This window comes from Streptomyces sp. NPDC002958 (assembly GCF_055563255.1).
The window spans coordinates 1-56,084 of the sequence record NZ_JBVHDS010000019.1 but is presented as its reverse complement, the minus strand read 5'-3'; the positions used below and the strand labels follow the sequence as shown (position 1 = coordinate 56,084).

At 69.5% G+C, this 56,084-nt stretch carries 51 protein-coding genes, 7 tRNA genes and 2 pseudogenes (1 of these 60 running past the window's edge); 18 read left to right on the top strand and 42 right to left on the bottom strand.

The genetic code is table 11. The annotated features are described in order from the left end of the window. The 5 genes from ruvX to rpsD all read right to left on the bottom strand — a co-directional run. Positions 1–242, bottom strand: the 5' portion of a protein-coding gene (gene ruvX / locus ACZ3IC_RS26115) for a Holliday junction resolvase RuvX (protein ID WP_329202825.1). It extends 232 nt beyond the left edge of the window; 242 of the gene's 474 nt are visible here — the first part of the coding sequence; the start codon lies at positions 240–242; its stop codon lies off the left edge, out of view. 8 nt (positions 243–250) lie between these two features. Further along, positions 251–2,920 (bottom strand): alanine--tRNA ligase, encoded by a 2,670-nt coding sequence (gene alaS, locus ACZ3IC_RS26110; protein ID WP_467419791.1) that lies wholly within the window; start codon positions 2,918–2,920, stop codon positions 251–253. Continuing rightward, on the bottom strand, positions 2,920–3,282 hold the full coding sequence (locus tag ACZ3IC_RS26105) for a DUF6167 family protein (RefSeq protein ID WP_467419790.1): 363 nt from the start codon (positions 3,280–3,282) through the stop codon (positions 2,920–2,922). Before ACZ3IC_RS26105 ends, alaS begins: the two co-directional genes overlap by 1 nt. A 7-nt stretch (positions 3,283–3,289) precedes the next feature. After that, positions 3,290–3,739: a DUF948 domain-containing protein gene (locus ACZ3IC_RS26100; protein ID WP_467419890.1), complete on the bottom strand. Its 450-nt coding sequence runs from the start codon at positions 3,737–3,739 to the stop codon at positions 3,290–3,292. 626 nt (positions 3,740–4,365) lie between these two features. Then, positions 4,366–4,980, bottom strand: coding sequence for a 30S ribosomal protein S4 (gene rpsD / locus ACZ3IC_RS26095; RefSeq protein WP_030918857.1), 615 nt, complete (start codon positions 4,978–4,980; stop codon positions 4,366–4,368). Positions 4,981–5,168: 188 nt separating this feature from the next. Here rpsD and ACZ3IC_RS26090 point away from each other — a divergent pair, with 188 nt between their 5' ends. Continuing rightward, positions 5,169–5,861, top strand: a complete 693-nt coding sequence (locus ACZ3IC_RS26090) for a DUF2470 domain-containing protein (protein WP_467419787.1) — start codon at positions 5,169–5,171, stop codon at positions 5,859–5,861. 27 nt (positions 5,862–5,888) lie between these two features. Here the strand turns inward: ACZ3IC_RS26090 and ACZ3IC_RS26085 are convergent, their stop codons facing one another. Both ACZ3IC_RS26085 and ACZ3IC_RS26080 read right to left on the bottom strand, forming a co-directional pair. Continuing rightward, complete coding sequence (locus ACZ3IC_RS26085) at positions 5,889–7,247, bottom strand: replication-associated recombination protein A (protein ID WP_467419785.1); 1,359 nt, start codon at positions 7,245–7,247, stop codon at positions 5,889–5,891. A 69-nt stretch (positions 7,248–7,316) separates the two neighbouring features. After that, positions 7,317–7,952 (bottom strand): vitamin K epoxide reductase family protein, encoded by a 636-nt coding sequence (locus ACZ3IC_RS26080; protein WP_467419784.1) that lies wholly within the window; start codon positions 7,950–7,952, stop codon positions 7,317–7,319. 147 nt (positions 7,953–8,099) lie between these two features. Here ACZ3IC_RS26080 and ACZ3IC_RS26075 point away from each other — a divergent pair. After that, positions 8,100–8,451: pseudogene (locus tag ACZ3IC_RS26075) on the top strand (P-loop NTPase family protein); the annotation flags it as partial. A gap of 191 nt (positions 8,452–8,642) precedes the next feature. Here ACZ3IC_RS26075 and hisS read toward each other — a convergent pair. Next, on the bottom strand, positions 8,643–9,905 hold the full coding sequence (gene hisS, locus ACZ3IC_RS26070; protein WP_467419783.1) for a histidine--tRNA ligase: 1,263 nt from the start codon (positions 9,903–9,905) through the stop codon (positions 8,643–8,645). A 13-nt stretch (positions 9,906–9,918) separates the two neighbouring features. Continuing rightward, positions 9,919–10,605, bottom strand: a complete 687-nt coding sequence (locus ACZ3IC_RS26065) for an MBL fold metallo-hydrolase (protein ID WP_467419780.1) — start codon at positions 10,603–10,605, stop codon at positions 9,919–9,921. 153 nt (positions 10,606–10,758) lie between these two features. Between ACZ3IC_RS26065 and ACZ3IC_RS26060 the strand changes: the two genes are divergently transcribed. Beyond that, positions 10,759–11,547 (top strand): peptidylprolyl isomerase, encoded by a 789-nt coding sequence (locus ACZ3IC_RS26060; protein WP_467419778.1) that lies wholly within the window; start codon positions 10,759–10,761, stop codon positions 11,545–11,547. A 192-nt stretch (positions 11,548–11,739) separates the two neighbouring features. Further along, on the top strand, positions 11,740–12,969 hold the full coding sequence (locus ACZ3IC_RS26055) for a DUF349 domain-containing protein (RefSeq protein WP_467419777.1): 1,230 nt from the start codon (positions 11,740–11,742) through the stop codon (positions 12,967–12,969). Between the two features lie 100 nt (positions 12,970–13,069). On the opposite strand, the gene ACZ3IC_RS26050 is transcribed toward ACZ3IC_RS26055, so the two are convergent. From ACZ3IC_RS26050 to pgsA, 15 genes are all read right to left on the bottom strand, one after another. Further along, entirely contained in the window at positions 13,070–15,547 is a 2,478-nt protein-coding gene (locus ACZ3IC_RS26050) for a RelA/SpoT family protein (RefSeq protein WP_467419888.1), read from the bottom strand. Positions 15,548–15,867: 320 nt separating this feature from the next. Continuing rightward, the gene (locus tag ACZ3IC_RS26045; protein WP_467419774.1) at positions 15,868–16,422 is read right to left on the bottom strand and encodes an adenine phosphoribosyltransferase; all 555 of its coding nucleotides are present in this window, start codon (positions 16,420–16,422) and stop codon (positions 15,868–15,870) included. Beyond that, positions 16,419–17,525 (bottom strand): protein translocase subunit SecF, encoded by a 1,107-nt coding sequence (gene secF, locus ACZ3IC_RS26040; protein ID WP_467419772.1) that lies wholly within the window; start codon positions 17,523–17,525, stop codon positions 16,419–16,421. Before secF ends, ACZ3IC_RS26045 begins: the two co-directional genes overlap by 4 nt. A gap of 1 nt (position 17,526) precedes the next feature. Next, a complete protein-coding gene (gene secD, locus ACZ3IC_RS26035) occupies positions 17,527–19,266 on the bottom strand; it encodes a protein translocase subunit SecD (RefSeq protein ID WP_467419771.1) in 1,740 nt (579 codons plus the stop codon). A gap of 146 nt (positions 19,267–19,412) precedes the next feature. Next, positions 19,413–19,892 carry a preprotein translocase subunit YajC gene (yajC, locus tag ACZ3IC_RS26030; RefSeq protein WP_467419768.1) on the bottom strand — a complete coding sequence of 160 codons (480 nt, stop codon included), beginning with the start codon at positions 19,890–19,892 and terminating at the stop codon, positions 19,413–19,415. Positions 19,893–20,056: 164 nt separating this feature from the next. Beyond that, positions 20,057–21,130, bottom strand: coding sequence for a Holliday junction branch migration DNA helicase RuvB (gene ruvB / locus ACZ3IC_RS26025; protein ID WP_467419766.1), 1,074 nt, complete (start codon positions 21,128–21,130; stop codon positions 20,057–20,059). 83 nt (positions 21,131–21,213) lie between these two features. Then, complete coding sequence (ruvA, locus tag ACZ3IC_RS26020) at positions 21,214–21,840, bottom strand: Holliday junction branch migration protein RuvA (protein WP_467419763.1); 627 nt, start codon at positions 21,838–21,840, stop codon at positions 21,214–21,216. Next, complete coding sequence (ruvC, locus tag ACZ3IC_RS26015) at positions 21,837–22,412, bottom strand: crossover junction endodeoxyribonuclease RuvC (RefSeq protein ID WP_467419762.1); 576 nt, start codon at positions 22,410–22,412, stop codon at positions 21,837–21,839. The genes ruvA and ruvC overlap by 4 nt, the downstream gene beginning before the upstream one ends. Positions 22,413–22,535: 123 nt before the next feature. Continuing rightward, complete coding sequence (locus ACZ3IC_RS26010; RefSeq protein ID WP_467419759.1) at positions 22,536–23,288, bottom strand: YebC/PmpR family DNA-binding transcriptional regulator; 753 nt, start codon at positions 23,286–23,288, stop codon at positions 22,536–22,538. 61 nt (positions 23,289–23,349) lie between these two features. After that, positions 23,350–23,943, bottom strand: a complete 594-nt coding sequence (pdxT, locus tag ACZ3IC_RS26005) for a pyridoxal 5'-phosphate synthase glutaminase subunit PdxT (RefSeq protein ID WP_467419757.1) — start codon at positions 23,941–23,943, stop codon at positions 23,350–23,352. A 6-nt stretch (positions 23,944–23,949) separates the two neighbouring features. After that, complete coding sequence (gene pdxS / locus ACZ3IC_RS26000) at positions 23,950–24,870, bottom strand: pyridoxal 5'-phosphate synthase lyase subunit PdxS (RefSeq protein ID WP_467419756.1); 921 nt, start codon at positions 24,868–24,870, stop codon at positions 23,950–23,952. 168 nt (positions 24,871–25,038) lie between these two features. After that, positions 25,039–25,536 carry a hypothetical protein gene (locus ACZ3IC_RS25995; protein ID WP_467419886.1) on the bottom strand — a complete coding sequence of 166 codons (498 nt, stop codon included), beginning with the start codon at positions 25,534–25,536 and terminating at the stop codon, positions 25,039–25,041. Between the two features lie 267 nt (positions 25,537–25,803). Further along, positions 25,804–26,964 (bottom strand): glycosyltransferase family 4 protein, encoded by a 1,161-nt coding sequence (locus ACZ3IC_RS25990; protein WP_467419755.1) that lies wholly within the window; start codon positions 26,962–26,964, stop codon positions 25,804–25,806. Beyond that, the gene (locus tag ACZ3IC_RS25985; RefSeq protein ID WP_467419752.1) at positions 26,961–27,896 is read right to left on the bottom strand and encodes a phosphatidylinositol mannoside acyltransferase; all 936 of its coding nucleotides are present in this window, start codon (positions 27,894–27,896) and stop codon (positions 26,961–26,963) included. Before ACZ3IC_RS25985 ends, ACZ3IC_RS25990 begins: the two co-directional genes overlap by 4 nt. Next, positions 27,893–28,567 carry a phosphatidylinositol phosphate synthase gene (gene pgsA / locus ACZ3IC_RS25980; protein ID WP_467419750.1) on the bottom strand — a complete coding sequence of 225 codons (675 nt, stop codon included), beginning with the start codon at positions 28,565–28,567 and terminating at the stop codon, positions 27,893–27,895. Before pgsA ends, ACZ3IC_RS25985 begins: the two co-directional genes overlap by 4 nt. Before the next feature lie 270 nt (positions 28,568–28,837). Between pgsA and ACZ3IC_RS25975 the strand changes: the two genes are divergently transcribed. Together ACZ3IC_RS25975 and ACZ3IC_RS25970 are read left to right on the top strand one after the other, a co-directional pair. Beyond that, on the top strand, positions 28,838–31,063 hold the full coding sequence (locus tag ACZ3IC_RS25975) for an elongation factor G-like protein EF-G2 (protein ID WP_467419748.1): 2,226 nt from the start codon (positions 28,838–28,840) through the stop codon (positions 31,061–31,063). A 147-nt stretch (positions 31,064–31,210) separates the two neighbouring features. Beyond that, positions 31,211–32,881 (top strand): hypothetical protein, encoded by a 1,671-nt coding sequence (locus ACZ3IC_RS25970; protein ID WP_467419747.1) that lies wholly within the window; start codon positions 31,211–31,213, stop codon positions 32,879–32,881. Positions 32,882–32,988: 107 nt separating this feature from the next. Here ACZ3IC_RS25970 and ACZ3IC_RS25965 read toward each other — a convergent pair whose 3' ends face one another. Beyond that, the gene (locus ACZ3IC_RS25965) at positions 32,989–33,549 is read right to left on the bottom strand and encodes an HIT family protein (RefSeq protein ID WP_467419745.1); all 561 of its coding nucleotides are present in this window, start codon (positions 33,547–33,549) and stop codon (positions 32,989–32,991) included. 66 nt (positions 33,550–33,615) lie between these two features. On the opposite strand from ACZ3IC_RS25965, the gene ACZ3IC_RS25960 reads away from it, so the two are divergent. Next, the gene (locus ACZ3IC_RS25960) at positions 33,616–34,293 is read left to right on the top strand and encodes a potassium channel family protein (protein WP_467419744.1); all 678 of its coding nucleotides are present in this window, start codon (positions 33,616–33,618) and stop codon (positions 34,291–34,293) included. A gap of 29 nt (positions 34,294–34,322) precedes the next feature. Here the strand turns inward: ACZ3IC_RS25960 and thrS are convergent, their stop codons facing one another. The 3 genes from thrS to ACZ3IC_RS25945 form a co-directional block, all read right to left on the bottom strand. Further along, positions 34,323–36,308 carry a threonine--tRNA ligase gene (thrS, locus tag ACZ3IC_RS25955; protein ID WP_467419741.1) on the bottom strand — a complete coding sequence of 662 codons (1,986 nt, stop codon included), beginning with the start codon at positions 36,306–36,308 and terminating at the stop codon, positions 34,323–34,325. A gap of 159 nt (positions 36,309–36,467) precedes the next feature. Next, complete coding sequence (locus ACZ3IC_RS25950) at positions 36,468–37,742, bottom strand: hypothetical protein (RefSeq protein ID WP_467419740.1); 1,275 nt, start codon at positions 37,740–37,742, stop codon at positions 36,468–36,470. Further along, a complete protein-coding gene (locus ACZ3IC_RS25945) occupies positions 37,742–38,308 on the bottom strand; it encodes a DUF4365 domain-containing protein (RefSeq protein WP_467419739.1) in 567 nt (188 codons plus the stop codon). The genes ACZ3IC_RS25950 and ACZ3IC_RS25945 overlap by 1 nt, the downstream gene beginning before the upstream one ends. 192 nt (positions 38,309–38,500) lie before the next feature. Between ACZ3IC_RS25945 and ACZ3IC_RS25940 the strand changes: the two genes are divergently transcribed. Next, on the top strand, positions 38,501–39,226 hold the full coding sequence (locus ACZ3IC_RS25940) for an exonuclease domain-containing protein (protein ID WP_467419738.1): 726 nt from the start codon (positions 38,501–38,503) through the stop codon (positions 39,224–39,226). Positions 39,227–39,323: 97 nt separating this feature from the next. Here the strand turns inward: ACZ3IC_RS25940 and ACZ3IC_RS25935 are convergent. Then, positions 39,324–39,395, bottom strand: a tRNA-Val gene (locus ACZ3IC_RS25935). 39 nt (positions 39,396–39,434) lie between these two features. Then, positions 39,435–39,881, bottom strand: a complete 447-nt coding sequence (locus ACZ3IC_RS25930; RefSeq protein WP_467419736.1) for an SRPBCC family protein — start codon at positions 39,879–39,881, stop codon at positions 39,435–39,437. 83 nt (positions 39,882–39,964) lie between these two features. On the opposite strand from ACZ3IC_RS25930, the gene ACZ3IC_RS25925 reads away from it, so the two are divergent. Continuing rightward, entirely contained in the window at positions 39,965–42,529 is a 2,565-nt protein-coding gene (locus tag ACZ3IC_RS25925) for an SCO7613 C-terminal domain-containing membrane protein (RefSeq protein ID WP_467419734.1), read from the top strand. Positions 42,530–42,967: 438 nt separating this feature from the next. Here the strand turns inward: ACZ3IC_RS25925 and ACZ3IC_RS25920 are convergent. Both ACZ3IC_RS25920 and ACZ3IC_RS25915 read right to left on the bottom strand, forming a co-directional pair. Continuing rightward, positions 42,968–43,039, bottom strand: a tRNA-Val gene (locus ACZ3IC_RS25920). A 54-nt stretch (positions 43,040–43,093) separates the two neighbouring features. Beyond that, positions 43,094–43,585 (bottom strand): TIGR02611 family protein, encoded by a 492-nt coding sequence (locus tag ACZ3IC_RS25915; protein ID WP_467419732.1) that lies wholly within the window; start codon positions 43,583–43,585, stop codon positions 43,094–43,096. 190 nt (positions 43,586–43,775) lie between these two features. Here ACZ3IC_RS25915 and ACZ3IC_RS25910 point away from each other — a divergent pair, with 190 nt between their 5' ends. Together ACZ3IC_RS25910 and ACZ3IC_RS25905 are read left to right on the top strand one after the other, a co-directional pair. Next, entirely contained in the window at positions 43,776–44,189 is a 414-nt protein-coding gene (locus tag ACZ3IC_RS25910; protein ID WP_003959770.1) for an SsgA family sporulation/cell division regulator, read from the top strand. A gap of 353 nt (positions 44,190–44,542) precedes the next feature. Then, on the top strand, positions 44,543–45,130 hold the full coding sequence (locus ACZ3IC_RS25905; RefSeq protein ID WP_467419730.1) for a CGNR zinc finger domain-containing protein: 588 nt from the start codon (positions 44,543–44,545) through the stop codon (positions 45,128–45,130). Positions 45,131–45,134: 4 nt separating this feature from the next. On the opposite strand, the gene ACZ3IC_RS25900 is transcribed toward ACZ3IC_RS25905, so the two are convergent. The 3 genes from ACZ3IC_RS25900 to ACZ3IC_RS25890 all read right to left on the bottom strand — a co-directional run bounded on the left by ACZ3IC_RS25900 (position 45,135) and on the right by ACZ3IC_RS25890 (position 47,358). Beyond that, positions 45,135–45,290 carry a hypothetical protein gene (locus ACZ3IC_RS25900; RefSeq protein ID WP_467419728.1) on the bottom strand — a complete coding sequence of 52 codons (156 nt, stop codon included), beginning with the start codon at positions 45,288–45,290 and terminating at the stop codon, positions 45,135–45,137. A gap of 343 nt (positions 45,291–45,633) precedes the next feature. Then, on the bottom strand, positions 45,634–46,653 hold the full coding sequence (locus ACZ3IC_RS25895; RefSeq protein WP_467419883.1) for a LacI family DNA-binding transcriptional regulator: 1,020 nt from the start codon (positions 46,651–46,653) through the stop codon (positions 45,634–45,636). A gap of 249 nt (positions 46,654–46,902) precedes the next feature. Then, positions 46,903–47,358 (bottom strand): hypothetical protein, encoded by a 456-nt coding sequence (locus ACZ3IC_RS25890; RefSeq protein WP_467419727.1) that lies wholly within the window; start codon positions 47,356–47,358, stop codon positions 46,903–46,905. A 202-nt stretch (positions 47,359–47,560) separates the two neighbouring features. Between ACZ3IC_RS25890 and ACZ3IC_RS25885 the strand changes: the two genes are divergently transcribed. Continuing rightward, entirely contained in the window at positions 47,561–48,073 is a 513-nt protein-coding gene (locus ACZ3IC_RS25885; protein WP_467419724.1) for a DsbA family protein, read from the top strand. Between the two features lie 13 nt (positions 48,074–48,086). Here ACZ3IC_RS25885 and ACZ3IC_RS25880 read toward each other — a convergent pair whose 3' ends face one another. From ACZ3IC_RS25880 to ACZ3IC_RS25870, 3 genes are all read right to left on the bottom strand, one after another. Next, the gene (locus ACZ3IC_RS25880; RefSeq protein WP_467419723.1) at positions 48,087–48,935 is read right to left on the bottom strand and encodes a GNAT family N-acetyltransferase; all 849 of its coding nucleotides are present in this window, start codon (positions 48,933–48,935) and stop codon (positions 48,087–48,089) included. 63 nt (positions 48,936–48,998) lie between these two features. Further along, entirely contained in the window at positions 48,999–49,820 is an 822-nt protein-coding gene (locus tag ACZ3IC_RS25875) for an aminotransferase class IV (RefSeq protein WP_467419721.1), read from the bottom strand. Continuing rightward, on the bottom strand, positions 49,817–50,854 hold the full coding sequence (locus ACZ3IC_RS25870; RefSeq protein WP_467419881.1) for a chorismate-binding protein: 1,038 nt from the start codon (positions 50,852–50,854) through the stop codon (positions 49,817–49,819). Before ACZ3IC_RS25870 ends, ACZ3IC_RS25875 begins: the two co-directional genes overlap by 4 nt. 163 nt (positions 50,855–51,017) lie before the next feature. Between ACZ3IC_RS25870 and ACZ3IC_RS25865 the strand changes: the two genes are divergently transcribed. The 5 genes from ACZ3IC_RS25865 (at position 51,018) to ACZ3IC_RS25845 (ending at position 51,463) form a co-directional block, all read left to right on the top strand. Further along, positions 51,018–51,090 (top strand) — tRNA-Gly (locus ACZ3IC_RS25865). Between the two features lie 37 nt (positions 51,091–51,127). Continuing rightward, positions 51,128–51,201 (top strand) — tRNA-Cys (locus ACZ3IC_RS25860). A 1-nt stretch (position 51,202) separates the two neighbouring features. Beyond that, positions 51,203–51,274, top strand: a tRNA-Val gene (locus tag ACZ3IC_RS25855). 19 nt (positions 51,275–51,293) lie between these two features. Next, a tRNA-Val gene (locus tag ACZ3IC_RS25850) sits at positions 51,294–51,365 on the top strand. A gap of 23 nt (positions 51,366–51,388) precedes the next feature. Then, a tRNA-Val gene (locus ACZ3IC_RS25845) sits at positions 51,389–51,463 on the top strand. Positions 51,464–51,628: 165 nt separating this feature from the next. On the opposite strand, the gene ACZ3IC_RS25840 is transcribed toward ACZ3IC_RS25845, so the two are convergent. The 3 genes from ACZ3IC_RS25840 to ACZ3IC_RS25830 all read right to left on the bottom strand — a co-directional run bounded on the left by ACZ3IC_RS25840 (position 51,629) and on the right by ACZ3IC_RS25830 (position 53,367). After that, positions 51,629–51,901 (bottom strand): TFIIB-type zinc ribbon-containing protein, encoded by a 273-nt coding sequence (locus ACZ3IC_RS25840; protein ID WP_467419720.1) that lies wholly within the window; start codon positions 51,899–51,901, stop codon positions 51,629–51,631. Positions 51,902–51,969: 68 nt separating this feature from the next. Further along, on the bottom strand, positions 51,970–52,941 hold the full coding sequence (locus ACZ3IC_RS25835; protein ID WP_467419717.1) for a phosphotransferase: 972 nt from the start codon (positions 52,939–52,941) through the stop codon (positions 51,970–51,972). A gap of 216 nt (positions 52,942–53,157) precedes the next feature. After that, entirely contained in the window at positions 53,158–53,367 is a 210-nt protein-coding gene (locus tag ACZ3IC_RS25830; RefSeq protein ID WP_467419716.1) for a hypothetical protein, read from the bottom strand. A 580-nt stretch (positions 53,368–53,947) separates the two neighbouring features. On the opposite strand from ACZ3IC_RS25830, the gene ACZ3IC_RS25825 reads away from it, so the two are divergent. Continuing rightward, positions 53,948–55,300 (top strand): serine/threonine-protein kinase, encoded by a 1,353-nt coding sequence (locus ACZ3IC_RS25825; protein WP_467419714.1) that lies wholly within the window; start codon positions 53,948–53,950, stop codon positions 55,298–55,300. Between the two features lie 4 nt (positions 55,301–55,304). Here ACZ3IC_RS25825 and ACZ3IC_RS25820 read toward each other — a convergent pair. Next, positions 55,305–55,724, bottom strand: a pseudogene (locus ACZ3IC_RS25820) (TrmH family RNA methyltransferase); the annotation flags it as partial. Positions 55,725–56,084 lie beyond the last annotated feature (360 nt).

The window sequence follows — 56,084 nt, the reverse complement described above, 5'->3', positions numbered from 1 at the left end:
CGGATCTTGGCAGCGGCGGGTCCTTCACCGCCGCCGAGCGAGCGCGGCAGGCCGATGATGATCTCGATCGGCTCGTACTCCTCGACGATCTGCCCGAGCCGCCGGTGGGCCGCCGGGACATCACGTCCCGGAACGGTCTCCACCGGCGTGGCAAGGATCCCGTCGGGGTCGCACGAGGCGACCCCGATCCGAGCGTCCCCGACATCGATCGCGAGACGACGACCGCGGCGCATCTGCGTCATCCCCGCCGTCACGCCGTCTCGGTGACGAGGCGTTCGACAGCGGCCACGGCGGCGCCGATGGCCTCGGGGTTCTGGCCGCCGCCCTGGGCGACGTCCGGCTTGCCGCCGCCACCGCCGCCGAGGGTCTTGGCGGCCGTACGGACCAGGTCACCGGCCTTGAGTCCGCGCTCACGGGCGGCCTCGTTGGTGGCGATCACGGTCAGCGGGCGGCCGTTGGCGGTGGTGAACAGGGCCACGACGGCCGGGCGGCCGCCCTGGATGCGTCCGCGGACGTCGAGGACGAGCCTGCGCAGGTCGTCGGCCGAGGTGCCGTCCGGGACCTGGCCCGTGACCAGACCGACGCCGCGTACGTCCTTGGCGGAATCAGCGAGTCCGGCGGCGGCCTGGAGGACCTTCTCCGCGCGGAACTTCTCGATCTCCTTCTCGGCGTCCTTCAGCTTGCCGAGCATTCCGGCGACCTTCTCCGGGAGTTCCTCGGGGCGACCCTTGACCAACTCCTGAAGCTGGGCGACGACCGTGTGCTCCCTGGCGAGGAAGTTGTACGCGTCGACGCCGACGAGGGCCTCGATACGGCGCACGCCGGAACCGATGGACGATTCGCCGAGCAGCTTCACCAGACCCAGCTGGGCGGTGTTGTGGACGTGCGTACCGCCGCAGAGCTCCTTGGAGAAGTCGCCGATGGTGACTACCCGGACCCGCTCGCCGTACTTCTCGCCGAACTCGGCGATGGCGCCCTGCTTCTTGGCCTCGTCGATCGACATGACCTCGGCCTGGACGTCGAGTTCGCGGGAGAGGACCTCGTTGATCTTCTGCTCGACGTCGGTGAGGACCGTGCCGGGTACGGCGGCGGGCGAGCCGAAGTCGAAGCGGAAACGGCCCGGCGAGTTCTCCGAACCGGCCTGGGCGGCCGTCGGGCCCAGCGCGTCACGCAGCGCCTGGTGCGTGAGGTGCGTGGCGCTGTGGGCGCGGGCGATGGCGCGGCGGCGGGTGGTGTCGATGGTGGCGTAGGCGGACGCGCCGACGGTCACCTCGCCGACCTGTACCGAACCCTTGTGGACGGAGACACCCGGGACAGGCTGCTGGACGTCACGCACCTGGATGACGGCGCCGCTGTCGAGCCGGATCCGCCCCTGGTCTGCGAGCTGGCCGCCGCCCTCGGCGTAGAACGGGGTGCGGTCCAGGACGACTTCGACCTCGTCGCCCTCGGAGGCGGCGGGCGAGGGCACACCGTCGACGAGCAGGCCGACGATCATCGACTCGCCCTCGGTGGCGGTGTAGCCGGTGAACTCGGTGATGCCGGAGTTGTCGGCGACCGCGCGGTAGGCGGACAGGTCGGCATGGCCGGTCTTCTTGGCCTTGGCGTCGGCCTTGGCGCGCTCCCGCTGCTCCTTCATCAGGCGGCGGAAGCCGTCCTCGTCCACGGAGAGGCCCTGTTCGGCGGCCATCTCCAGGGTGAGGTCGATCGGGAAGCCCCAGGTGTCGTGGAGCAGGAAGGCCTTGGCGCCGGCGAGGACCTTGCCGCCGGCGGCCTTGGTCTCGGTGACGGCGGTGTCGAGGATGTTGGTGCCGCCCTTGAGGGCCTTGAGGAAGGCGGCCTCTTCGGCGAGGGCGACGGTCTCGATGCGCTTGCGGTCGGTGATCAGCTCCGGGTACTGCTGCCCCATCGTGTCGATCACGACGTCGACCAGGTCCTTGACGACCGGGCCGGTGGCGCCGAGCAGGCGCATGTTGCGGATGGCGCGGCGCATGATGCGGCGCAGCACATAGCCGCGGCCCTCGTTGCCGGGGGTGACGCCGTCACCGATCAGCATCACGGAGGTACGGATGTGGTCGGCGACCACGCGGAGCGAGACGTCCGAACCGTGGTCGGCGCCGTACTGGACGCCGGTCAGCCCGGTGGCCCTGTCCATGACGACGCGCAGGGTGTCGGTCTCGTACATGTTCTGTACGCCCTGCAGGATCATGGCGAGGCGTTCCAGGCCCAGACCCGTGTCGATGTTCTTCGACGGCAGGTCGCCGAGGATCGGGAAGTCCTCCTTGCCGTCACCGGCGCCCCGCTCGTACTGCATGAAGACCAGGTTCCAGATCTCCACGTAGCGCTCGTCGTTGACGGCCGGGCCACCCTCGACGCCGAACTCGGGGCCGCGGTCGTAGTTGATCTCGGAGCAGGGGCCGCAGGGGCCGGGGACGCCCATGGACCAGAAGTTGTCCTTCTTGCCCAAGCGCTGGATGCGCTCGGCCGGTACGCCGATCTTGTCGCGCCAGATCTGCTCGGCTTCGTCGTCGTCGAGGTAGACCGTGATCCAAAGCCGCTCGGGGTCGAGACCGAAGCCGCCGTCCGCCACGGAGCTCGTCAGAGCCTCCCAGGCGTAACTGATGGCGCCTTCCTTGAAGTAGTCACCGAAGGAGAAGTTGCCGCACATCTGGAAGAACGTGCCGTGCCGGGTGGTCTTGCCGACCTCTTCGATGTCCGGCGTACGGACACACTTCTGCACACTGGTGACGCGCGGGGCGGGCGGCTTGACCTCGCCGAGGAAGTACGGCTTGAAGGGGACCATGCCCGCGGGGACCAGCAGCAGAGTCGGGTCGTCCGCGATGAGCGACGCCGAAGGGACGACGGTGTGACCGCGCTCCTCGAAGAAGCTCAGCCAGCGGCGACGAATTTCAGCCGACTCCATTAGTGGTCCTCATTCCGGTTGTACGAGTTGTAGGGGAACCTGCGGTATTCGGTGGTTTCGAGGGACCTGTCCGGTCCGACCGGCTCGGCCGCCTCGACGGCGAAATGACGCCGTACGGGCAGGTCGGGGTCGACCGGTGCCTCCAGGCCCAGGGCCTCGCCCAGTTCGGCCTCGCGCCGGGCCATGGACTCACGGACGTCCAGAGCGAAGTCCTTGAGCTTGTGGCCCGTCTCGATCGCCTTGTCCGCGGCCTGCGCCGCGAGACTCTCGGGGGTCAGCTGCTTGAGCTTCCGGTTGACCTTGGCGGTGGCCCAGACACCGGCGGCGGCGCCGGCGGTGAACCAGAACGTACGGCGGAACATCGCTGCGTCAGTCCTTCGATCCGCGGGAGTTTCTGCCGTTGCGCTTCCTGCCGCGCGCGGACGGCACGGTACGGCCGACGATCACCGTACGACGGGCCTGCCTACGGGCAGGTTCCGGTTCCGCGCTGGTCTTGCGGCCGATGGCCTGCCGTACCCCGTAGCCGAACGCGGCGACCTTGACGAGCGGGCCGCCGAAGGTCGAGGCGACGGTGGTGGAGAGCGCCGAGGCGTTCGAGGTGACTTCCTGGACATCCGTGGCGATCGCGTCGACCTTGTCGAGCTGAGTCTGCGCGGAGCGCACCGTGGCGGAGGCGTCGGCAAGCAGCGGGACCGCCTGCTCGGTCACGTCCGCCACGAGCTTGGTGGTCGCCCTGAGCGTCTGGGCCAGCCTCACCAGTACGACGGCGAGGAACGAAACCAGGATCGCCCAGAAGACGGCCACCAGGATCCCGGCCACCTCTCCACCGGACACAGTGCACCGCTCTCTAGCTTTTCGCTGTCTCTGTCAGTCTCTGCTCGGTTCGGCGACCGCTGTCGGAGCAGCCAGTCGTCGTTCTCCCGAGCCTATCGCGCCGGTGGTCGCGCCTTGTACCGCATTACCGGCGGGCAGGGCCGGACTGGCCATAAGGAAATTGCGCGGAGAGCTTCCACATCAGCGCTCTGCGTGATTCACCCGACGCCCCCAGCACCCCTCTCCGCCCCCTCTCCCGGCGGAACGGAACAGATCCGTGGGGCGGCTGCGGAGGCGGTGGCGGTGCTCCAGGGCGGCCGCCGACCGCATCTGGCCGTCGGTGGGGCTGCCACTGTTCGGTTCGGCGTACTACGCGCAGCCCAGGGCCCGGCGCGAGGAGCCGGCCCGTCTGGAGCTGGGCGACGGCCCCCATGAATCGGGGCTACGGGCGGGCGACTGGATCTGGACACGGCAGTGGCCAGGGCGTCGGCGAGCGGTCCCGCGAACCGGCCGCAGACGCCGGGGCGGCCGGCCGGGCTCCTGCCGGATCCCGGGAAAACGCGGAGGCCCGCCGCCTCCCGTACATCGGGAAGGGGCGGGCCCGAGCGCTGGTGCGAGCGGCTACGCCTGGATCAGCGGGCGTAGTACTCGACGACGAGCTGCTCGTCGCAGATCACGGGGATTTCCTTGCGGTTCGGGTCCCGGTCAAGGCGGAAGGCCAGGGCCTTCAGGTTCACCTGCAGGTAGCGCGGGGTCTCGCCGTCGGGGGCGTAACCACCCTCGCGGGCAACCTGGAAGGGGTGCTTGTCGCGGCTGCGCTCGCGGACCATCACGATGTTGTCGGGACGGACGCGGAAGGACGGCTTGTCGACCTTGCGGCCGTCGACCTCGATGTGACCGTGCACGACCATCTGGCGGGCCTGGTAGATGGTGCGGGCGATGCCCGAACGCAGGACCAGGGCGTCGAGGCGGCGCTCGAGCTCGACGACGAGCGCCTCGCCCGTCTTGCCCTCGGCCTTCTTGGCGCGGTCGTAGGCACGCGCCATCTGGCGCTCGCTGATGTCGTACTGGGCACGCAGACGCTGCTTCTCGAGCAGACGGACCTTGTAGTCCGAGTTCTGCTTGCGGCCACGGCCGTGCTCGCCCGGCGGGTAGGGGCGGGCCTCGAAGTACTTGACAGCCTTCGGCGTCAGCGCAATGCCGAGCGCGCGGCTCTTCTTGACCTTGGGACGCGACTGGTTAGGCACGTTCTCCAGACCTCCATTGTAGGTTAGGTTAGGCTCACCTTACTTGAGGAGATCGCATGTCTCGCCCGGGGAACACCACACACGTCACGGACAGCACTGACAGCGTCGACACCCCTCAGGGTGCCGATACGACGGAGGACCGATCAGATCGTGGTCAGCCGCGTCCCGGCGGGCTTGAAAACACTCGGATGCCGTCAGCAGCCGAGCGCACACGAACTCTCGTACATAGTACCTGTTCGGCAGTACTGCTCGTCCCTGGGCTGAACGCACCCGGCTCCCACCATCTGATGCCGTTGACCAGGAACATGGACGCCTACGGGGATCTTTTCCTCGAACTCCCCGCTGATTCCCCGGCCGTGCGGGCCGCGACGCACGCCGAGGACGACGAGCTGACCGCTGTGCTGGAGATCACGGATGTCGCCCCGGTCTCCGTACCGCACCGCATCCGCGGCCGCGCCTGGGTCTCGGGCCGGCTCACCACCGTACCCGGCATGTCAGGGCCCGGCCGGATGACGCTCCGGCTGGAGACGGGCGAGGCGTACGTCGACGATCTGTGGGACGCCGAGGAGGTCCAACCCGACGAATTCCGCGACGCGGCCCCCGATCCGCTCGTCGGACACGAGGCGGAGCTGCTGCAGCATCTGCACGCGGCGCACGGCGAACAGCTGGACACACTGTGCGGGCTGCTCGGCGAGCGTGCGGACCGTCGCTGCGCGGCCCACCGGCCCTCCGTCGTACCGCTCGCCCTGGACCGGTACGGGCTGCGTGTCCGCTTCTGCGAGGACGGGGGGTGCTTCGACGCACGCTTCGAATTCCCCGAGCCGGTGCGGGACATCGGCGAGTTGCGCCATGCCAAGCTCTTCGAGGCGGCGGCGCACTGAACGGGGAACGGCCCCGGCCCGTCCTCCTCAGTCGGTGGACGGGCCGGAGAGCCGCTCGCGGACCCGCTCCACCACATCCGCGTAGCGCGCTTCCGCGCCGTAGCGCGTGGGCTGGTAGTAGTGCTTGTCGCGTACGGCGTCCGGGGCGTACTGCTGAGCGGCGATACCGCCGGGGACATCGTGCGGATACACATAGCCCTGGGCGTGGCCCAGTTTGGCGGCGCCCTTGTAATGGCCGTCGCGCAGATGGGCCGGGACCGGGCCCGCGAGCCCCTTCCGTACGTCCTCCTGGGCAGCGAAGATCGCCAGTGTCGCCGCATTGGACTTGGGGGCGAGGGCCAGGGCGATCGTGGCATGGCTCAGGGTGAGCGCCGCCTCGGGGAAACCGATCATGGCGACCGCCTGGGCAGCCGCGACGGCGGTGGGCAGTGCCGTGGGGTCGGCGAGACCGATGTCCTCGCTGGCCGAGATCATCAGCCGCCGGGCGATGAATCGGGGGTCCTCCCCCGCCTCGATCATCCGGGCCAGATAGTGCAGCGCGGCATCCACATCGGAGCCGCGGATCGACTTGATGAGCGCACTCGCCACGTCGTAGTGCTGGTCGCCGTCCCGGTCGTACTTGACGGCGGCACGGTCGACGGTCTCCTCCAGGGTGAGGAGGGTGATCTCCTTCTCCTGCTTGGCCAGCGCCGCACCGGCCGCGGCCTCCAGCGCCGTGAGCGCCCGGCGGGCGTCGCCGCCCGCGATGCGCAGCAGATGCGCCTCGGCGTCGCTCGGCAGCGCCACCGCGCCGCCGAGTCCGCGCTCATCGGTCAGGGCACGCCGCAGCAGGCCGCGCAGATCGTCGTCGGTGAGCGATTCCAGGGTGAGCAGCAGCGAGCGCGACAGCAGCGGCGAGATGATCGAGAAGTAGGGATTCTCGGTGGTCGCCGCGATCAGCGTCACCCAGCGGTTCTCCACCGCCGGGAGCAGCGAGTCCTGCTGCGCCTTGGAGAAGCGGTGGATCTCGTCGAGGAAGAGGACGGTCTCCTTGCCGTAGCCGCCGGTGGCGCGGCGGGCCCCCTCGATGACGGCCCGTACTTCCTTGACGCCCGCGGTGATCGCGGAAAGCTCGACGAAGCGCTTGTTGGTGGCCTTGCTGACCACGTACGCCAGAGTCGTCTTCCCGATGCCGGGCGGGCCCCAGAGGATCACCGACGACGGGCCTGCGGGCCCGCCGTTCCCCTCGCCTACGAGGCGGCGCAGCGGCGAGCCCGGCTTGAGCAGATGCTGCTGGCCGACGACCTCGTCGAGGGTGCGGGGACGCATCCGGACAGCCAGTGGGCTGCTGGACGGGTCCTTCTCCTGGCGGTCTTCGGCAGCGGCGGTAAAGAGGTCGGGCTCCACGTTTTGAAGCCTATGTCACGGCACTGACAACCCTGCCGGGCCGGTCACCCGGCAGGAGCGGCGGGCCGGTCAGCTGGTCCAGAAGTCCCACCAGCGGGTCAGGATCAGCATGCCGATGATGCCGATCCACAGGACCGGCGGCACCCAGTGGAACTCCGTCAGACCGTTGCGCAGCCAGTTCGGCGCGGGGAGGATCCGGTGCTTGATGTTGTGCGTGGTGACGTAGCAGAACATGAAGATCGTGGCGACCCAGGCCAGGCAGCACCACAGGCAGAGCGAGTTGATGTTGTAGAGCGACTGGTACTGGAGCCAGGTGCAGAAACCGACGCCGAACAGCGTGCCCGCGTTCATCCCGAGCCAGTACCAACTGCGGAAGCGGGCGCCCGCGAGCAGCGCCAGGCCGATGCCGATGATCACGGGGTAGGTGGCCAGGCCGAGCATCGGGTTCGGGAAGCCGAAGGCGGACGCCTGCTCGCTCGTCATGATGTTGCCGCACGCGACGACGGGGTTGAGGCTGCAGCCCGGCGTGAAGTCGGGGTCTTCCAGCAGCTTGAACTTGTCGATCGTGATGATCCAGGCGGCGAAGAGTCCGGCGGCGCCCGTGATCACCAGCAGCAGTGCGAGCGCCCGACTGCCGCCGATGGTCCTCTTCCCGCCGTCCTCGTCCTGGTCGGAGGAGGGTTGGTCAACCGCTGCAGTCGTCATATCGCCGTTCCATCAGTGAGTGGCCTGCTGGGCACGGTCATTGTGCCGCACGACACCGACGGTCCTCTGTTCAATGGACATAAAGGTGCACGCAACGCTCTGCGCACGGCCGGTACCGGACACCGGGTCAGCGACACGCCCTGGACCATGACCGAACTTGCGGTGGAGGTACGCGGCCTGCGGAAGTGCTACGGCGAACTGACTGCGGACGACGGCCTGGACTTGGGGATCCGGCAGGGCGAGGTATCCGGCAGGGCGGGGTATCCGGAATCCTCTGACCGAATGTGGCCGGAAAGAGGACGCCCGCAAAGATCCCGCAGGGCCACCGCAGCCGCGAAGAGACCGTGTCGGTGCTCGGCGTCGATCCCTCCTCCGCGGCCCGCCGTTGGCGTTCTCGGGTCGGAGTCATCCGCAGTATGAATCCGCACCCACCGGGTTGACGATGCGCGAGACGGTGACGCATTTCGCCCGCTGCTACCCGAGGCCGCGTGGCTGCGAGCGTGCGTGCCGGACGCAGCGGGCCGGGCGCAGGCATCCGGTCTCGGTCAGGGGTGCATTACGGTGGGACACGAGGGCGTTTCGGTCGGTGTAGACGTCACAATCCACACCGAACTCGAAAGGCCCTTACCCGTTCAAGATGCCTCAGCCGAGATCTGGCTCACCTGTCCACAACCTCCCGGGACAGAACACCTAGGTCAGGCGCTCGCGGATCGCCCCGGCCACGTCCAACAGGGCCACCGCCGTCTGCTCGCCGGACTCCATGTCCTTGAGCTGGACGACGCCTTCGGCCAGATCCCGCTCGCCGGCGACGATCGTGAACCGCGCCCCCGACCGGTTCGCGCTCTTCATCGCACCCTTGAGGCCGCGGTTTCCGTACGCGAAGTCCGCCGCCACACCGTCGCGGCGCAGCTGCGTGACGATCCCGAAGAGCACCCGCCGGGCCTCCTCGCCGAGCGGTACCGCGAAAACGCTGGTGGCCGCGGGCAGTTCGAGCTCGATGCCCTCCGCCTCCAGCGCGAGCACCGTACGGTCCACACCGAGCGCCCAGCCGACCGACGGGAGCGCCGGGCCGCCGATCATCTCGGACAGGCCGTCGTAGCGGCCCCCGCCGCCCACCGCGGACTGCGAGCCGAGTCCGTCGTGGACGAACTCGAAGGTGGTGCGGGTGTAGTAGTCGAGGCCGCGGACGAGCTTCTCGTCGTCCTCGTACACCACACCGGCCGCGGCGAGCAGGTCGCGAACCTCCTCGTGGTACGCCTTGCAGGCGTCACACAGATAGTCACGCAGCACCGGGGCACCGGCCAGCTGCTTCTGCACCTCGGGCCGCTTGTCGTCGAGGACCCGCAGCGGGTTGATCTCGATGCGGCGACGGGTCTCCTCGTCCAGGTCGAGCTCGCGCAGGAAGCCCTGAAGCGCGTCCCGGTAGACGGGGCGGCACTCCTTGTCACCCAACGAGTTGAGCAGGATGCGGAAGTTCCGCAGACCCAGCGTGCGGTACGCCTGGTCGGCGAGGATGATCAGCTCGGCGTCCAGCGCCGGGTCCTCGGCGCCGATCGCCTCGGCACCGACCTGCGAGAAGTGCCGGTAGCGGCCCTTCTGCGGGCGCTCGTAGCGGTAGTACGAGCCGGAGTACCAGAGCTTCACGGGCAGGTTGCCGAGCTTGTGGAGGTTGGCCTCCAGCGCGGCGCGCAGCACGGACGCGGTGCCCTCGGGGCGCAGCGCCAGCTGGGAGCCACCCTTGGTGGTGAGGGTGTACATCTCCTTGGTCACGATGTCGGTGGACTCACCGACACCGCGCGAGAAGAGGGCGACGTCCTCGAAGCCGGGCGTCTCGATGTAGCCGTAACCGGAGTTCTTCAGGGGTGCGGCGATCGCCTCGCGCACCGCGAGATACTTCGCGGAGTCGGGCGGGGTCAGGTCGTACGTGCCCTTGGGGGCCTTGAAGGTGCTCACGGAATTTCTCTCGTCACATTCCTCGTCGGGGCGCGTCCATGCCGTGCAGATACGGGTTCGAGGCGCGCTCGCGGCCGATGGTCGTCTGGGGGCCGTGGCCGGACAGCACCACGGTCGAGTCGTCGAGCGGCAGGCACACACGGGCCAGCGACTCGAGCAGCTCGGCGTGGTCGCCACCGGGCAGGTCGGTGCGTCCGACGGAGCCGGCGAAGAGCAGGTCGCCCGAGAAGAGGATCTGCGGAACATCCGCGGCCTCGGGCATCCTGAACGTCACCGACCCCTTGGTATGGCCGGGCGCATGCGCGACACCGAACTCCAGACCGGCCAGCTTCAGCCGGGCGCCATCGCTCAGCTCCTTGACGTCGTCCGGCTCCCCCACCGTCAGCTCGCCCATGAGCGGCATCCCGATGGAACGGCCGAGGGCCTTCTCCGGGTCGCTCATCATGTACCGGTCCTCCGGGTGGATCCAGGCGGGGACGTCGTGCGCGCCGCACACCGGGACGACCGAGGCGACGTGGTCGATGTGGCCGTGGGTCAGTACGACGGCGACGGGCTTCAGCCGATGCTTCTTCAGTGCTTCCTCGACTCCGGGTGCGGCCTGATGGCCCGGGTCGATGATCACGCACTCCTCGCCTGCGGCCGGGGCGACCAGGTAACAGTTGGTCCCCCAGGCCCCGGCGGGGAACCCGGCAATGAGCACGATCGTCCTTCTTAATGGTCGTCCGACGGCGGATTGCGACTGAGAAGGTCGCGGCAGTTCAGAGCCTACCGGCGCTCCTCATTCCACAGCTAACCCATATACGGTACGGGGCAGCCCAGGCCCCATCACACGACCTATCAAGGAGATCACCCGGTGGTCAGCAGCGATCAGCGGCGGCGGCAGCTCGCCAGGGAGAAGTTCGAGCGGCAGCAGCAGCGCCGGGAGGAAGCCCGCCGCAGGACGAGGCGGCTGACGGCCGTCATCACGTCCGCAGTGGCCGTGGTGGCGGTCGCCGGTGTGGGCACGTATATCGCCCTCGACGGCGACGGCGAGAAGGACAAGAGCGACGCGGCCGCGAGCGCGAGCCCTTCGGCCTCGCCGTCGGCGAGCGAGAGCAGCGTGCCCGAGCCCGCGATGAAGATCGACAAGAAGTCGAAGTACACCATGTCGCTCACGACGAACGAGGGAGACATCGCGTTCACGATGGACGCGGCGAAGACGCCGCACACCACGAACTCCTTCAAGTCGCTGGCCGACAAGGATTTCTTCGACGGCACGAAGTGTCACCGACTGACCACGCAGGGCATTTTCGTCCTCCAGTGCGGTGACCCCAAGGGCGACGGCACGGGCGGCCCCGGCTACACGATCCCGGACGAGAACCTGACCGCGCTGGGCAAGGCGGGCGCGGACGGCACGGTGACCTATCCGGCGGGCACGGTGGCGATGGCGAACACGGGCCAGCCTCACACCGGCGGCAGCCAGTTCTTCCTGGTGTACAAGGACAGCAAACTGCCGCCCACCTACACCCCGTTCGGCACGATGGACGATGCCTCGCTGAAGGCCGTCAAGGACGTCGGTGCGGCAGGCGTGGAAGGCGGTGCGCCCGACGGTCCGCCGAAGAAGGCCGTGACCATCTCGAAGGCCGCTGTCGACAAGTCATGACCCGGTCGGGTCGGCAGGACCCGACAGGCTCTGAGGGCGGACCGGATTATTTTCGGCCGCGCTGAGTGCGGACAGCCGGGCGGCCGGTCGCCTAGATTGGCGTTGTGCAGGGCGGGCGCTGCCCGCCCCAGGAAACTGTGGACGATGCCAGGGGGGCGAACCCTCTCGCAGGCATCAGGTGGAGGAGGCGCTGTGAGCAGCGACCCGTGGGGCCGCGTCGATGAGACGGGCACCGTGTACGTGCGTACAGCCGATGGCGAGCAGGTCGTCGGATCGTGGCAGGCGGGTTCCCCCGAGGAGGCTCTGGCCTACTTCGAGCGCAAGTACGAGGGCATTGTGGTCGAGATCGGCCTCCTCGAACGGCGGGTGAAGACCACCGACCTGTCGGCGAAGGACGCCACGACCGCCATCGAGCATCTGCGTCTGCAGGTGGACGAGCATCACGCCGTCGGTGACCTCGACGCGCTGCGCAAGCGACTCGACGCGCTGGTCGCGACGGTCGACTCGCGGCGCGAGGAGCGCAAGGCCCAGAAGGCGAAGCAGACCGACGAGGCGAAGCACGCCAAGGAGGCGCTGGTCGCCGAGGCCGAGGAGCTGGCGCAGAGCGAGCAGTGGCGTTCCGCGGGCGAGCGGCTCCGTGCTCTTGTCGACACGTGGAAGGGCCTGCCACGGCTCGACCGCAAGTCCGATGACGAGCTGTGGCACCGCTTCTCGCACGCCCGCTCGGCGTTCTCCAAGCGCCGCAAGGCCCACTTCGCCTCGCTGGACGCCCAGCGCGAGGAGGCCCGCAAGGCCAAGGAGAAGCTGGTCGTCGAGGCCGAGTCGCTCTCCGGTTCCACGGACTGGGGAGCGACGGCCGCCCGTTATCGCGACCTGATGACGGAGTGGAAGGCGGCGGGCCGCGCCCAGCGCGAGGCCGAGGACGAGCTGTGGAACCGATTCCGCGGTGCCCAGGACGTCTTCTTCGCCGCCCGCAGCGAGGTCTTCGCCGAGCGGGACGCGGAGCAGGGCGAGAACCTCAAGCTCAAGGAGGAGCTCGCGGTCGAGGCCGAGAAGCTGGTGCCCGTGAAGGACCTGAAGGCGGCCAGGGCCGCGTTCCGGGCCATCAACGAGCGCTGGGAGGCCATCGGCCATGTGCCGCGTGACGCCCGCCCGAAGGTCGAGGGGCGGATGCACGCGGTGGAGCGGGCGCTCCAGGAGGCCGAGGAGTCGGAGTGGCGCCGGACGAACCCGGAGGCGCGTGCGCGCGCCGCGGGTCTGACCGGTCAGCTGCAGGCGGCCGTGGACAAGCTGCGTACGCAGATCGACACGGCTCGCGCCTCGGGCAACAACGCCCGGGCCGACAAGCTGGCCAAGGAGCTCGAAGGCCGTCAGGCGCTGCTGGACCAGGCTCTGAAGGGCCTGGAGGAGTTCGGCGGCTGAACAGGTGGGTGTGTACGGAGCCGGTCGGCTCCGTACCGTCCAGCAGCGAGGGGCCCTCCGTCCGTGACGGAGGGCCCCTCGGCATTCACCGCGTCATCGGTCACGGCCTGCGGGCGGAGGTGACGCGGTAGACGTCGTAGACGCCCTCCACGCCCCGTACCGCCTTCAGTACGTGTCCGAGGTGCTTCGGGTCGCCCATCTCGAAGGTGAAGCGCGAGGTGGCCACCCGGTCCCGGGAGGTCTGGACGGCCGCCGACAGGATGTTGACGTGCTGGTCGGACAGGACGCGGGTGACGTCCGAGAGCAGCCGCGACCGGTCCAGGGCCTCGACCTGGATGGCGACCAGGAAGACCGAGGACTGGGTGGGCGCCCACTCGACGTCCAGGATCCGCTCCGGCTGCTGCGACAACGAGTCGACGTTGACGCAGTCGGCACGGTGCACGGAGACGCCGCTGCCGCGGGTGACGAAGCCGATGATCGGGTCACCGGGGACCGGCGTACAGCAACGGGCCAGTTTGACCCAGACGTCGTCGACGCCCTTGACGACGACACCGGGATCGGCGTTGGAGCGGCGCTTGTGGCGGCTGCGCGAGGGCGGCGCGCTCTCCGCGAGGTCCTCGTTGGCGGCGTCCTCGCCGCCGAGCGCCTGCACCAGCTTCTGCACGACGCCCGCGGCCGCGACATGGCCCTCGCCGATCGCCGCATACAACGACGAGATGTCGGGGTAGCGCATCTCATGGGCGAGCGTGACCAGGGAGTCGCCGGTCAGAATCCGCTGGATCGGCAGGTTCTGCTTACGCATGGCGCGCGCGATGGCGTCCTTGCCCTGCTCGATCGCCTCGTCGCGGCGCTCCTTGGAGAACCAGGCGCGGATCTTGTTGCGGGCGCGGGGCGACTTGACGAAGCCCAGCCAGTCCCGGGAGGGTCCGGCGCCGGCCGCCTTGGAGGTGAAGACCTCCACCAGATCGCCGTTGTCGAGGGTCGATTCGAGCGGTACGAGCCGCCCGTTGACCCGTGCCCCTATGGTCCGGTGGCCGACCTCCGTATGGACGGCGTACGCGAAGTCGACCGGCGTCGCCCCTGCGGGAAGCGCTATGACGTCGCCCTTGGGCGTGAAGACGAAAACCTCGTTGCGGGAGAGATCGAAGCGCAGCGACTCCAGGAATTCGCTGGGGTCCTCGGTCTCCTTCTGCCAGTCCAGGAGCTGACGCAGCCACGCCATGTCGTTGACGGTGTCCTGGCCGCGGCCGGTGTTCTTGGGGACGTCGGTGCGCACCTTGGAGGCGCCCGCGACGGCCTCCTGCTTGTACTTCCAGTGCGCGGCGATGCCGTACTCGGCACGACGGTGCATGTCGAACGTACGGATCTGAAGCTCGACGGGCTTGCCACTGGGACCGATCACCGTGGTGTGCAGCGACTGGTACATGTTGAACTTGGGCATCGCGATGTAGTCCTTGAACCGGCCGGGGACCGGATTCCATCGCGCGTGAACGGTGCCGAGCGCCGCGTAACAGTCGCGGACGGTATCGACAAGGACCCGAATGCCCACCAGGTCGTAGATCTCGGCGAAGTCCCGGCCCCGCACGATCATCTTCTGGTAGACGCTGTAGTAGTGCTTCGGCCGGCCGGTGACGGTGGCCTTGATCCGGGCGGCGCGCAGGTCGGCCTGAACCTCGTCGGTCACTATGGCGAGGTATTCGTCGCGCTTGGGCGCCCGCTCGGCGACGAGGCGGACGATCTCGTCGTACATCTTGGGGTAGAGGATCGCGAAGGCGAGGTCCTCCAGCTCCCACTTGATGGTGTTCATGCCCAGGCGGTGTGCCAGTGGGGCATAGATCTCAAGCGTCTCGCGGGCCTTCTTCTCCTGCTTCTCCCGCTTGAGGTAGCGCATGGTGCGCATGTTGTGCAGCCGGTCGGCGAGCTTGATGACGAGGACCCGGGGGTCCTTGGCCATGGCGACGACCATCTTGCGTACGGTTTCGGCCTGTGCGGCCTCGCCGAACTTGACCTTGTCCAGCTTGGTGACGCCGTCGACGAGCAGGGCGACCTGGTCGCCGAAGTCCCGTCGCAGGGTGTCCAGGCCGTACTCGGTGTCCTCGACCGTGTCGTGCAGCAGTCCGGCCATCAGCGTCGCCGGGTCCATGCCGAGCTCGGCAAGGATCGTCGTGACGGCGAGCGGGTGGGTGATGTACGGGTCGCCGCTCTTGCGCTTCTGGCCGCGGTGCCAGCGCTCGGCGACCTGGTAGGCGCGCTCGATCTGGCGCAACGTGGCGTTCTCGATCTTGGCGTCGTTGCTGCGGACGATGCGCAGCAACGGTTCGAGCACCGGGTTGTACGGGCTGGAGCGCTGCACACCGAGGCGGGCAAGCCTGGCCCGTACCCGGTTGGAGGAGCCGCCGGAGCGGGTCGCGGAAGCGGCCGGGGTGACCGGCTTGGCAGCGGGCTTCGCCGGGGGCTTCGGGGCGGACGTGGCCGGCAAGGCGGGGGCGACCGGCTGCGCAGGGGAAGCGGGCGCGGGCCGCAGCGCGGGGGAAGCGGGCGCGGGCCGCAGCGCGGGGGAAGCGGCCGCGGGCCGCAGCGCCGGGGTACGGGTCCGCTCCGGGCCCGTACCGGGCTCGGGGGCCGGGGGCTTCGGCTTCTGTGCAGGCTGCTTCTTCCCGGGCGTGGCTGGGGCCGCCGCGGGCTTGTCGGGCTGCGGGGCGGCGACTGGCTGGGCCTCGTCTGGCAAGAGCGCTCCTCGTGCGGATCCGGATACCCGGAAAGGCCATCGTATCGATCCTGTGGCCGGTCCTCGCCCGGGGATCGTGAGCCTCCTCACAACGCGGGACGGGCACCCGGTTGTTCCCGGGTGCCCGTCCTTCGTGCATGAGCCGTTGCCACGTAACGGTCTGCTGCTGCTCAGACCGAGATCAGAACCTCCAGCGGGGCGCCGCGCAGGCCCTGCTCCAGTCGGGCACGGCCGGGCAGGAATCCGAGCTCCATGAGCACCGCGACGCCCGCGACCTCGGCACCGGCCCGCCGGATCAGCTCCAGCGAGGCCTCGGCGGTTCCGCCGGTCGCGAGGATGTCATCGATGACCATGATCCGGTCGTCGGCGGACAGGTCCTCCGCGTGGATCTCGATCTCGGCGGTGCCGTACTCCAGCTCGTACGCCTGGCTGAGCGTGGCTCCGGGCAGCTTCCCCGCCTTGCGGACGGGTACGAAGCCGAGCCCGGCCCGGACCGCGACCGGGGCGGCCAGGATGAAGCCGCGCGCCTCGAGGCCGACGATCTTCGTGGCGCCGTGCCGTACGCACAGCTCCGCGAGGGTGTCGGTGAGGGCCGCGAACGCCGTCGGGTCCGCGAGCAGCGGGGTGATGTCCTTGAACATCACGCCCGGCTTCGGATAGTCCGGCACATCGCGGATCCGGCTGAGCAGGAGCTCACGGGTGCTCTCGGTGGTGCTGCTGGTCATCGGCGCTTCCCCGGGGTCCGGCCGTGGCCCCTGGGGGGCTGCTGCCGCTGGCCGACGACCGCGGCGGCGGGTTCGGCGTCCTCCGGGACGTCGTCGTCGTTCGACTGCTCGCCCTCGGCGGACTCGCCCTTGGCGGCGGCCGCCGCACGCTTGGCGAGGACCCGCTTCTTCAGAGCCTTCATCTGCGGGTCGCGTTCCTTGAGGTCGGCGACGAGCGGGGTGGCGATGAAGATCGAGGAGTACGCACCGGCGGCCAGGCCGACGAAGAGCGCCAGGGAGATGTCGTTCAGCATGCCGGCGCCGAGGACACCGCCACCGATGAACAGCAGACCGGCGACCGGCAGCAGTGCCACGACGGTGGTGTTGATGGAACGGACCAGCGTGCTGTTGATGGAGCGGTTGGCGATCTCGCTGTACGTCCACCGGGTCTGCTTGGTGATCCCCTTCGTGCCCTCCTTGAGGCTGTCGAAGACGACGACCGTGTCGTAGAGGGAGTAACCGAGGATGGTCAGCAGACCGATCACGGTGCCCGGGGTGACCTCGAAGCCGACCAGGGCGTAGACGCCGACCGTGATGGTGATGTCGTGTATCAGCGCGACCAGGGCCGCGATGGCCATGCGCCACTCGAAGGCGATGGCCAGGTAGATCACCACGAGGACCATGAAGATGCCGAGGCCCATCCAGGCCTTGTTGGCGATCTGCTCACCCCAGCTGGGGCCGACCAGATCGGCAGCGATCTTCTCCGCCGGAACGCCGAGGTCCTTGGAGAGCTGGTCCTTGATCTGGTCGGACTTCTCGGTGTCGACCTCGCTGACCTGGATGCGCAGACTGCCGTTGCCGAGCTTCTGGACAATGGCCTGGTGGCCGGAGGCCTCCGTCGCCAGGTCCTCCGCCTCGGCGACGGTCACACTCGTCTTCGGGGTGGTGAAAACCGCACCGCCCTTGAACTCGATGCCCATGTTGAGGCCGCTGATCGCCAGGCCGACGATGGCCGTGATGGTGATCAGTATCGAGATCCCGTACCAGATCTTGCGATTGCCGATGAAGTCGTAGCCGACCTCGCCGCGGTAGAGACGGGCGCCGAGACTGCCGAGTCGCGACATCTCACGCCTCCTTCGGGTCAGTGGGGGCGTTGACACGGCGCGAGCGGCGCAGCGGCGGCTTGGCGCCGAGCCGCTTCGGGTCCAGACCGGACCACGGATGACCGCTGGAGAAGAACTTCGTACGGGCCATCAGCACCATGAGGGGCTTGGTGAAGAGGAACACCACGACCACGTCGAGCAGGGTGGTGAGACCCAACGTGAAGGCGAAGCCCTGAACCTTGCCGACGGTGACGACAAAGAGCACCGCCGCGGCAAGGAACGACACGAAGTCGGACACCAGGATGGTGCGCCGGGCGCGCGGCCAGGCGCGCTCGACGGCCGGGCGGAGCGTACGGCCATCGCGGATCTCGTCGCGGATTCTTTCGAAGTACACGATGAACGAGTCCGCGGTGATACCGATGGCCACGATGGCGCCGCAGACGGCCGGGAGGTTCAGTGCGAAGCCGATGGCCGGGCCGAGCAGTGACATGATCGTGTAGGTCAGGATGCCGGAGACCATGAGACTCAGGAGCGCGATGAACGCCAGTCCGCGGTAGTAGGCCACCAGGTAGATGACCACCAGGGCCAGACCGATGGCGCCGGCGATCAAACCTGCCTGGAGCTGCTCGCCACCGAGTGCGGCGGTGACCGTGGTGACGCTCTGTTCCTCGAACGAGAGCGGGAGCGCACCGTAGGAGAGCACGTTGGCCAGGTCCTCGGCGGACTGCTGGGTGAAGCTGCCGGAGATCTCGGCGCTGCCGCTGAGTGTCGTGTTCACCTGGGGCGCGGAGACGACCTCGCCGTCCAGGGAGATGGCGAACTGGTTCTGCGGGGGCTGCTGCGCGGAGAGCTTCTTGGTGATCGTCTGGAACTGCTTGGAGCCCTCCTTGGTGAACTCCATCTGGACGATCCACATGCCGCGCTGCTGGTCGAAGTTGGCCTTGGCGCTTTCGACCTCGGTACCGGACACCTCGGCCGGGCCGAGGACGTACTTGACGTCGCCCTCAGAGCTGCACGCGACGACCGTTTCGGTGGACTTGGCGCTCTGTGCCGCCTTGGCGCGGGAGGCCTTGCTGGAGCAGTCGAGGGCCCCGAACTGCTTCTGCAGCTCGGCGGCGGCAGCCTGGTCAGCGGCGGACGCCGACGGCGTGGCGTCGGCCGTCGGGGTGGTGCTCGCCTTCGGGGTGGGCGTGCCGTCGGTCTTGAGGGCTCCGGTGACCGCGCGGCCCTGGGTGGTGGCGCTCGCGCTCGGCTTCGCGGACGCCTTGCCCTCGTCCGACGCCGAGGCGCTCGGGCTGGCGGAGGAGCTGGGCTTGCCGGACGTCGAGGCGCTGGGCATCGGGGTGGGCGTGCCCTCGGCGACGGTCAGCACCGGCCGGAAGTAGAGCTTGGCGGTGGTGCCGACCTGCTCGCGGGCCTGAGCGGAGTTCATGCCCTTGGGGATGTTGACGATGATGTTGCGATCGCCCTGCGTCTGGACCTCGGCCTCGGAGACACCCAGACCATTGACACGGCGTTCCATGATCTCGACCGCGGTGTCCATGTTGGTCTTGTTGATCGCCGATTCCTGGCCGGGCTCGCTCTTCGCCTCGAGCGTGATGGACGTGCCGCCCGCCAGGTCGATGCCCAGTCGTGGGGTCGTCTGACCGGCCAGGAACATCCCGCCGGTGAGCGCGACCATGACGATCAGGATCAGAGCCAGGGAACGCCCCGGCCTGCCCTGACCGCCGGCCGGCCCTCGGCTCTTCTTCGGTGCTGCCACCTTCTCGTTTCTCCCTGTCCAACCGCCCCGCGCCGGGTACGCGCCCGAGCGGCCACGAAGTGTAGTGGGAACCCGCCCCCGCAGAAGACCGCACGGTCCGGGGAGTGCTGGATGCCGGTGGGCTCATGGCATCCCCGGCTCGTGGGCTACTTCGCGTCGGCCTCGCCGTCGGTCTTGCTCTCGGACTTCTTGCCGGACTCGGCGTCCGCCGGCTCGACGTCGTCGGACTCGGTCTTCTTGCCCAGGTCGATCTTGGCGTCGTCCGAGGTGTCCTCGTCGGCGTCGGCCCCGGTCAGCGAGGAGGCATCGTCCGGCACGACCGCGCCGTCGAGGGCATCCTCGTCGTCGCCGTGGACGATGCGGTTGTACTCCGCGTCGTCCAGGACGGCACCGATGGCGTTCTTGGCGTAGACGGCGTGGACGCCGGGCGCGATCTCAAGGAGAACCGTGTCGTCGTTGAGCTCCTTGACGGTGGCGTACATGCCCCCGATCGTCCGGACGCCGGTGCCGGGCTGCATCTCATCGCGCATCTGGGCAGCGGCCGCCTGCTTCTTCTTGGCGGACCGCGTCATCAGGAACATGGCCCCGATGAGCACGACGAGGGGGAGGAGAGACAGGGGATTCACGGGACGAGTTTCCTTCGCACGACCGCGCTGAAAGGCGGCCTGATCTACGGGGGTGGGCACACCGACCTGAAAGGGCGGCATCGGCGGAGTCTAAGCGAGTCCGCATCGATGGAACAACGCCCAGCACACCTCGGTGGTTCCTGTCCGGGTGAACCTGTGACGCGTCACGCCCCGAACAGGCCGTGTTGTCCCTTTCCGCCGTGCTGGGGAGGTACGAGGCCGAGGTGGGCCCAGGCCGCGGGTGTCGCGACCCGCCCGCGCGGCGTCCTGGCCAGCAGTCCCTCCCGTACCAGGAAGGGCTCCGCGACCTCCTCCACCGTCTCGCGCTCCTCGCCCACGGCGACCGCGAGGGTGGACAGTCCGACGGGGCCGCCGCCGAAGAGCTTCAGCAGGGCGCCGAGCACCGCCCGGTCCAGCCGGTCGAGGCCCCGGGCGTCGACCTCGTACACCCCGAGGGCCACGGCGGCGACGGCGCGGTCGATCCGTCCGTCGGCCTTGACCTGGGCATAGTCCCGGACGCGGCGCAGCAGCCGGTTGGCGATACGGGGGGTGCCGCGGGAACGGCCGGCGATCTCGGCGGCGCCGTCCACGTCTATCTCCACGTCGAGCAGGCGGGCGGAGCGGTGGATGACACGTTCCAGTTCGGTGGGGGCGTAGAACTCCATGTGGCCGGTGAAGCCGAAACGGTCGCGCAGCGGGGGCGGCAGCAGCCCGGCCCTGGTCGTGGCACCGACCAGCGTGAAGGGCGGCAGTTCCAGCGGGATGGCGGTGGCTCCGGGGCCCTTGCCGACAATGACGTCGACCCGGAAGTCCTCCATCGCCATGTAGAGCATCTCCTCGGCGGGCCGCGACATGCGGTGGATCTCGTCGAGGAAGAGAACTTCACCCTCCTGGAGGGAGGAGAGGATCGCGGCGAGATCACCCGCATGCTGGATGGCGGGACCCGAGGTGATCCGGATCGGCGCGCCCATCTCGGCCGCGATGATCATGGAGAGTGTGGTCTTGCCGAGGCCGGGGGCGCCGGAGAGCAGGACATGGTCGGCGGTGGCGCCGCGTGCCCTGGCCGCCTTGAGGACCAGGTCGAGCTGTTCGCGCACCTTCTCCTGGCCGACGAATTCGTCGAGGTCCTTCGGCCGCAGCGCCGCTTCGACCGCGGTGTCCTCGCCGTCCGCGTCGGCGTCGACGAGGCGTTCGTCGAGCCGCTCGTCGGTGTCGGGTCCAGTCTCGTCCCAGTTCATTCCGTCTGTCCCGCCTCGGGTGTTTCGGTGCCGCGCGGTGCCCGGCCCTGCGTCGGGGTGTCCCCCGGGATGTCGTGCTCCGGTCAGCGCGCGCGGTTGAGGGTCTGCAGCGCGGCGCGCAGCAGCTGCGGCACGGGCGCCTGCCGGCCCTCGGCCAGGGCCGCCTCCGCCTGCGGGGCGACGGCGGTGACCGCCTCGTCGGCCTCGCGGGTGGCGTAGCCGAGACCGATCAGGGCGGCCTGCAGCTGGTCGCGCCAGGAGGAGGTGACGGCGGTGCCGATGCCCTGTCGGCCGATGTGGGCACCCACGGGCTCACCGAGCCTGCCCTTCAGTTCGAGGATGAGTTTCTGCGCGCCCTTCTTGCCGATGCCTGAGACTGCGGTGAGCGCCTTCTCGTCACCGGTGGCGACCGCGGTCCGCAGGGCGTCCGGGCTGTGGGTGGCGAGCATGGCCTGGGCGAGCCGGGGTCCGACTCCGCTGGCGGTCTGGAGCAGCTCGAAGGCCTGCCGCTCGTCGTCGTCGGCGAAGCCGTAGAGGGTGAGCGAGTCCTCCCGTACGACGAGGGAGGTGGCCATCCTGGCCTCCTTGCCGATCCGGAGGTCGGCGAGGGTGTTCGGCGTGCACTGGACGGCCATGCCGATGCCGCCGACCTCGATCACGGCCGTGGTCGGGGTGAGTACGGCCACGGGGCCGCTGACGAAGGCGATCATCTGGGGACCTTCCGGACGGGAACTGCGGGTGTACGGGGAACGCGCGGGGGACGGGCTGCGGCTGCTGCTGCCGCTTGTGCCTGCCGGAGGCGGTTGACGGCGGGGGCGCGCCAGATGTGGCAGATGGCGAGCGCGAGGGCATCGGCCGCGTCGGCGGGTTTCGGTGGGGCGTCGAGTCTGAGCAGCCGGGTGACCATGGCCCCGATCTGCGCCTTGTCGGCACGGCCGCTGCCGGTGACGGCCGCCTTGACCTCGCTGGGGGTGTGCAGGGCAACGGGGATGCCGCGCCGGGATGCGCAGAGCATGGCGACCGCGCTGGCCTGGGCCGTGCCCATCACCGTACGGACGTTGTGCTGGCTGAACACCCGCTCCACGGCGACGAATTCGGGCCGGTGCTCGTCGAGCCATTCCTCCATGCCGCGCTCGATGGCCACCAGCCGGTGGCCGAGCTCCGCATCCGCCGGGGTGCGGACGACCCCGACGCCGAGCATCGTCAGGGGCCGGCCTGCGACGCCTTCGACGACGCCGACACCGCACCGGGTCAGCCCCGGGTCGACGCCGAGTACCCGCATGGGAAGCCCCCTCCGTACCGATCGGTCAACTGTTCCCGCAGGCTATCGGCTCGCACTGACAATGCGACGGGCCGACGGGTGTGTCCCCGTCGGCCCGTCCGTAAAGGCTGTGCTGAGCGTGGCTCAGGCGTCGACCTTCTCCATGACCTCGTCCGGGACGTCGAAGTTGGCGAAGACGTTCTGCACGTCGTCGCTGTCCTCCAGCGCGTCGATCAGCTTGAAGATCTTGCGCGCGCCCTCCTCGTCCAGCTCGACCTGCATGGTGGGCAGGAAGTCGGCCTCGGCGGAGTCGTAGTCGATGCCGGCCTGCTGGAGCGCGGTACGAACCGCGACCATGTCGGTGGCCTCACTGACGACCTCGTAGGTGTCGCCGAGGTCGTTGACCTCCTCGGCGCCCGCGTCCAGCACGGCACCGAGAACGTCGTCCTCGGTCAGCTCGCCCTTGGGGACGATCACGACGCCCTTGCGGTTGAAGAGATACGAGACCGAACCCGGGTCGGCCATCGAACCGCCGTTGCGGGTCATCGCGACACGCACGTCCGAGGCGGCACGGTTGCGGTTGTCGGTGAGGCACTCGATGAGCACCGCGACGCCGTTGGGGCCGTAACCCTCGTACATGATCGTCTGGTAGTCGACGCCGCCCGCTTCGAGACCGCCACCGCGCTTGACCGCGGAGTCGATGTTCTTGTTCGGTACGGAGCTCTTCTTCGCCTTCTGGATCGCGTCCACGAGGGTCGGGTTTCCCTCGGGGTCCACACCACCGGTGCGGGCCGCGACCTCGATGTTCTTGATCAGCTTCGCGAAGAGTTTGCCGCGCTTGGCATCGATCACGGCCTTCTTGTGCTTCGTCGTAGCCCATTTAGAGTGGCCGGACATCTGCCTTCTCCTTCGCGTCACCAAAATCGATCCGAACCCGGGAGATCCTACCGGGATCGAGTCAGACGACTGCGCGCACCATATCCACGAACAACGCGTGAACGCGATGGTCCCCGGTCAGTTCCGGGTGGAATGACGTCGCCAGGACGTTTCCCTGACGTACGGCGACGATGTGGCCGCCGTGCTCCGCCACGACCGTGGCCTGGGCTCCGACCGATTCCACCCACGGGGCGCGGATGAACACGCCCTCGACCGGGCCGCCCTCGATACCGGCGACCTCCACGGCCGCCTCGAAGGACTCGTTCTGCCGCCCGAAGGCGTTGCGGCGCACGATCATGTCGATCCCGCCGACCGTCTCCTGGCCCGAGCGCGGGTCGAGGATCTTGTCGGCGAGCAGGATCATTCCGGCGCAGGTGCCGTAGACCGGCATCCCGTCCCGTACCCGCTCGCGCAGCGGTTCCAGCATGCCGAACAGGGAAGCCAGCTTGGACATCGTGGTGGACTCGCCACCGGGTATGACCAGGCCGTCGACCTCGGCGAGTTCCTCGGGACGCCGGACCGGCCTGGCCAGGGCATCCGCCGAGGCCAGGGCGATCAGGTGTTCCCGTACGTCGCCCTGGAAAGCCAGGACTCCGATCACAGGGGTGTCGCTCATCAGTGACTACCAGCCACGGTTGGCGTAGCGCTCGGCCTCGGGCAGGGTGTCGCAGTTGATGCCGACCATGGCCTCGCCCAGGTTCCGGGAGGCGTCCGCGATGATCTTCGGGTCGTCGTAGAAGGTGGTGGCCTTCACGATGGCGGCGGCGCGCTTGGCCGGGTCGCCGGACTTGAAGATGCCGGAGCCGACGAAGACGCCCTCGGCGCCGAGCTGGCGCATCAGCGCGGCATCGGCGGGGGTGGCGACGCCGCCCGCGGAGAACAGCACGACGGGCAGCTTGCCGAGCTCGGCGACCTCCTTGACCAGCTCGTACGGGGCGCGGAGATCCTTGGCGGCGGCGTACAGCTCGTTGTTGTCATAGCCACGCAGCCGGGCGATCTCGTTCTTGATCTGGCGCAGGTGACGGACCGCCTCGACGACGTTTCCGGTGCCGGCCTCACCCTTCGAACGAATCATGGCCGCGCCCTCGGCGATACGGCGCAGAGCCTCGCCCAGGTTCGTGGCGCCGCAGACGAACGGGGTGGTGAAGGCGAACTTGTCGCTGTGGTTGACCTCGTCGGCCGGGGTGAGGACCTCGGACTCGTCGATGTAGTCGACACCGAGGGACTGCAGGACCTGGGCCTCGACGAAGTGGCCGATACGGGACTTCGCCATCACCGGGATGGAGACGGCCTCGATGATCTCCTCGATCATGTTCGGGTCCGACATCCGGGCCACGCCGCCGTCCTTGCGGATGTCGGCCGGCACCCGCTCCAGGGCCATGACGGCCACGGCACCCGCGTCCTCGGCGATCTTCGCCTGCTCGGCATTGACGACGTCCATGATCACGCCGCCCTTGAGCTGCTCGGCCATGCCGCGCTTGACGCGGGCGGTGCCGGTGGCCGTGGAGTCGGCGGACTGCGGGATGGTGGGAAGCGTGGACACGGATCGACCTCACTCGGAGAAAAGAGTTGCTGAAAGCGCTGAATGACGCAGTGCTGAGCAAACTCTCCGGGACCAGTCCACAGCAAGGGCCAATGGAGGGCCGGTGGATCGTTTTGAACACGTACGGACCGGGTTGTGAGGCCGGTCATGTACGAATGCGGCCGCCGGTCAGCTGACGGGGCGGTCCGCCAGGGCGACCGGCGGTTCGTCGTCCATCTCGAAAGCGAGCGGGAACGGGGCGTGCCCGGCCAGCCGGAACCACCGCACCGTGCGGTGCCTGCGCAGCGCACGCGCCGCACGCACCGCGTCATTGTGGAACCGCCGGGCCATCGGGACGCGGCGCACGGCTGCGGCGAGTTCGAACGCCGCCGCCTCGCCGCCCGGGATCTCCTTCACGGTCTCCACCTGCGCCGTCTCACCGAACACCGCCCGCAACGCGGTGCTCAGCTCGCTCTCCGCGACCTCACGGTGTTCCTCCTCCGCCTGGCGGGCGGCGTGCGCGGCCTCGTACAGCACGATGGACGCGGCCGGGTCGAGGACACCCGACGTGGCCAGTTCCTGGGTGACCGAGGCGCGGCGCAGGAGCTGCGCGTCGAGGGCGGCGCGGGCCGCGTCGATGCGGGTGTGCAGCCGGTCCAGTCGTCCGGCGGTCCAGCTGAGGTACATGCCGATCGCGACGATCGCGACGGCGATCCAAATAAGGGTTTCGATCACGGGCGGCAAGGCTACCGTCGGAGCGCGGGTGGTGCGGCCGTCCGGCCTGGGGCTCGGGCTGAGCGCGGGTGCGGACGGGCTCGGTCGCCGCCGGGGCGCCGCCCTGGCCCCGGGCCTCAATCGCCGGACGGGCTTGATGTGCCGCGCGAATCACCCGGCGGGCTCGATGCCCGGCGCGAACCATTCCGCCGGCTCGATGCATGGCGCGCCCGCCCCCGCTCAGTCCCGCGCCAGTCCGAAGCGTGCGCGCAGGCCGGTGCGTTCGTCGGCCGCCACCGACGCCGCGCCGTCCGTCACCGTCTCGTACACCGCGAGGATGTCCGCCCCGACCGTCGACCAGTCGAAGCGCCGCACGTGCGCGGCTCCCCGCTCGCGCAGCTCCGTACGCCGCTCCGGGTCGCCGAGGAGCCGGATCGCCGTCGACGCCAGCGCGTCCGCGTCCTCATTGGCGAAGAGCTCGCCCGCCGCGCCCAGGTCCAGGACCTGCGCGAACGCATCCAGATCGCTGGCGAGGACCGGCGCGCCGGCCGACATCGCCTCGACCAGGATGATCCCGAAGCTCTCGCCGCCCGTGTTGGGTGCCACGTACACATCGACGCTGCGCAGCAGCCGCGCCTTGTCCTCGTCGCTCACCATGCCGAGGAATTCGACGCGGGCGCGCATCTCCTCGGGCAGCGAGGCGACGGCCTCCTCCTCATCGCCGCGGCCCGCCACCAGCAGCCGCGTGTCCGGACGCGCGGCGAGGATTGCGGGCAGCGCCCTCATCAGGACGGGCAGCCCCTTGCGGGGCTCGTCGATGCGCCCGATGAAGCCGATCGTGCCGCCCTGCCACTCGGCCTTGGGCTCGGCCCCGGCGAAGAAGCCGACATCGACCCCGTTCGGAATGACGACCGCGTCGCCGCCCAGGTGCTCGACCAGGGTCCGGCGTGCGTATTCGCTCACCGCGATGCGCGCGCTGATCTTCTCCAGCGCGGGCTGCAGAATCGGGTACGCCGCGATCATGGCCCGGGAGCGCGGGTTGGACGTGTGGAACGTGGCAACGATCGGCCCCTGCGCGGCCCAGCAGGCGAGCAGTCCCAGCGACGGCGAGGTCGGCTCGTGGATGTGGATCACGTCGAAGGTGCCGTCGTGCAGCCAGCGGCGCACTCGGGCTGCCGAGAGGAACCCGAAATTCAACCGGGCCACGGAGCCGTTGTACGGGACGGGAACGGCCCGGCCCGCCGATACCACGTACGGCGGCAGCGGTGTCTCGTCGTCGGCGGGTGCCAGCACCGACACCTGGTGTCCCAGACGGATCAGGTGTTCGGCCAGGTCGCGGATGTGGAACTGCACACCGCCCGGTACGTCCCAGGAGTACGGGCAGACGATTCCGATCTTCACGGCCGGTCCTCCCGGTTCTCCAGGTCGGCGAGCCAGAGCCATTGCAGCATGTGCCAGTCCTCCGGATGCTCGGCGATTCCGACGGCGAAGGCATCGGCCAGCGCCTGTGTCATCGAGGACGTCTTCTCCGTACGGCTGCCTGACTCGGGCACCTCGACCGGCGGATGGACACGTGCCTTCATCACAGGCGTGTCGTCGTACGAGAGGGTCGCCGGCAGCAGCAGCGCCCCGGTCTGCTGGGCCAGCAGCGCCGGTCCCGCGGGCATGCGCGCGGTGTCGCCGAAGAACGTCACCTCGACGCCGGAGGCCGACAGGTCGCGATCGGCGACCAGACAGACCAGGCCGCCCGCGCGCAGTCGTCGCGCCAGGGTGCCGAAGGCGGCGCCGCCGCTGTGCGGCAGGACCTCCATGCCGAGCCCCTGACGGTAGGCCACGAACCGGTCGTACAGCGTCTCGGGCTTGAGCCGCTCGGCAACCGTGGTGAAGGGCACCTTGAGATCGGTGGTGACCCAGGCTCCTGCCAGGTCCCAGTTCCCCAGGTGCGGCAGGGCGAGGATGACGCCGCGGCCGGAGTCCAGCCCGTCGGTCAACCGGTGCGCGTCCGTCACCTCTACCGACGCCTTGATCCGCGCCGGACTCCAGGTGGGCAGCCGGAACGACTCCATCCAGTAGCGCATGTACGAGCGCATCCCGGCCTTGGAGAGCGCGGCGAGCCGGGCCTCGGACGCCCCGGGCACGACCCGTGCCAGATTGGACTCCAGCCGCAGCACTCTCTTGCCCCGCCGCTTCCACACCTGGTCGGCGATGGTGCGGAAGAGAGCCCGGGCGACCGGCTCGGGGAGCTTCTTGACGGCGGCCCAGCCGAGCCCGTACAGCCCGTCGGTCAACCGGTCCTGCAGGCCGGTCTGCGTCTCACCCGGTGCGCTGCTCACTGCGTGGCCCCGCTCCCCCGGTCCGCAGCGGCGGCATCGGCCGCATCGGCCTCCGCTGACTCGCGGCGCACGGTCACGACCCGCTGCACGAGCGTCACCAGGCTGCCCGCGGCGACGATCCACAGCGCGACCGGCAGCAGGATGTCGATCCCGGGGACACCGAACTTGTGAAGACCGGCGAGTCCGGCCGCGACCAGCGAGATCACCAGCCGCTCGGCGCGCTCCACGAGACCGTTGACCGCGACCGGCAGCCCGATCGACTCGCCGCGCGCCTTCGTGTACGAGACCACCTGGCCGGACGCCAGGCAGAAGATCGCGACCGCGCACAGCACGTTGTCGTCGCCGTTGCCCGCGTACCAGAGCGCCAACCCTCCGAAGATGGCCCCGTCGGCGACCCGGTCGAGTGTCGAGTCCAGGAACGCGCCCCAGCGGCTGGAGATACCGGCCTGCCGGGCCATGTTGCCGTCGACGAGGTCGGAGAAGACAAAGATCGTGATGACGACCGTGCCCCAGAAGAACTCCCCCATCGGGAAGAAGACCAGCGCACCTGCCACCACTCCGGCCGTACCGATCAGAGTGACCGCGTCAGGGCTCACACCGAGACGGAGCAACAGTGCGGCGAACGGTGTGAGGACACGCGTAAAAAATGCACGCGCGTACTTGTTCAGCATGGCCTTCCCGAGGGTCGGTGGGCCGAGCGGCCCCTTCGGCCACCGGCTGGCCCATCGTAGTCACGCCCGCCGGACTCCACCGTCCGGGCACCCGGCCGTCGCGCGGCGGCGCGCGACGTATGGACGCGACGTGACCTGAGTGGAAAGCTCGAATTACCGCGGGCGTCGCCGTAGCCGCCGCGGCGGCTCTCCCGTGCCCGTGCACCCTTCTCCCCCAATCCGCGCCGGCTTTTCTTCCCGCTCCGCGCCACTATCTGGGAGGCACGCATCATGGGCGACAAGGCACACGCACACACCGGGGCCGCCGGCAGGGCAGCGACGGCCGACCAGGCCTCATCCCTACGGAATGTGGTGCTGGTCGGCCACAGCGGCTCCGGCAAGACCACCCTCGTCGAGGGCCTAGCACAGACCACGGGCGCGGTCAACCGGGCCGGCCGGGTCGAGGACGGCGCCACCGTCTCCGACTACGACGAGATCGAACACCGCCAGCAACGGTCCGTACAGCTCTCCCTGGTCCCCGTCGAATGGGGCGGGTACAAGATCAATCTGCTGGACACCCCCGGATATGCCGATTTCGTCGGGGAACTCAGGGCCGGTCTGAGGGCAGCGGACGCGGCCCTGTTCATTGTGTCCGCGGCCCAGGAGGCCGACGCCGTGGCGGGCGCCACCCGCGCCGTGTGGGATGAGTGCGCAGCCGTCGGCATGCCGCGCGCCATCGTCATCACCCACCTCGACACCGCGCGTACCTCGTTCGACGAGATGACCCGGATCTGCGGCGAGATCTTCGGCGGCGGCGACCCCGACGCCGTACTCCCGCTCTACCTGCCCGTCCTCGGCCCCGAGGGCCCCGACGGGCACGCCCCGCTCAGGGGACTCACCGGACTTCTCACCCAGCGGATCTTCGACTATTCCTCCGGCGAGCGACAGGAGAACCCACCCGCCGACGCCCAGCAGGCCCGGCTCCAGGAGGCGCGCGCGAGGCTGATCGAGGGGATCATCGCCGAGAGCGAGGACGAGACCCTGATGGACCGCTATCTCGGCGGGGCCGAGATCGATATCAAGACACTCATCGACGACCTGGAACGTGCCGTCGCCCGGGGCACCTTCCACCCCGTCCTCACCGCGGCCCCCGCCGCCGAAGGCGCCCGCCAGGGCATCGGCACCGTCGAGCTCCTGGACCTGATCACCGGCGGCTTCCCCACCCCGTTGGAGCGCCCGCTCCCCGAGATCACCCCCTTGCACGGGGCCCCGCGACCGGTCCTGACCTGCGACCCGCAGGGCCCGCTCGTCGCCGAGGTCGTCAAGACGGCCTCCGACCCGTACGTCGGCCGGGTCTCGCTCGTACGCGTCTTCTCCGGCACCCTGCGCCCCGACGAAACCGTCCATGTCTTCGGCCACGGCCTCACCGCCCCCGGCCACGAGACCCGCCCCTTCCACGAGGCGGAGGTACGTGTCGGCGCGCTCTCCGCCCCCTTCGGCAATCAACAGCGCCCCCTCACCGCGTGCATCGCCGGAGATCTGGCCTGCGTCGCCAAACTGCTCAGCGCCGAGACCGGGGACACCCTCTCCGCCAAGGACCGGCCGCTGCTGATGGACCCCTGGACCGCACCGGACCCACTGCTGCCGCTCGCCATCGAGGCCCACAGCAAGGCGGACGAGGACAAACTCTCCCAGGGGCTCTCCCGGCTCGTCGCCGAGGACCCGACCATGCGCCTCGAACAGAACCAGGACACCCACCAGGTGGTTTTGTGGTGCCTCGGCGAGGCCCATCAGGACGTGGCGCTGGACCGGCTGCGCAGCCGCTACGGCGTCCAGGTCGACGCCGTGCCCCACAAGGTGTCGCTGCGCGAGACCTTCGCGGCCCCGTCGACGGGCCGGGGCCGGCATGTGAAGCAGTCCGGCGGTCACGGCCAGTACGCCATCTGCGAGATCGACGTGGAGCCGCTGCCACCGGGTACGGGCATCGAATTCGTCGACAAGGTCGTCGGCGGAGCGGTACCCCGCCAGTTCGTCCCCTCCGTCGAGAAGGGCGTGCGCGCCCAGGCCGCCCGCGGAGTGGCGGCCGGACATCCGCTCGTCGATGTACGCATCACCTTGCGGGACGGAAAGTCCCATTCCGTGGACTCCTCCGACGCCGCGTTCCAGACCGCGGGCGCACTCGCCCTGCGTGAGGCGGCCTCGGACACCCGCATCCAGCTCCTCGAACCCGTCGCCGAGATCCAGGTCCTGGTCCCCGACGACTACGTCGGGCCGGTGATGAGCGATCTGTCCGGGCGGCGCGGCAGGGTGATCGGCACCGAACAGTCCGGCCCCGGACGCACTCTCGTACGGGCCGAGGTACCGGAGCTGGAGATCGGCCGGTACGCGATCGACCTGCGCTCCCTGTCCCATGGCGCCGGCCGCTTCGACCGGACGTACGCCCGGCACGAAGCCATGCCCCCACAACTCGCGGAACGCATCCGCGAGCAGCAGGAAACCAACCCGAATGACTCGTAATCGACGGTGCCGCCCGCCCTTGTCCACAGGGGCGGGCGGCGTATTGATCCGGACGATACGCTGTGGTCCCAGCTCAGAAGGTGTGCCGGGCACGGCAGTTGGGAAACAGCCGCAGGAGCAGTTCCTCGGCGGCGAGTGGGGGCGACAGTGGGCAACGACGGATTCGATTTCTCTCCTGGAGCGCAGATCCCGCTCCAGGGTTCGGGTGGACAGGCGGTGGCGACGAACGCCCTCGCCTCCGCCGCGTACCGCGACAGCCCGGTGGAAAAGATCCTTGAAGCCAACAGCGAGTGGCACAAGTCCGAAGTGAAGGCGGGCCGCTCCAAGCTCTTCAAGTCCGACTACTTCAAGCCCAACCTCGGCGAGGCATTCTCCCGCGCTGTCCAGGAACGCATGCTGGGTGGCGCCCGGAAAGCCCTCATCCAGTCGTTCGGAACCGATCCGCAGTCCGTCGTCGAGCACTGCCTGTCCGCGACCCGCCTACGCAGGGCGCGCGACACCAAGCTGACCGCCGTCACCGCCCTGTTCGGCTTTCTCTTCCTGCCGGGAATGCTCCTGTGGGTCATCGCGTTCCGGCTGCGCGACTCCCTCGGCAACACCAAGGACAAGGGCCTCGCCGCCTTGGGGAACGCCCTCCTCCCGGTCATCGGCCTCGTCGCCCTGCTCTTCCTGATCAAGCTGCCGCTCACCGGGTTCCTGGCCCTCTACGTACGGGCGATGATCGTCGCCCCCGTCATCGGCTGGCTCATCGCCAGACGGATCGCCGAATCCTCCGCCAAGGACATGCGCGCCCGCTGGGAAGGGCTGCTCTCCGGCGGCGGCGTCGTCGCCAAGATCCCCGAGGCCGTACCCAAGAACCCGAACGAGACCTCCCGCGAGGCGCTCCGCCAGGGCCTGGAGAAGCTCTCCGCCGAGCAGCAGTCCAACTCGGTCTTCTACGCGGGCCCCAAGGGAATCCTCGGCATGGGAACCCGCTGGGGCAGCTGGCAGCTCGCCGAACAGCTCGTGTCCAAGGAACCCGGCAAAGAATTCCACCAGTTCCGCAGCTGGGACCTGATACGGGCCATCCACGACCAGCTCAAGGTGCTCGAACGCGGTCCGCTGAACTCTGGAGGATTCCCCACCCCCTCGGTCACGCACTGGATCGTGTCACCCGTCGGCGAGAACGCCGACTCGGTCTCCCGGCCCGAAGGCGAGGACGTCGCCACCTTCCAGGTCAAGCCGCACGAAATACAGCGAATCTGCAACCATCAGCAGTTCGGCGGCGGCGACCGGCATTACCTGGGTGTCCAGTTCACCCTCTGGGACGGCCAGTTGGTCATCACCATGATGATCACGGTCACTGTGCTCTACGAAACCCTGCGCATCGAAGTCACCGGACACGCACTCGGCCCGGTCCACTCGCTCTTCACCAGCAAGCCGGCGGCCAAGACCAAGACGGTCAACAAGACCGTCCGGTTCTGGGAGACCCGCGACATCACCCTCGCGCTGGTCGAACCCCACGAAGTCGTCCGCCTCGCCCTGCGCGCCCCCTTCACCTGGTACCCGCCGCTCCTCGACTACCTGGGCGGCAAGATCGCCCTGCCCGAACCGTTCGGCCTGCGCCACGCCTGGGCGGAAAAGCCGTGGCGCCACCGCTTCATGGCCGACGACGCGATGCGCGCCGCCACCCCCGTCCTGCGCGCCGTGCACACCGCCGCCCTGCGCGTCCTGGAGGAGAACGGCGTCGACACCGAGCGCTTCGACAACCGCTCGATGGTACTGAGCGGACTGGTACAGGACCCGACTCCGCGCAAGGCCGACCTGTACGACGCGTAAGAAAGACGCACAGACATACGACGCATAGGACAGACGCTCACAGACATGCGAAGGGCGCCCCGGTACGAACAGAAACCGGGGCGCCCACGCAGAAGCAACAGCTCGGATCAGGCCGCCGGCCAGGCGTCGGCCAGCATCTTGCGCGTATCGGCGAGCAGCTGCGGCAGCACCTTCGTATGCCCGATCACCGGCATGAAGTTGGTGTCACCACCCCAGCGCGGCACCAAGTGCTGGTGCAGATGCGCCGCGATGCCGGCCCCTGCGGAAGCACCCTGGTTGAGTCCGATATTGAACCCGTGTGCCCCCGACGCCACCCGCAGAGCCGCCATCGCCCGCTTGGTGAAATCGGCCAGCTCCAAGGTCTCCGGATCATCCAGCTCCGTGTAGTCCGCGACATGCCGGTACGGCACCACCATCAGGTGCCCGCCGTTGTACGGATACAGATTCAGCACGGCGTACACCTTCTCACCGCGCGCGACGACAAGCCCGTCCTCGTCCGATTTCGACGGGATCGCACAGAACGGACAACCGTCACCGGCCTCCGGACCGGTCGGCTTGTTCTCGCCCTGGATATACGCCATCCGGTGGGGCGTCCACAGGCGCTGGAACGCGTCGGGCGTCCCCACTCCGATCTGCTGCTCCGGCTCACTCGTCATGTCGATCAGCATATTGCTTCACTCCCGAGAAGCGTGTCGCCGGGGCCGCACCCGTCACCGCCCGGCAATGCTGAGGCGATGAGCGATCAGCCCGCGGACTCCGCCCCTCAGAGTTTCAGGCTCTGGGAACAGCGCACAGAGGTGCCGCTCTTCAGCGCCTCGCTGCTCTTCCTGCTCGGTTACGCGGTCCGCGTCCTCGCCCCTGACGACGCCGAGCCCTGGCGCAACCTCGCCCTGGGACTGGTCGGCGCCACCTGGTTGCTCTTCGTTGTGGACTACGTCGTACGACTTCGCCTCAGTGGCCTCGGCCACCGTTTCGTCCGTGTGCACTGGCTGGACACGGTGGTACTGCTGCTTCCGCTGCTGCGGCCGCTGCGCCTGATCCGGGTCTACACCGCGGTCCAGCGGCGCAGGGAGCGGCCGCGGCTGAGCCTTTACGCCCGCGTGATCGCCTACTCCGGTGCCACAGCCCTGCTGCTCGGCTTCTCCGCCGCGCTGGCCGTCTACAACCAGGAACACACGGTGAGGGGGGCTTCGATCCGTACCTTCGGCGACGCGGTGTGGTGGGCGTGCGAGACGCTCACAACGGTGGGGTACGGGGATACGGTGCCGGTCACGCCGGGCGGCCGGGTGGTGGCGTCGGGCCTGATGGCCTGCGGGCTGGCGCTGCTGGGGGCGGTGACGGGTTCGTTCTCGTCGTGGCTGTTGCAGGTGTTCCGACGGGAGGACGAGAAGAGGTCCCCGGAGGGCAGGTAGCTCTCCGGGGACCTCTCACTCCGTGCCCGTCAGACCTGGACGCGGTCCTCGACGGCCTTCTGGATCTTGGCGATGGCGTCCTCGACGGGAACGCCGTTCTCCTGCGAGCCGTCGCGGTAGCGGAAGGAGACGGCGCCGTTGGCCATGTCCTCGTCGCCCGCGATGATCATGAAGGGCACCTTGGCCTTCTGCTGGTTCCGGATCTTCTTCTGCATCCGGTCGGACGAGGCGTCCACCTCCACCCGCAGGCCCTTCTTCCGGGCCTTGGCCGCGAACTCCTGGAGGTACGGAATGTGCGCGTCACCGATCGGGATGCCGACCGCCTGGACCGGGGCCAGCCACACCGGGAACGCACCCGCGTAGTGCTCGAGGAGCACTGCGAAGAAACGCTCGATGGAGCCGAACAGGGCACGGTGGATCATGACCGGGCGCTGCTTGGTGCCGTCGGGGCCGGTGTACTCCAGGTCGAAGCGCTCCGGCAGGTTGAAGTCGAGCTGCACGGTCGACATCTGCCAGGTACGGCCGATGGCGTCCTTGCACTGCACCGAGATCTTCGGGCCGTAGAACGCGGCGCCGCCCGGGTCCGGAACCAGCGGCAGGCCCTGCTTCTCGGCGACCTGGCGCAGCGTCTCCGTGGCCTCTTCCCAGACCTCGTCGGAGCCGACGAACTTCTCCGGATCCTTGGTGGAGAGCTCCAGGTAGAAGTCGGTCAGACCGTAGTCCCGCAGCAGGTTCAGAACGAAGGTGAGCGTACGGTCGAGCTCCTCCGCCATCTGCTCCTTGGTGCAGTAGATGTGCGCGTCGTCCTGCGTGAAGCCGCGCGAGCGGGTCAGGCCGTGCACCACGCCTGACTTCTCGTACCGGTACACCGTGCCGAACTCGAAGAGACGCAGCGGCAGTTCACGGTACGAACGCCCGCGCGCATCGAAGATCAGGTTGTGCATCGGGCAGTTCATCGGCTTGAGGTAGTAGTCCACCCCGTCGTCGAGCTGCATGGGCGGGTACATGCCTTCGGCGTACCAGTCCAGGTGGCCGGACTTCTCGAAGAGCTTGCCCTTGGTGGCGTGCGGGGAGTAGACGAACTCGTAGCCCTCCTCCTCGTGACGCCGACGCGAGTAGTCCTCCATGGCACGGCGGATGATGCCGCCCTTGGGGTGGAAGACCGCGAGACCGGGGCCGATCTCGTCCGGGAAGGAGAAGAGGTCCAGCTCGTTGCCGAGCTTGCGGTGGTCGCGCTTGGCGGCCTCCTCCAGGAACTCCAGGTGCGCCTTGAGCTCGTCCTTGGTGGGCCACGCCGTGCCGTAGATGCGCTGCAGCATGGGGTTCTTCTCGCTGCCCCGCCAGTACGCGGCGGCGTTCCGCATCAGCTTGAACGCCGGGATGTTCCGGGTGGTGGGCAGGTGCGGGCCCCGGCAGAGGTCCTTCCAGCACAGGTCGCCGGTCTTCGGGTCGAGGTTGTCGTAGATGGTCAGCTCGCCGCCGCCCACCTCGACATCCGCGCCGTCGCCGGCGTTCTCGATGGAGTCGGAACCCTTGATGCCGATGAGCTCCAGCTTGTACGGCTCGTCGGCCAGCTCCTCGCGGGCGCCCTCGTCCGTCACGACCCGGCGGGAGAACTTCTGCCCCCGCTTCTGGATCTCCTGCATCTTCTTCTCGATGGCCTTGAGGTCCTCGGGAGTGAACGGCTTCTCGACGTCGAAGTCGTAGTAGAAACCGTCCTTGACCGGCGGACCGATACCCAGCTTGGCCTCGGGGAAGAGCTCCTGCACGGCCTGCGCCATGACGTGCGCGGTGGAGTGCCGCAGGATGTTCAGACCGTCCTCGGAGGAAATCTCGACGGGCTCGACGACCTCGCCGTCGGCGACGACGTACGCGAGGTCCTTCAGCTCACCGGCGACCCGGGCGGCGACAACGGTGCGCTCGCCGGGGAAGAGCTCGGCTGCCGTAGTGCCCGTCGTCACCACGCGCTCTTCCCGCTCGGAATCGCGTTGGATGATCACACGGACGTCTGACACCGGTCTCTCCTGACTCAGGGGGTACGCACGCATTCGTGGTGCGCGTGCGATACGAATCGTACCGAGCCGCGGGCCCCCTCTGCGAAACGGTTGGGCCGCGAAGGCCGGCGGGCTCGCCCGCGGCCCGCCTCGTACGCCCCTGTTCGCCGGTGCGTCCCCCTATTCGCCGGTACATGCCTCCTCGACATGGTCGACGTTCTCCTGGAGCGACTTCATCAGCCGGTCCCGTTCCGCCTCGTCGACCTGCACGGGCACCACGTGAGAGGTCCTGCTCAGCCGTCGGAAGCCGCCGCGGCTCTCCAGCCTGCCCTCCACTTGGATCGGCAGCCCCACCAGGTGGGCGTGGCCGGCGGTCCGGTACGCCTCCTCGTCCAGGTCCAGCCGTACGTGCGCTACCTCGGCGCCCGCCAGCACCCGCAGCCGTACGATTCCGGCGCCACGCGGTCCCGAGCGGCGCAACCGGACGACGGCGCCGGTGATCCGTACCGTCACGGCGGGTTCGTCCTGGAGGTAGCGGGCGCCCGCCCGGCGCAGGGCGGGCAGGTCGCCCGGTGAGAATTCCACCGGTTCGGGGCGAGCCGGACAGCCTTCGGGAATGCCGGCTGCAGGCGCCCACTCCAGGCCGATCCCAGCCCCTTCCGAACCCCGGACCAGCGCGATGACCGCCTCGGTGAGTTCCCGGCTGACCCCTGCCTCGACCGCGGTGTCGAAGGCTTCGAGGCCACCGGTGGCCCGCTGGTAGTCCACGGCCTCGCGGGTGGCGTGCAGGGCGTGGCAGAGCTGTACGGCGACGGCTCGGCCCGGTTCGACGGGGACGAACGCGGTGAGATCGCGGCCGCCGGGTGCGGGTCCGACCAGGATGCCTTCGAGGGCCGCCAGGGCCCTGCGGCGGTGGCGTGCGCCGTGGTAGCCGGTGCGTTGCCGCACGGCGAGGGCTCCGGCGAGCAGAATCTGCCGGGCGGCGGTGCGCAGCTGATCCGCCCCCGTCCAGCTGGCCACCCCCGCCGCTCCCGCGACCGGTTCGGGAGCCTCGCGCCACCAGCGGATCTCGTCGCTGGGTACGGCGAGGGAGACCAGGACGTCGCGGGCGGAGGGTGCGGCACTGCGGGCGAGCGCGATCAGCGCCTCACCGAGGAGGTCCTCGCTGTCGGGGAAGGCGGTCGTGTCGGGGACGAGGAGGCTCGTACCGCCGCCCGGGAGAGCCGGTGGTCCCGGTGGGGTCCAGCGGCTGAAGCGCCCGGCCGCCCCGCCGCGGCGGCGCCAGCCGTGCCGGTCGAGCAGGGCGCCGAGGACCGCGGGGTCGACACGGGCGGGGTCGGGGATGTCCCCGAGCGACTCGGGAGCGGTGGGCCACAGTCCCGTGACTTCGCCGGGGTGCGGGCGTGTGGCTGACGGGATCGCTTCGTTGACGGACTCGTCCATCGGCCGGTGCATCAGGGTCTCCCTCCCGCCCCTACGCGGGTCATGATCTCGCAGAGCGCCCGGTCGTCGAATATGCGCGAGGTCGGGATCCGCACGGTGGTCCTGTGCCGACCCGTCACGGCGTGGCCGGCCAGGTTGGTCCAGTAGCAGCAGTGCCGAAGGTCGAGCCGGTCGTGTCCGGCGCGCAGCCAGTCGTCCTGGCTGCGCGGCACGATCATCACAACCAGGATCTTGTGCACCGACACGGGGGTCCGGGCGAGCTTCACGAGGTGTGCGTTGTCGAGCGTGAAGGAGAACGTCGGCCCCTGCGGGTGCGGCGGGATCTGGTAGGTGCATTTGAGCTGGACCTTTATGGTCACTTCGTCGTCCACGGCATGACCGGGGGCAGCGTGGCTGACGTGCCAGTCGATGCCGTTGTCGGGGAAGGGCTGCGACAGGGAGCACCCCGCCGCGGCCGCGACCGCGTGCAAGTAGCCCACCTGGAAGGTCTCCATGCAGGCGGTGGTGGCGAGTGTGCCGCGCAGCGGTGCGGTCCGCTGGGACAGCAGCCCGCTCGGTTCGGGCTGCGCGAGCGCCATGGCTGCGTGTGCCTTCCGGGCTGTGCCGATCGATTCGTCGATGCAGGAATGACGGACGACTTCCGTTCCCGTCACCTGTGTTGTCACCGCACTGGGCGGCCCGCAAACGGCGTATCAGGCAAAGGGTGCGGGTATCACCGGACCGGGCAGGGGAATCGCACCATCTGCCGTTCGGGCACGAGGAGTTCGGGGATGACTCACTGGTATGAGGGGCCACTGGCCGCTTTTGACACCGAGACAACGGGAGTTGACGTCGAGGAGGACCGGATCGTTTCGGCCGCCCTGGTCGTCCAGGACACGGCAGGCGGGCGGGTGCGGGTCACCCGTTGGCTGGTGAATCCGGGGGTGCCGGTGCCCGTCGGGGCGACCGAGATCCACGGTCTGACCGACGATCACCTTCAGCGCAACGGTCGTTGGCCGGCGCCGGTGGTGGAGGAGATAGCCAGGGCGATGGCCGAGCAGTGCGCGGCCGGCCGCCCGCTCGTCGTGATGAACGCGCCGTTCGATCTGACGCTGCTGGACCGGGAGCTGAAGCGTCATCGCGCGTCGTCGCTCGCCGGGTATCTGCAGAACGCATCGCTGTGCGTGCTGGATCCGCGCGTGCTCGACAAGCATCTGGACCGTTACCGCAAGGGGCGGCGGACCCTCACCGATCTCTGCGAGTTGTACGGGGTGGTGCTGGACGGTGCTCATGACGCGGCGGCCGATGCGGCGGCCTCGCTGGAGCTGGTACGGGCGGTGGGGCGGCGGTTCTCGTCCCGTCTGGAGCGGCTGACCCCGCCGGAGCTGCACACCTTGCAGGCCGTGTGGCACGCGGCACAGGCGCGCGGCCTGCAGGCGTGGTTCGCGAAGAACGGCACGGCGGAGGCGGTGGATCCTGCATGGCCACTGCGCCCGGAGCTCCGCGCTGCGGCGTGATCGGCCGCGCGGGGCCGATGGACACGAAAGCGGCACTTGTGCCCGGACACGCAGAAACCGGTCCGTCGATTCTGCTGACGGACCGGCTTCTCCCGGGTGGGCGATACTGGGTTCGAACCAGTGACCTCTTCGGTGTGAACGAAGCGCTCTCCCACTGAGCTAATCGCCCGGGAACGGGTTGAACCATACAGGGCTCGGAGGGTCTGGTTCAAACTCCTTCCAGCCGCGCCGTGAGGCCCCGGCGTCCGGCACGCATCATCAGGGCGTGGTTGGCCCGGAACACGGCACGTCCCGGCACCGCGAGGAGCCGCATCAGCCGTCTGTGCACCTCGACCTCCTGCTCGTACGTGGCACGGCTGCCGGTGCCGTGCGCGGTGACCGTCCACCGGACCCAGCCGTCGAGGTCGCCGCTGAGGGTCGCCTCGATGATCCGGGCCCGGGGGTCGCGACGGCGTTCGCGGACGGTCATGACGAGGTCGTACGGGAGGAGGGAGCGGATACGGGTGGTGCCGGTGGTGTCGTCGACCGAGGTGACCTCGCGGATCTGCGGCCACCATCGCGGGTATTCGTCCGCGCGTTGGAGGATCTCGTACACGGCATCGGGTGGGCCGGGCAGGTCCCAGATACTCACAAATCGGTAGTGACTCCAGTCCATGGCCCCAGTCTGCGCGTACTCAGCCGGGTAACTGAGTATCCGAGCGCATGTCCGATCCTGTGGCTCGCGCCACACTCCCGTTCATGGAACATGTGCCGCCGCCCGCCGAGGAATTGGCGCTCCTCGATCGCGAGCTGGCCCGGTTGGACGCCCGCCGGTCCCAGTTGCTGGTTCGCCGTGCCTGGCTGCTGAGTGTGCTGACGCCGCCTGTCGCGCGCCCTGCCGCGCCGCCGTTCGCCGCTCCCTGCGGGCCGCCGCCGTCACCGACCCGGCCGTCGGCTCCGTTCGCGGCCCCGTTCGGGCCTCCTGCCGCGCCGGTCGGGCCGCGCGGTGCGCAGAATGTGCTGCTCACCCTGGGTGGTCTGCTGCTGGCGATCGCGGCGATCGCGTTCACCCTGGTCAGCTGGGGCCACCTGGGTATCGGTGGCCGCTCGGCGGTGCTCGGGGTGGTGACGGTCGCGGCGCTTACCGCTCCTGCCGTGCTGCTGCGTCGCGGGCTGTCCTCGACGGCCGAGTCGCTCGCCGCTCTGGCGTCGGTGCTGATGGTTCTGGATGCGTACGCGCTGCACCGGGTCGCGGTGCCGGAAGCCGACGGCCGCGGTTTCGCCGCGGTCGCCTCGGCGGTGCTGGCCCTGCTCTGGGGTACGTACGGGCTGCTGCTCGACCGGCTGCGGCTGCCCCTGCCCTTGGCGGTGATGACTGCGCAGCTGCCGCTGCTGCTGTGGGCGTGGGCGGCGGGCGCGGGAGCCACGGCGGTCGGTTGGGCGTTGCTGGTGACGGCAGCGCTGGACTGTGCGATCGCGGTGTGGGGCAAGGGTGTTGCGGTACGGGTGACGGCCTGCGTCGGTTGCTGGGCGACGGGTCTGATGGGGCTGCTGGTGGCATTGGCGCAGTCGGTGTCCGCCGACGCGGCGTCGGCTGCTGTGGCGCCGGGTGTGCTGTTGCTCACGGGTGCGGCGGTCGCGGTTTTCGGCGCGTGGCGTGCACCGGCGGGGCTCGCTGTGGCCGGTGGTGTGGTGGCCGGGTTGTGCGGGGTGGCCGCGGTGGGCGGTGTGCTGCGTGCCGGGGTGGCCTGGGGCTGGTCGGTGCCGGTGTATTTGCTGTGCGGTGTGGTGCTGCTGGTGGCGGCGGTGCGCGCTCCGCTGCCGCGTCCGGCCGGGCAGGGGCTGGTGTGGGCTTCGTCGGCGGTGACCGCGGGCGCGGTGCTGGCCGCGGTGCCGGCGGCCGGTCTGGCGCTGATGGGTGCGGTGTCGCAGCTGGCGCGGGTGTGGTCGGGGGCGCCGGACGGAGGTGTCCGGGAGGCGCTGGGCACGGGGGATCCGACGTGGTCCCGGATGGCCGCGGCCCCTGTGGTGCTGCTGGTGGTGGCCGGTCTGTCGGGGTTGATGTACCGGTCGTGGGCGTGGTCGGTGCGGGTGGCCGGGCCGGCGCCGGTGCCGGGTGCAGCGTGGCGGGGTGCGGCGGGGGCCGGTGCGGTGGGTCTGGGCTGGGCTGGGTTCACCGTGGTGCCCCCGGTACTGGGGATGTCGTACGCGGCGGCTCTGTCGGTGCAGTCGGTGCTGGTAGCCGGGGTGTTCGCGGTGGCAATACGGGGTCTGCGCCGTGGGATGGGTGGCGTGGGGCCGACTGCGCTGGTGTGCGGTCTGGTCGGTGCGGTGAGCGTGGGGATGCTGTCGCTCGCGGCGGAGGCTGCCACGTATGCGGTGTTCGCGGCGTTGCTGGTGGTGTTCGGGGTGGCTGCGGTGATGCTCGACGGTGCCGCGGTGTCGGCGGCTCGGGCCTTGCCTCCGCTGCCGTCCGTTCAGGCGGCGCGGGCGGTACGGGCGTTGCAGCTCGTGCAGGCGGTGCCGGCGTGCGGTGCGGTGGTGTGCGGGATGGTGCTGGCCCGTGCGGTCGGGGCGTCGCTGGGGCTTGCCGGGCATCAGGCGGCGCCGGTCATGCTGGTCGTCCCCGCGGTGACGGTGTTGCTCGGGGCGCGGCTGCGGGGTCGCCCCTCGGCTCTGCCGGTCGAGCTGGCCGGAGGCGTGGCGGGTGTGGTGGCGGTGGGCATGGCGGTGCCGGACCGACCGTTCCTGGCATTGGTGCTGGCCCTGTGCGGGGTGCTGGCAGCGGGTACGGCCCTGCGGGCCGAACGGCGACCGACGGCCGGGTATCTGGCGATGGCGCTGTTCGTCCTGGCGGCCTGGCTGCGACTGTCGGCGTCGGGGGTGTCGGCCCCGGAGGCGTACACGCTACCGGTGACGGTGCCCGCTCTGGCGATCGGTGTGTTGCGCCGGCGCCGTGATCCGGAGGCGTCGTCGTGGACGGCCTATGGGGCGGGCCTCGCGGCGACGCTGGTGCCGAGTCTCTGCGCAGCATGGGCCGATCCGCACTGGGTGCGACCGTTGCTGCTCGGTGTGGTGACACTCGTGATCACCCTGGCGGGGGCGCGGCTGCGGCTGCAGGCGCTGCTGCTGCTCGGTGGCATAGTGCTGGCCCTGGACGGGCTGCACGAGCTGGCGCCGTACGTGGTCCAGGTCGCCGGCGCACTGCCTCGCTGGGTGCCGCCCGCGCTGGCCGGCGTGCTGTTGCTGGCGGTCGGTGCGACGTACGAGCAGCGACTGCGCGACGCACGGCGGCTGAAGGACGTCCTGGGGCGGATGCGTTGAGGGTGTGCCGCACGCTCGGCCCGGGGCGCCCTCACGGGCCTCGGGCCAGCATGTGGCCATCAGGTCGCCGTCAAAGGCGTACCGGACAATGAAGCTGCCGCGGACGCAATCGCCCTTGGAGTCGGGCAGTACGCTTTTGCCGTCGCACTTGCGCAGAAATACAAGAGAGTTCCGGAAGACATCGGGAGCATTGTCCGCCGAGGCCCGGGTGTTGAACTCTTTCCAGAAATTCACGCCGTTCTGGAAGTGCGTCCCGGAAGGCGGTCCTTCGAGCCCGTCCCGACCTTGATATCCGGATGCTTCTTCTCCAGGAGCGGATCCTGGCAATACCTGCTGCCGTGGTCGATTGAATCGTTCATGAGGGCGCCGCGACAAGTGTGCGCGGGAAACGCAGAGGGCCCGCGAGACTCTGCGGTCTCATGGGCCCTCTGTACGGGGTGGGCGATACTGGGTTCGAACCAGTGACCTCTTCGGTGTGAACGAAGCGCTCTCCCACTGAGCTAATCGCCCGGGCGCAGGCCAAACATTACCCCATGTCAGCGGCACCCCATGACCATCCCCGAGTCACTCGTGGATCTTCCACGGCATGGTGATGCCGAACTTCCAGACGTAGATCCCCACCAGCACCGCGATGATCGCCAGACCGACCACGGTGAGGATGATGTTGCGTCGCCGGACCTTGGGGTCGAGCGCCCGCTGAGCAGCCTCGGTGACCTTCCGACGCGTCCAGCGCAGCACCAGCTGCGCCCAGACGAACTCGGTCGCCCAGATCGCCATGCCGCCGAAGATCACCAACCAGCCGGGGCCGGGCAGCAGCAGCATGATGCCGCCCGCCACGACCACCGCGAGGCCGACCACGAAGACCCCGACCTGCCAGCTCAGATGCAGCGCCTTGGACGCCTTGACGAACCCGGGCGCCCGGGAGCCGAGCTCCCGGCCCTCCTTCGTCACACCCTCCGTGACCTCTCCCGTCACGGTCTCCTTGACGTCCCTCGCGGCGGACACCGGTTTCGGCGGCACGGCGCCGTCGCCCCGCTCATCACGCTCCGCATTCATGGGAGCCAACCTACCGGAACGGTCTTCGTCACCGGAATGGCCGCATAACCCAAAGTCACACACCGCCGTACGAGCTACCTGAAGGAACACAAAAAGGTCAGAGGGGTTTACAACGCCACCGTAGGTGGCATGTCGATTTCGCCGACGTGCGAATCCCCGAGCGCACACTGAGCGAAAGGCCCTGGCGCTTATGAACACCACGGTCAGCTGCGAGCTGCACCTGCGCCTCGTTGTGTCGAGCGAGTCCTCACTGCCTGTACCAGCGGGCCTGCGGTATGACACGGCCGATCCTTATGCCGTGCACGCCACCTTCCACACCGGAGCGGAGGAAACGGTCGAGTGGGTTTTCGCCCGTGACCTCCTTGCCGAGGGGCTGCACCGGCCCACCGGCACCGGAGACGTCCGCGTCTGGCCATCCCGTAGTCACGGCCAGGGCGTCGTCTGCATCGCGCTGAGCTCCCCAGAGGGCGAAGCCCTGCTCGAAGCCCCGGCGAGGGCCCTGGAGTCGTTCCTGAAAAGGACCGACGCCGCGGTTCCACCAGGCACCGAGCATCGTCACTTCGACCTCGATACGGAGCTCTCACACATCCTGGCCGAGAGCTGAGCCAGGCCGAGAACTGCACGGCGCCGTCCGACTCGGGGAGACGGCGCCGCGCGGACAACCCCATACGGCTGACACCGGCGCCGTCATCACGGAATCCACCGTGGTGACGGCGTCGGCGCACGTCCCCCCGCGACCGTGCGTGTACATCCGCGCACCGGTACGCGCAGCGGGGGCCGTGAGCGCCCGCTCACGACCCGGGCAGGCGTCACCGGCCACGCAATGCCTACAGGTGGCCGGTAGGCGTTCCTCGCGCCCCTCATGGGCCGTCTCGGGCCTCTGTGCGCCGCCGCCGAGCCAGTAGAGTCAGCCGGCATCGGTGGGCGCCCGCCCGCCGGAGGCCAGGGAGCGAAAGCGTGCGGATCCCCCACGACACCCGGATCGCCCTCGACACGGTGGTCGATCTGCTGAACACCGCACCGGAGAGCGAACCGCCGGCGAGCGGGCAGCCGGAGTGCGAGCCGGTCGACGGTCTCGCCGACATCGAAGCGCTGTACGACTTCGCGCGGCGCCATCGCCTCAGCGGCGTGGGTGAGCTCCACGAGAAGGACCTGCGCGCCGTACAGGACGTACGGAGACACTTCGCCGCGATCTTCGCGACGGACGACGCGAAGATCGCCGCCTCGTTCGTCAACACCCTCGTCGCGGCCGCAGGCACCACACCGCAGCTCAGCAATCACGACGGCTACGACTGGCATGTGCACTACTTCGCACCGGACGCCTCGATCGCCGACCATCTCGCGGCCGACTGCGGCATGGCGCTGGCATTCATCGTGGTGGCGGGCGAGCAGGAACGGCTGCGGCGCTGCGAGGCGCCGGACTGTCGGCACGCCTTCGTCGACCTCTCCCGCAACCGCTCCCGTCGTTACTGTTCAAGCCGGACCTGCGGCAACCGTTTGCATGTGGCCGCATACCGGGCACGCCGCAAGGAAGCGGACGGCTGACCGTTCACAACATGAAGAGATCATGCACCGCGGCCATCAGCAGCAGACTGCCGATCACCGCGAGGAAGATCATCAGAGGGGGCTGGGAAAGCGCGAAGAGGCAGCCGCGCGGCTCTTCGGCAGGGGTTGCGGGGGCATCGCCCCGGGAGGTCTCCACCATCTCAGGACGATCATGACTCAGCCCGGGCCCTGTTGGCGATCAACACGCCTTTTCGCACCGGGAGTTCACCCGCCTCGGAGTCGAAAGCGATTCGCTCCGGCGTCCGATCGGCCGTCAGATTTTCGGTACGTCGACCTGTGAACGAAACGTCGTTGACATCGATGGTGCTCAACACCGCGCCGTGCATGCCGAATTCGAGGTCCAGCGGGTAGCGCCGCCGACTGGTCGCGGGTACGCCCACCAAGAGACGCCGAAGCCGCCCGGCACATCGGACTCCGGTCGACGGTCGTGGAGTTGGGTCAGGAACGGCGCGAGTGAGGCGGATGCGGGCAGGTCCGCGGGCTCAGCGTGGGGTCGCGCTGGAGGCGCGCACCACCAGCTCCGGCTGGAGCACCACGCTGCGGTGCTCGTGGGCGCCGTCCTCGTCGTCCGCCTCCTCCAGCAGGAGTTCGGCGGCCATGCGGCCCATCACTGCCGCGGGCTGGCGGACCGAGGTGAGCGGCACGGCAGCGGCGGCGGCGAATTCGATGTCGTCGTAGCCAATGATGGCGATGTCGTGCGGCACCCGCACGCCCGCCCCGTACAGCGCCTGCAGCACGCCGAGGGCGAGCAGGTCATTGGCACAGAACACCGCGGTCGGCCGGGGCACCAGACCGAGCAGCCGGGCCCCGGCATCGCGACCCGCCGCCACGTCCAGACGATCGGAGGGGATCTCGACGAGCGCCTCGGGCGGCAGTCCGGCATCGGCGAGGGCCGAGAGCGCGCCTTCGCGCCGGTCCCTGATCTGGTGGAGGTCGCCGGGGCCGCTGACATACGCCACCGAGCGGTGGCCGGCCGAGACCAGATGACCGACGGCAAGAGCACCACCGCGGACGTCGTCGACGGAGACCGCGCAGGTCCCCGTGCCGGAAGCCACCCGGTCCACCAGCACGAAGGGAATCCGGTGGCGACTGAACGCCTCCAGGTTGCGGCCGGTCGCATCGGCCGGGGTGACCAGGACGCCGCATACCCGCTGCTCGGCGAAGAGCCCGAGGTACTCGGCCTCCTCCGTCGGACTCTGGCCACTGTTGCAGACCATGACACCGAGACCGGCCGCGCGTGCAGCACGCTCGGCGCCACGGGCCACGTCGACGAAGAACGGGTTGCCCATGTCGAGGACGAGCAGTGCCATGATCCGGCTGCGGCCCGCCCTGAGCTGGCGAGCCGACTCACTACGCACGTACCCGAGCTCCTCGATGGCTGCGAGCACCCGGGCACGGGTCTCCGGCAGCACCGTCTCGGGCCGGTTGATCACGTTGGACACGGTGCCCACGGAGACTCCGGCCTGCCGGGCCACATCCTTGATCCCTGCCACACGCGCCACTTGCCCTGCCCCACTGATGCCCTCGGCCGCGCCGGTCCACGGCGTCACTCCATCGTACGGACGCCGTTGCGAGGTACTCCGTCGTCCCGGGCCGGCCCGCCGGGGATCACCCGCTGCAGAATGAAAATGAATTGTTTCAATCCGGTCGAACGCTGAACCTACTCCTCGTAACGCCGTCAAGAACGCTCCGTGAATCGATTCACTCGTCGATGCCATTATCGCTCCCCGAGGTAGCGAGCGAGGTGCGGGTCAGATGCCGTGCTTCTTCAGGATGGCCTCGATGTCGCTGAAGTCGTCGCCCGAGGAGGCAGACGGCTGCTCCTGCTTCGCCTTCGGGCGCGCCTGCGTCGCCGGGAGCCCGGAACCCGCGGAGGGTGCCGATGCCGCAGGAGCGATGGCCTCGTTCCGCGCCGCCCGCGCGACGGCACCGCCTTCCTTGCGGGTGCCGACACCGCGGCGTTCGACCGCACGCGTGGTCGTGAACAGCAGCCAGGCCACGGCCAGCAGCCCGAAGCCGATCCAGACGCTCGGCTTGAAGGCGATTCCGGCGGCCCACTCCACGACACCAGTCAGCACCAGGCCGATCGGCACCAGGGAGTAGGCGGCGATCCGGGCCGCACTGAGGAAGCGCTTCCGGTACGCGGTGACGGCGGCGATGCCCAGGCCCGCCGCGGACACCGCGGAGCAGATGGTCTCGGCAAGCATCGGAGCCTCCATGCGCAAGGGGGAACGTCCCCTCCATCCTGCACCGGTCACCGCCCGGGCGGCCACGATCCGGGACCGCATCAGGGACATTTCAGGGCCGGGGTCCTCCCCAGGTGCCGATCGGAAGCGGTCCGGTTGTACGGAGCCGGAGCGGATAGGGTGCCGGTTGGGACGCTCGCGCGGGCCCTGGGAGACTGGCCGCATGAGCGATTCCACCCCTGCAGCACCCGTCGTCCTCGACGTCTGGTGCGATCTCCAGTGTCCCGACTGTCACCAGGCCCTCTCCGATGTGCACGCCCTGCGGGCCAGGTACGGTGACCGCCTTGAGGTGCGGCTGCGGCACTTCCCGCTGGAGAAGAACCAGCACGCCTACGCCGCCGCGCAGGCCGCCGAGGAGGCAGCCGCCCAGGGCAAGGACTGGCCGTACATCGAGGCGGTGCTCGCCCGCACCGCCGACCTCGGCCGCACCGGCGAGCCGCTGCTGATCGATGTGGCGCGGGAACTCTGCCTGGACGCCGAGGAGATGGACACCGCCCTGATCGACGGACGCCACATGCTGATCGTCGACGCCGACCAGGCCGAGGGCAAGGCGATCGGGGTCACCGGCACGCCGACGTATGTGATCGGCAACGAGCGGCTGGACGGCGGCAAGAGCCAGGACGGGCTGCGCGAACGGATCGAGGAGATCGCCGACCGGCTGCTCACCGGGCTCTGAGCCGACCGAGCCGTTAAAGGGTCTTGGCCAGGTTGTACTGAGTCGTTCGGTAGCCGAGCGACTCGTACAGCCGCAGGGCTGGTGTGTTGGCGGCGAAGACGTGCAGTCCGAGGCGGTGAGCGCCCGCGGCCAAGGTGATGTCCTCCGCCTGCCGCATCAAAGCACGTCCGTAGCCGCGGCCCCGGTACTCCGCGCTCACCTCGACATCGAAGACGAATCCGGCCATTTCCCCTGAATTGTCTTCTGAATCGTCTTCGCGCACCGACACCCATACATGGCCGATGACCGCGCCCTCGTGAACGAGCACATGAAAATGCATGCCCTCCGTGTCGATGCCGTTCGGCAGGTTACGGGCATGGTCGGACCGGGACTTCTGTATGGCCTGCTCTGCCGGAACGCCTCGGTCGATCCAGGAATGCGCATAGGTATCGACGGCGGTGCGCTGCCACTGCGCGAACTCCTCGGCGCTCATCGGCCGGGCGACGACACCGTCCGGGGGCGCCGGAGCCGTCCGGTCGAGGTCCTTGAGCATGTTCCGGCTGCGCTCGGTGTAGCCGAGTGCGGCTGCCAGCCGCTGGGCTGCCACATTGCCGACAGGAACGGTCAGGCACACCTGGTTGCATCCCCAGCCGCGCAGCACCTCTTCGGCCGCCAGCACCGCGATGGTGCCGCGGCCGCGCCTGCGGCGGGATTCGTCGATGTGCAAAGAGCGGAGCACGCCCGCCTTCGCGCCGAACCCCGCGTCCGTGCCGATCTCGACGGCGCCGACGGGCCGCCCGTTATCGCACACGTCGTACGCGCGGCTCTTCGCACCATCGGCGCTTTGCTGGATCGGCCCGGTCGGCCGGAGGGTCGTGGTCATCGGAGACGTTCTATCCGCTGAGCCCCGGCCCGTCACCCGGTTTTACCGGTTCGAGGTGCGGTTCTACGGGTCGAGGTCGTTCCCGGCCCGCTCGTCGAAGATCCGCATGGCCTTGACAGTCACCGGGCCGGGCCCGCCGGGCAACTCCCGGCCGTCCACGCGGTGGACGGCCTGCACATCCCGCAGGGTGGAGGTCAGGAAGATCTCCTCGGCCCGCTCCAGGGCATCGAACGGCAGGTCGGTCTCCCGGGCGCCCGTCCATTCCACGGCCAGCGCGCGGGTGATCCCGGCTAGACAGCCGGAGGCGACCGGCGGGGTGTGCACCTGCCCGTCGAGGACGACGAAGACATTGGAACCAGTGCCTTCGCAGAGCCGTCCGACCGTGTTGGCGAAGAGCGCCTCCGACGCGCCGTGCTCATGGGCGCGGGCGAGGGCGACGACGTTCTCGGCGTACGAAGTGGTCTTGAGCCCGGCGAGCGCGCCGCGTTCATTGCGCGTCCAGGGGACGGTGATCACGGCGGTGGTGTCGGGGCGGCGCGCCGCCTCCCCGAGGGCGACGACGAGGCCGGGGCCGGCGTTGCCGCGGTCGGAGCCGAGCGGGGAGAGCCCGCCGGTATAGGTGATGCGCAGCCGGCCGAGCGCCATCGGATTGGCGTCGATGACAGCGGCGCAGGCGCGGCGCACCTCGTCGAGGTCGGGCTCGGGAAGGCCGAGACCGCGGGCCGAGCGGGTCAACCGGTCGAGGTGGCGGGTGAGGGCGAAAGGCCTGCCGTCGACGGTCTTGACCGTCTCGAAGATGCCGTCCCCCACGGTGAGCCCGTGGTCGAGCACGGATACCTGGGCGTCGTCGGCCTCCCGCAGTTCGCCGTTGACCCAAATCCTCATGACGCAATCCTTCCAGTCGCTTCGTAAGCGCCCGACGCTACAGCGAGCAGCCGGGAGGCCTTGAGTTCGGTCTCGTCCCATTCGCGTTCCGGGTCGGAGCCCCAGGTGATGCCGGCGCCGGTGCCGAAGCGGAGGACCGGGGTCGTCCCGGTCCGGTCGATCCAGAAGGTCCGTATGCCGACGGCCAGCGAGGCGGTGCGGCGGTCGGCGTCGACCCAGCCGATGCCGCCGCAGTAGGGCCCGCGCGGTGCGGTCTCCAGTTCCTCGATGATCCTGAGAGCGCTCGACTTGGGTGCACCGGTGACGGAGCCGGGCGGAAACGCGGCGCCGATGAGTTCGGGCCAGCCGACGCCCTCGGCGAGCTCTCCGCGCACGGTGGATACGAGGTGGACGAGGCCGGGGTGCTTCTCCACCACGCAGAGATCGGGGACCGTGACCGATCCGGTGGCGCAGACCCGGCCCAGGTCGTTGCGGACCAGGTCGACGATCATCACATTCTCGGCGTGGTCCTTCTCCAGGAGATCACCCTCGGTCCGTCCGGTGCCCTTGATCGGTCCTGACTCGACGGTCCGGTCGTCCCGCCTCAGGAAGAGTTCCGGGGACGCGGTGGCGATCTCCACGCCGTGCGCGGGCAGCCGAATCGTTCCTGCATAGGGGGCGGGGTTGCCGCGAGCGAGCAGCGCGGTCAGTGCGTCCACGTCCGCGGCGGCCGGGTCGGGCAGGCCCGCGGTCATCACCCGGCAGAGGTTGGCCTGGTAGACCTCGCCTGCCGCGATGTACTCGCGGATCCGCCGTACGCCCGCGGTGTACGCGGCACGGTCCAGGGACGAGTTCCAGTCACCGGCCGCGGGCCCGCGCCAGGCGCCGCGCACCGGGGCGGGCACCGCCTGGGTATGTACGGCGGCGAAGCGGGCGCAGACCAGGCGGCCCTCGAAATCGGCGGATACGGCCCAGAAGCCGGCCGAGTCGAGGGCTGCGGGATCACTGGTCACGTCCCGCAGATCAGACGCGACGAGGCCGCCGAAGCGGGCCATTGGAGCAAGGTCGTGCACGCCGTTGAGTCTAGGGCGGCACAGGATGACCTGCGCCGGGGCGAACGCACCTCAGCACGCTGCACAAACGCGTTTTTGTACTGGCCCGGGAATCCGCTAGAGTTCAACACGTCGCCGGGACGCGCAAGCGGGCCGGGAATGACAAGCGGACGTAGCTCAGTTGGTAGAGCGCAACCTTGCCAAGGTTGAGGTCGCCAGTTCGAACCTGGTCGTCCGCTCGCAAAAAGTGGGGGATCTTCCCGAACCCTCACTCCTGGTGGAGTGGCCGAGAGGCGAGGCAACGGCCTGCAAAGCCGTCTACACGGGTTCAAATCCCGTCTCCACCTCCAAGGACGATTAGCTCAGCGGGAGAGCGCTTCCCTGACACGGAAGAGGTCACTGGTTCAATCCCAGTATCGTCCACTGATCCGTAAGGATCCCCGCGCGATTAGCTCAGCGGGAGAGCGCTTCCCTGACACGGAAGAGGTCACTGGTTCAATCCCAGTATCGCGCACGCAGTACACGAAGGTTCACCCTGCGCGATTAGCTCAGCGGGAGAGCGCTTCCCTGACACGGAAGAGGTCACTGGTTCAATCCCAGTATCGCGCACCAGCAGAAGTCCCGGTCGTTCCGACGACCGGGACTTTGTCGTTTCCGCGGTGAGTAGCGGTGCTGTGGCAGGACGATGACCGGTACGCGGCGGGCGGCAAAACGCACCGCGGGCCCGGACGCAACGCGCCCGGGCCCGCGGTCAGGCGCTCACCGGGAGCATCCCGCTCAGGACGAGAAGAGCATGTGGCCGAAGCTCTTGTGCCGGTGATGACCGCCGTGGTGCTGCGGGGCGCCCCAGGCGGGCGCCGGGGCGGCCGGGTAGGCCTGCGGGGCGGGCGGCGCGGGCGGAGCCTGCTGCGTCCACTGCGCCTCGATACGGGTCAGGGACTCCAGCTCGCCGTAGTCGAGAAAGATCCCCCGGCAGCCGCTGCACTGTTCGATCTGTATGCCATTGCGGTTGTACGTCTGCATCTGTGCGTGACACTTGGGACACTGCATGGTTCGGCTCACTCCTCGCCGTCGGGTCGCCGTCGCCGGAATGCGTGCCCGCCGACGGTCGGTTCAGCCTACGACGATTGCTCGGCGGCCAACTCGGAAGGGAGAGAGGCAATTCGGGCACAGGCATCGATCATTGCCTGCTCCACCTCATCCGGAGTTCGGCCCTCCGCCGCAGACCTGGCACATGCCAGCGCTGCGGTCTGAATGGTCAGGGCCCTGGCCGGGACGTCCAGTTCGGGCCACGGGTCGCCATCGGCGCGTACGGCAGGTCCACCCGCTGCCCGGTAGGCGTCCAGGAAGCGGAGCCAGACTTCGGGGGACAGCAGTCCGGCCGCGTACCAGGCAGCGGGGCGGGCGAGGTCCCAGGCGGGGTCGCCGAGGCCGGCGTCGTCGACGTCGATGAGCAGCCAGGGGCCGTCCGGGACGGGGTGGCGAACGAGTTGGCCGAGGTGCAGATCGCCGTGGCAGAGAAAGCGTGAACGGTGTGGGGGCGCGGCGGCTTCGTCGCGGGCCCAGGCGGGGAGGCGGTGCCAGGCTTCGTGTACGGGGGTGGTGGCCGGGTCGCCGGGCCGGGCGGCGCGCATCCGGGCAACGGCGAGCGCGGCCTTGGCGGGGCCCCGCATGGGCGGGAGCGCCGGGGTGGGCGGGGGTGGGGTCCTGTGCAGCCTGGCCAGCAGAACGGCGGCCTCTTCCCAGGGGGCGGCGTCGGGGTCGCCCGGGTCGACGGGCTCGCCGTGGGGCCACAGGGTGACGGGGCGGCCGTGGAGGGCGGTGGAGGGCATGGAGGGCCGGGGCCGCAGGGGGGCGAGCAGGACGCCGGTCAGGCGGGGGTCGTTCGCGAGGGTCAGGCGGCTCAGCAGGTCGGGGGTGTCCGTGCCGGAGGCGTGGGCCTTGGCGACAACGCGCCCACTGCGGACCACCGTGCCGTCCGCGCGGTCCGCGAGCACCGCAGGTGGCGGGCAGGCGCAGGCGGCCTCGGGATGTGCGTGGGCGGCCCGGTGGGCAAGGGCGCCCAGCGCACGTACGAATGCGGTGGTCACGGTCTCCCCCGGTGGCGATCAGGTGCGGGCGGCCCGGTCCGTGCCGGGCCCGCCGTCGAGCGTACGCGCGCGCCGCGAAAAGGTCCCGAACAGCGCGATGTCCGGTCAGCTCCCCAGCTGACCGGACAAACGCTGCCGTCCGCCGCACCCCCGTCCCCACGGGGTTGTTGGCCGGATACCCCGGTCCGGACCGCTCTTCCGGACCCGGGGCGCCGCTCAGCGCCCCAGCATCACGCCCACGGACGACGCCTGTGTGACCACTGCGTCCCAGCCGCCGAAGACGACTACGAGCAGGGCCGCCAGAGGAAGAACCATCGCCGTCGCCACCAGCGGGTGGCGCGTTCCGGACGACGGGCGGCCGCCGAACGAGGCCTGGACCTTGCGTCCGCGCATGCGGATCATGGCCCGCGTTGCCGTGTCCGCCATGGTTCCTCTCCTGACTGGATGTGGAGCGGCAGGCGTGTGACCTCGGGGGACGAGTGCTGCGCCCGCCGCTTGACTTCAACATTAGGGAAGCGGAAGGCGTACGACGTCATGCCCGCGTATCGAATACCGGGCCTCCCGGAGGATGAGCCGCGGGTAGCCGATGTACTCCCCAGGGTGGAGATCGGGCGCCTGATCCCGGGGTCATCCCGGAGAGGTACCCGGAATGTTGTGCATCAGGTGGGACGGCCGTGACTTCACTCACTCGCCCGCGTCCCGGCTCCCGGCCGAGGGCCGTCGGTACGTCGCCCCGGTCGCCGCGGTCCCGTCCCCGCCGGGTCCGTGTCGCACACCCCACGGGACGCGTCCGTAGCCCTCATGCTTCCAACCCCTCGTCACCACAACCACTTTGAGATCTCGGCCCCGTTCGGTGCCGGACCGGCTCCGGCCCCACTCCCCGTCATGGGCCGTGCGGCGCACTGACAATCGATCGGCGGGCGAGGGCGCGGCCTCTGAGCACCCCGGGCGCCGGGTACGTAAGCTGTGCCTCGTCAGGCGTACCAGGCAGCGGGGATGGGCAGACATGGCGATGATGCGGCTCCGGCGCGAGGACCCGCGTGTCGTCGGCTCGTTCAGGCTGCACCGGCGGCTCGGGGCGGGCGGCATGGGTGTCGTCTATCTCGGTTCGGACCGGCGGGGTCAGCGTGTGGCGCTGAAGGTGATCCGTCCGGATCTGGCGGAGGATCAGGAGTTCCGCTCGCGATTCGCGCGCGAGGTGTCTGCGGCGCGGCGGATCCGCGGCGGATGTACGGCGCGTCTGGTGGCCGCCGATCTGGAGGCGGACCGTCCCTGGTTCGCGACGCAGTATGTCCCGGGGCCTTCGCTGCACGACAAGGTGGCCGAGGAGGGTCCGCTGTCGGCGGCCGAGGTGGCCTCTATCGGGGCGGCGCTCTCCGAGGGCCTGGTGGCGGTGCACGAGGCCGGTGTCGTCCACCGTGATCTGAAGCCGTCGAACATCCTCCTCTCTCCCAAGGGCCCCCGGATCATCGATTTCGGAATCGCCTGGGCGACCGGTGCCTCGACCCTCACCCATGTCGGCACGGCGGTGGGCTCGCCGGGATTCCTCGCTCCGGAGCAGGTGCGCGGCGCGGCGGTGACACCCGCGACGGACGTGTTCTCGCTCGGTGCCACGCTGGCATACGCGGCGATGGCCGACTCGCCTTTCGGGCACGGCAGTTCCGAGGTGATGCTGTACCGCGTGGTGCACGAGGAACCGCAGTTGTACGACGTGCACGACGCGCTCGCTCCGCTCGTGAGCGCCTGCCTGGCGAAGGACCCCGAGGAGCGGCCGAGCACGCTTCAACTGTCCATGCGGCTCAAGGAGATCGCAGCTCGTGAAGCGCAGGGCCTGCACGAGAGCCGTCCGCCCGTTCCACGTTCGGCACAGGGCCTGAACCGGCCGACCGGCCGTCTCGACGGCCCGTACACCGAGCAGCAGACCCGGCGTACGGCTCCTCCGGCACCCCGTCAGCAGAGCCAGAAGCAGAAGCAACCGCGGAGCGGTCGGCAGGCCACGTCGTCGCGGGCCGGGTCGTCCCGTGCCGGTGGTTCGCGCTCTCAGCAGCATCAGCCGCCGCGCAGCACAACACGGTCCGGCAGGCGCCCGCAGGGTACGAACGGGACGAATGGCCGACCGGGCACGCGACCCGGGGCCCGTAAGACCTTGGCGGGGCGGCGTCCGGCCAATCCGCGGCTGCTGCGGCAGCGGCTCGTCGTCTTCGTCGTGGTGACGCTGCTGGTGGCGCTGGGTATCGCGGCGGCACAGGGATGCCAGGGGCCGCCCCGTGGGCTGGGCGCGAGCCAGAGCGAGACGCAGGGACGGACGCTTGGCCAGACGCAGGACCAGGACCAGAGCCGGAGCCCGCAGCTCAGGTAGCCGGTCAGTTCTGCGGGCGGCCTGACGCCACCGCGTAGAACGCGACCGCGGCGGCCGCTCCCACGTTCAGCGAGTCGACGCCGTGCGCCATCGGGATGCGGACCCATTCGTCGGCGGCGACCAGGGCCTGGGTGGACAGTCCGTCGCCCTCGGCGCCGAGCATCAGCGCCACCTTGTCCATCCGGTGCGGGGCCGCCTCGTCGATGCTGCTGGCCTTTTCGTCCGGGGTCAGCGCAAGGAGTTCGAAGCCCGCTTCCCGTACGGTCTCCAGGGCCTTGGGCCAGGTGTCGAGTCGGGCGTAGGGGACGGAGAAGACCGCACCCATCGAGACCTTGACGGAGCGCCGGTAGAGCGGATCGGCACAGTCAGGGGAGAGCAGCACGGCGTCCATGCCGAGGGCTGCGGCGCTGCGGAAGATCGCCCCACCTATCTTCGCTTTGATTCTACAATCGTGCCCAAACCAGATTGGGGCCGCTGTGGGAGTGCCAGAGACTTTCCGAGCTAACGACCTGGGGATGAATAGTCCCGGTGTTGGTGGGGCCGTGACGTGAGAAGGGCCGCACGGGTTGGGTGAGTTGTGACGCTTACCTGGGCCCGTGCGGCCTGCTCCCATCCTGCCCTGTCCGGGGTCTCTCGCGCACATCTCGGCAAGTGCTCGAAGAGTTGTCGCCGCGTTGGTGGGCCCGGCGTGAGTCGGCGCTCGACCGGCAGCGGGGCTACGAACGGCGCCGGGCGGAGGGGGCCGGGCGCAAGCCGAAGCTGGAGTTCGTCGACCGGCTGCTGG

Bases quoted from the DNA above. Each gene is read 5' to 3' on its own strand.
- alaS (WP_467419791.1), bottom strand. From the start codon at position 2,920: ATGGAGTCGGCTGAAATTCGTCGCCGCTGGCTGAGCTTCTTCGAGGAG.
- secF (WP_467419772.1), bottom strand. From the start codon at position 17,525: ATGTCGCGACTCGGCAGTCTCGGCGCCCGTCTCTACCGCGGCGAGGTC.
- ruvB (WP_467419766.1), bottom strand. From the start codon at position 21,130: ATGAACTGGGACGAGACTGGACCCGACACCGACGAGCGGCTCGACGAA.
- ACZ3IC_RS26010 (WP_467419759.1), bottom strand. From the start codon at position 23,288: ATGTCCGGCCACTCTAAATGGGCTACGACGAAGCACAAGAAGGCCGTG.
- pdxT (WP_467419757.1), bottom strand. From the start codon at position 23,943: ATGAGCGACACCCCTGTGATCGGAGTCCTGGCTTTCCAGGGCGACGTA.
- ACZ3IC_RS25900 (WP_467419728.1), bottom strand. From the start codon at position 45,290: ATGGTGGAGACCTCCCGGGGCGATGCCCCCGCAACCCCTGCCGAAGAG.
- ruvA (WP_467419763.1), bottom strand. From the start codon at position 21,840: ATGATCGCCTTCGTCAGCGGCCCCGTGGCCGTACTCACCCCGACCACG.
- ACZ3IC_RS26090 (WP_467419787.1), top strand. From the start codon at position 5,169: ATGCCGTCAGCAGCCGAGCGCACACGAACTCTCGTACATAGTACCTGT.
- ACZ3IC_RS25930 (WP_467419736.1), bottom strand. From the start codon at position 39,881: ATGGACTGGAGTCACTACCGATTTGTGAGTATCTGGGACCTGCCCGGC.
- ACZ3IC_RS25915 (WP_467419732.1), bottom strand. From the start codon at position 43,585: ATGAATGCGGAGCGTGATGAGCGGGGCGACGGCGCCGTGCCGCCGAAA.
- ACZ3IC_RS25925 (WP_467419734.1), top strand. From the start codon at position 39,965: ATGGAACATGTGCCGCCGCCCGCCGAGGAATTGGCGCTCCTCGATCGC.
- ACZ3IC_RS25960 (WP_467419744.1), top strand. From the start codon at position 33,616: ATGAGCGATCAGCCCGCGGACTCCGCCCCTCAGAGTTTCAGGCTCTGG.
- ACZ3IC_RS25995 (WP_467419886.1), bottom strand. From the start codon at position 25,536: ATGTACCTCAGCTGGACCGCCGGACGACTGGACCGGCTGCACACCCGC.
- pgsA (WP_467419750.1), bottom strand. From the start codon at position 28,567: ATGCTGAACAAGTACGCGCGTGCATTTTTTACGCGTGTCCTCACACCG.
- ACZ3IC_RS26105 (WP_467419790.1), bottom strand. From the start codon at position 3,282: ATGTTCCGCCGTACGTTCTGGTTCACCGCCGGCGCCGCCGCCGGTGTC.
- ACZ3IC_RS25940 (WP_467419738.1), top strand. From the start codon at position 38,501: ATGACTCACTGGTATGAGGGGCCACTGGCCGCTTTTGACACCGAGACA.
- ACZ3IC_RS25945 (WP_467419739.1), bottom strand. From the start codon at position 38,308: ATGGCGCTCGCGCAGCCCGAACCGAGCGGGCTGCTGTCCCAGCGGACC.
- ACZ3IC_RS25885 (WP_467419724.1), top strand. From the start codon at position 47,561: ATGAGCGATTCCACCCCTGCAGCACCCGTCGTCCTCGACGTCTGGTGC.
- ACZ3IC_RS25875 (WP_467419721.1), bottom strand. From the start codon at position 49,820: ATGAGGATTTGGGTCAACGGCGAACTGCGGGAGGCCGACGACGCCCAG.
- ruvC (WP_467419762.1), bottom strand. From the start codon at position 22,412: ATGCGGGTACTCGGCGTCGACCCGGGGCTGACCCGGTGCGGTGTCGGC.
- ACZ3IC_RS26080 (WP_467419784.1), bottom strand. From the start codon at position 7,952: ATGACGACTGCAGCGGTTGACCAACCCTCCTCCGACCAGGACGAGGAC.
- ACZ3IC_RS25910 (WP_003959770.1), top strand. From the start codon at position 43,776: ATGAACACCACGGTCAGCTGCGAGCTGCACCTGCGCCTCGTTGTGTCG.
- ACZ3IC_RS25975 (WP_467419748.1), top strand. From the start codon at position 28,838: ATGGGCGACAAGGCACACGCACACACCGGGGCCGCCGGCAGGGCAGCG.
- ACZ3IC_RS25965 (WP_467419745.1), bottom strand. From the start codon at position 33,549: ATGCTGATCGACATGACGAGTGAGCCGGAGCAGCAGATCGGAGTGGGG.
- ACZ3IC_RS25830 (WP_467419716.1), bottom strand. From the start codon at position 53,367: ATGGCGGACACGGCAACGCGGGCCATGATCCGCATGCGCGGACGCAAG.
- ACZ3IC_RS25890 (WP_467419727.1), bottom strand. From the start codon at position 47,358: ATGCTTGCCGAGACCATCTGCTCCGCGGTGTCCGCGGCGGGCCTGGGC.
- ACZ3IC_RS25870 (WP_467419881.1), bottom strand. From the start codon at position 50,854: ATGGCCCGCTTCGGCGGCCTCGTCGCGTCTGATCTGCGGGACGTGACC.
- ACZ3IC_RS25880 (WP_467419723.1), bottom strand. From the start codon at position 48,935: ATGACCACGACCCTCCGGCCGACCGGGCCGATCCAGCAAAGCGCCGAT.
- ACZ3IC_RS25825 (WP_467419714.1), top strand. From the start codon at position 53,948: ATGGCGATGATGCGGCTCCGGCGCGAGGACCCGCGTGTCGTCGGCTCG.
- ACZ3IC_RS26045 (WP_467419774.1), bottom strand. From the start codon at position 16,422: ATGACCAGCAGCACCACCGAGAGCACCCGTGAGCTCCTGCTCAGCCGG.
- ACZ3IC_RS25950 (WP_467419740.1), bottom strand. From the start codon at position 37,742: ATGCACCGGCCGATGGACGAGTCCGTCAACGAAGCGATCCCGTCAGCC.
- ACZ3IC_RS25840 (WP_467419720.1), bottom strand. From the start codon at position 51,901: ATGCAGTGTCCCAAGTGTCACGCACAGATGCAGACGTACAACCGCAAT.